This window comes from Pseudomonas sp. RA_15y_Pfl1_P11 (assembly GCF_963970975.1).
Lineage (GTDB): Bacteria > Pseudomonadota > Gammaproteobacteria > Pseudomonadales > Pseudomonadaceae > Aquipseudomonas > Aquipseudomonas tritici.
In genome coordinates this window covers 55,873-109,380 of record NZ_CAXAOY010000021.1, presented here as the reverse complement: position 1 = coordinate 109,380, position 53,508 = coordinate 55,873, and the positions used below count along the sequence as shown (strand labels likewise).

Annotated in this window: 53 protein-coding genes and 1 other RNA gene (1 of these 54 only partly in view); 27 read left to right on the top strand and 27 right to left on the bottom strand. The window is 60.4% G+C overall.

The features are described from left to right. Positions 1–210: 210 nt before the first annotated feature. Complete coding sequence (locus AACY44_RS23440; protein WP_339415188.1) at positions 211–681, bottom strand: Lrp/AsnC family transcriptional regulator; 471 nt, start codon at positions 679–681, stop codon at positions 211–213. Positions 682–808: 127 nt separating this feature from the next. On the opposite strand from AACY44_RS23440, the gene AACY44_RS23435 reads away from it, so the two are divergent. The 6 genes from AACY44_RS23435 (at position 809) to AACY44_RS23410 (ending at position 6,065) form a co-directional block, all read left to right on the top strand. After that, positions 809–1,147 (top strand): hypothetical protein, encoded by a 339-nt coding sequence (locus AACY44_RS23435; protein ID WP_339415187.1) that lies wholly within the window; start codon positions 809–811, stop codon positions 1,145–1,147. A gap of 83 nt (positions 1,148–1,230) precedes the next feature. Continuing rightward, positions 1,231–2,910, top strand: a complete 1,680-nt coding sequence (locus tag AACY44_RS23430) for a GspE/PulE family protein (protein ID WP_339438215.1) — start codon at positions 1,231–1,233, stop codon at positions 2,908–2,910. Between the two features lie 77 nt (positions 2,911–2,987). Then, on the top strand, positions 2,988–3,908 hold the full coding sequence (locus tag AACY44_RS23425; RefSeq protein WP_339436175.1) for an SPFH domain-containing protein: 921 nt from the start codon (positions 2,988–2,990) through the stop codon (positions 3,906–3,908). A gap of 10 nt (positions 3,909–3,918) precedes the next feature. Then, positions 3,919–4,365, top strand: a complete 447-nt coding sequence (locus tag AACY44_RS23420) for an NfeD family protein (protein ID WP_339415184.1) — start codon at positions 3,919–3,921, stop codon at positions 4,363–4,365. A gap of 67 nt (positions 4,366–4,432) precedes the next feature. Continuing rightward, complete coding sequence (locus AACY44_RS23415) at positions 4,433–4,747, top strand: DUF2388 domain-containing protein (RefSeq protein WP_339415183.1); 315 nt, start codon at positions 4,433–4,435, stop codon at positions 4,745–4,747. 175 nt (positions 4,748–4,922) lie between these two features. Further along, positions 4,923–6,065 (top strand): DegT/DnrJ/EryC1/StrS family aminotransferase, encoded by a 1,143-nt coding sequence (locus AACY44_RS23410; RefSeq protein WP_339436176.1) that lies wholly within the window; start codon positions 4,923–4,925, stop codon positions 6,063–6,065. An 82-nt stretch (positions 6,066–6,147) separates the two neighbouring features. Here AACY44_RS23410 and gcvH read toward each other — a convergent pair whose 3' ends face one another. The 9 genes from gcvH to AACY44_RS23365 all read right to left on the bottom strand — a co-directional run bounded on the left by gcvH (position 6,148) and on the right by AACY44_RS23365 (position 15,558). Beyond that, positions 6,148–6,531 carry a glycine cleavage system protein GcvH gene (gene gcvH, locus AACY44_RS23405; protein WP_339415181.1) on the bottom strand — a complete coding sequence of 128 codons (384 nt, stop codon included), beginning with the start codon at positions 6,529–6,531 and terminating at the stop codon, positions 6,148–6,150. A 53-nt stretch (positions 6,532–6,584) separates the two neighbouring features. Continuing rightward, positions 6,585–7,667 carry a glycine cleavage system aminomethyltransferase GcvT gene (gene gcvT, locus AACY44_RS23400; RefSeq protein WP_339415180.1) on the bottom strand — a complete coding sequence of 361 codons (1,083 nt, stop codon included), beginning with the start codon at positions 7,665–7,667 and terminating at the stop codon, positions 6,585–6,587. A 156-nt stretch (positions 7,668–7,823) separates the two neighbouring features. Continuing rightward, positions 7,824–9,440 carry an ABC transporter permease gene (locus tag AACY44_RS23395; protein ID WP_339415179.1) on the bottom strand — a complete coding sequence of 539 codons (1,617 nt, stop codon included), beginning with the start codon at positions 9,438–9,440 and terminating at the stop codon, positions 7,824–7,826. 161 nt (positions 9,441–9,601) lie between these two features. Then, entirely contained in the window at positions 9,602–10,606 is a 1,005-nt protein-coding gene (locus tag AACY44_RS23390) for an extracellular solute-binding protein (protein WP_339415178.1), read from the bottom strand. 162 nt (positions 10,607–10,768) lie between these two features. Next, positions 10,769–11,986: a 2-octaprenyl-3-methyl-6-methoxy-1,4-benzoquinol hydroxylase gene (locus AACY44_RS23385; RefSeq protein ID WP_339436194.1), complete on the bottom strand. Its 1,218-nt coding sequence runs from the start codon at positions 11,984–11,986 to the stop codon at positions 10,769–10,771. Positions 11,987–11,995: 9 nt separating this feature from the next. After that, positions 11,996–12,481 (bottom strand): DUF4442 domain-containing protein, encoded by a 486-nt coding sequence (locus AACY44_RS23380; RefSeq protein WP_339415177.1) that lies wholly within the window; start codon positions 12,479–12,481, stop codon positions 11,996–11,998. Next, entirely contained in the window at positions 12,474–13,661 is a 1,188-nt protein-coding gene (gene ubiH / locus AACY44_RS23375) for a 2-octaprenyl-6-methoxyphenyl hydroxylase (RefSeq protein WP_339436178.1), read from the bottom strand. The genes AACY44_RS23380 and ubiH overlap by 8 nt, the downstream gene beginning before the upstream one ends. Further along, positions 13,658–14,980: a Xaa-Pro aminopeptidase gene (pepP, locus tag AACY44_RS23370; protein WP_339427624.1), complete on the bottom strand. Its 1,323-nt coding sequence runs from the start codon at positions 14,978–14,980 to the stop codon at positions 13,658–13,660. Before pepP ends, ubiH begins: the two co-directional genes overlap by 4 nt. A gap of 20 nt (positions 14,981–15,000) precedes the next feature. After that, positions 15,001–15,558, bottom strand: coding sequence for a YecA/YgfB family protein (locus tag AACY44_RS23365; protein WP_339427623.1), 558 nt, complete (start codon positions 15,556–15,558; stop codon positions 15,001–15,003). Between the two features lie 138 nt (positions 15,559–15,696). On the opposite strand from AACY44_RS23365, the gene AACY44_RS23360 reads away from it, so the two are divergent. From AACY44_RS23360 to AACY44_RS23345, 4 genes are all read left to right on the top strand, one after another. Continuing rightward, complete coding sequence (locus AACY44_RS23360; protein WP_339415172.1) at positions 15,697–15,906, top strand: TIGR02449 family protein; 210 nt, start codon at positions 15,697–15,699, stop codon at positions 15,904–15,906. Beyond that, on the top strand, positions 15,903–16,220 hold the full coding sequence (locus AACY44_RS23355; protein WP_339415171.1) for a cell division protein ZapA: 318 nt from the start codon (positions 15,903–15,905) through the stop codon (positions 16,218–16,220). Before AACY44_RS23360 ends, AACY44_RS23355 begins: the two co-directional genes overlap by 4 nt. A gap of 30 nt (positions 16,221–16,250) precedes the next feature. After that, positions 16,251–16,429: non-coding RNA, 6S RNA (gene ssrS, locus AACY44_RS23350), on the top strand. 56 nt (positions 16,430–16,485) lie between these two features. Further along, the gene (locus AACY44_RS23345; RefSeq protein ID WP_339415170.1) at positions 16,486–17,115 is read left to right on the top strand and encodes a 5-formyltetrahydrofolate cyclo-ligase; all 630 of its coding nucleotides are present in this window, start codon (positions 16,486–16,488) and stop codon (positions 17,113–17,115) included. Positions 17,116–17,122: 7 nt separating this feature from the next. Here AACY44_RS23345 and AACY44_RS23340 read toward each other — a convergent pair whose 3' ends face one another. Next, positions 17,123–17,272: a hypothetical protein gene (locus AACY44_RS23340; RefSeq protein WP_339415169.1), complete on the bottom strand. Its 150-nt coding sequence runs from the start codon at positions 17,270–17,272 to the stop codon at positions 17,123–17,125. Between the two features lie 195 nt (positions 17,273–17,467). Here AACY44_RS23340 and AACY44_RS23335 point away from each other — a divergent pair, with 195 nt between their 5' ends. The 4 genes from AACY44_RS23335 (at position 17,468) to AACY44_RS23320 (ending at position 22,784) form a co-directional block, all read left to right on the top strand. Then, the gene (locus tag AACY44_RS23335; protein WP_339415168.1) at positions 17,468–17,917 is read left to right on the top strand and encodes an EVE domain-containing protein; all 450 of its coding nucleotides are present in this window, start codon (positions 17,468–17,470) and stop codon (positions 17,915–17,917) included. A gap of 69 nt (positions 17,918–17,986) precedes the next feature. Beyond that, a complete protein-coding gene (locus AACY44_RS23330; RefSeq protein ID WP_339415167.1) occupies positions 17,987–18,952 on the top strand; it encodes an HlyD family secretion protein in 966 nt (321 codons plus the stop codon). After that, positions 18,949–21,666 carry a ribosome-associated ATPase/putative transporter RbbA gene (rbbA, locus tag AACY44_RS23325; RefSeq protein WP_339531153.1) on the top strand — a complete coding sequence of 906 codons (2,718 nt, stop codon included), beginning with the start codon at positions 18,949–18,951 and terminating at the stop codon, positions 21,664–21,666. Before AACY44_RS23330 ends, rbbA begins: the two co-directional genes overlap by 4 nt. Next, positions 21,666–22,784, top strand: a complete 1,119-nt coding sequence (locus AACY44_RS23320; RefSeq protein ID WP_339531151.1) for an ABC transporter permease — start codon at positions 21,666–21,668, stop codon at positions 22,782–22,784. The genes rbbA and AACY44_RS23320 overlap by 1 nt, the downstream gene beginning before the upstream one ends. 57 nt (positions 22,785–22,841) lie before the next feature. Here AACY44_RS23320 and AACY44_RS23315 read toward each other — a convergent pair whose 3' ends face one another. Next, on the bottom strand, positions 22,842–23,249 hold the full coding sequence (locus tag AACY44_RS23315; RefSeq protein ID WP_049711009.1) for a flagellar basal body-associated protein FliL: 408 nt from the start codon (positions 23,247–23,249) through the stop codon (positions 22,842–22,844). Positions 23,250–23,399: 150 nt separating this feature from the next. Here AACY44_RS23315 and AACY44_RS23310 point away from each other — a divergent pair, with 150 nt between their 5' ends. Beyond that, positions 23,400–24,377: an NADPH:quinone oxidoreductase family protein gene (locus tag AACY44_RS23310; protein WP_339531149.1), complete on the top strand. Its 978-nt coding sequence runs from the start codon at positions 23,400–23,402 to the stop codon at positions 24,375–24,377. A gap of 227 nt (positions 24,378–24,604) precedes the next feature. Further along, positions 24,605–25,942, top strand: a complete 1,338-nt coding sequence (glpT, locus tag AACY44_RS23305; protein WP_339415163.1) for a glycerol-3-phosphate transporter — start codon at positions 24,605–24,607, stop codon at positions 25,940–25,942. Here glpT and AACY44_RS23300 read toward each other — a convergent pair. Then, on the bottom strand, positions 25,939–26,592 hold the full coding sequence (locus AACY44_RS23300; protein WP_049711006.1) for a gamma-glutamylcyclotransferase: 654 nt from the start codon (positions 26,590–26,592) through the stop codon (positions 25,939–25,941). The genes glpT and AACY44_RS23300 overlap by 4 nt on opposite strands. Before the next feature lie 295 nt (positions 26,593–26,887). On the opposite strand from AACY44_RS23300, the gene AACY44_RS23295 reads away from it, so the two are divergent. Further along, the gene (locus AACY44_RS23295) at positions 26,888–27,370 is read left to right on the top strand and encodes a sn-glycerol-3-phosphate transporter (protein WP_339415162.1); all 483 of its coding nucleotides are present in this window, start codon (positions 26,888–26,890) and stop codon (positions 27,368–27,370) included. A gap of 65 nt (positions 27,371–27,435) precedes the next feature. Here the strand turns inward: AACY44_RS23295 and AACY44_RS23290 are convergent, their stop codons facing one another. From AACY44_RS23290 to AACY44_RS23270, 5 genes are all read right to left on the bottom strand, one after another. Further along, the gene (locus AACY44_RS23290) at positions 27,436–28,404 is read right to left on the bottom strand and encodes a CDP-6-deoxy-delta-3,4-glucoseen reductase (RefSeq protein WP_339415161.1); all 969 of its coding nucleotides are present in this window, start codon (positions 28,402–28,404) and stop codon (positions 27,436–27,438) included. Further along, positions 28,404–29,870: a 4-hydroxy-3-polyprenylbenzoate decarboxylase gene (gene ubiD, locus AACY44_RS23285; protein ID WP_049711003.1), complete on the bottom strand. Its 1,467-nt coding sequence runs from the start codon at positions 29,868–29,870 to the stop codon at positions 28,404–28,406. Before ubiD ends, AACY44_RS23290 begins: the two co-directional genes overlap by 1 nt. A 156-nt stretch (positions 29,871–30,026) precedes the next feature. Further along, a complete protein-coding gene (rho, locus tag AACY44_RS23280) occupies positions 30,027–31,286 on the bottom strand; it encodes a transcription termination factor Rho (protein ID WP_048729328.1) in 1,260 nt (419 codons plus the stop codon). Between the two features lie 234 nt (positions 31,287–31,520). After that, complete coding sequence (gene trxA, locus AACY44_RS23275) at positions 31,521–31,850, bottom strand: thioredoxin TrxA (RefSeq protein ID WP_339531147.1); 330 nt, start codon at positions 31,848–31,850, stop codon at positions 31,521–31,523. A gap of 121 nt (positions 31,851–31,971) precedes the next feature. Then, complete coding sequence (locus tag AACY44_RS23270) at positions 31,972–32,667, bottom strand: FadR/GntR family transcriptional regulator (RefSeq protein ID WP_339427620.1); 696 nt, start codon at positions 32,665–32,667, stop codon at positions 31,972–31,974. A gap of 255 nt (positions 32,668–32,922) precedes the next feature. Here AACY44_RS23270 and AACY44_RS23265 point away from each other — a divergent pair, with 255 nt between their 5' ends. The 4 genes from AACY44_RS23265 to AACY44_RS23250 are packed head-to-tail and all read left to right on the top strand — an operon-like array spanning position 32,923 to position 35,763. Further along, a complete protein-coding gene (locus AACY44_RS23265; RefSeq protein WP_339415159.1) occupies positions 32,923–33,708 on the top strand; it encodes a transporter substrate-binding domain-containing protein in 786 nt (261 codons plus the stop codon). A gap of 15 nt (positions 33,709–33,723) precedes the next feature. Continuing rightward, a complete protein-coding gene (locus tag AACY44_RS23260; protein WP_339415158.1) occupies positions 33,724–34,392 on the top strand; it encodes an amino acid ABC transporter permease in 669 nt (222 codons plus the stop codon). After that, the gene (locus AACY44_RS23255; protein WP_339415157.1) at positions 34,389–35,039 is read left to right on the top strand and encodes an amino acid ABC transporter permease; all 651 of its coding nucleotides are present in this window, start codon (positions 34,389–34,391) and stop codon (positions 35,037–35,039) included. Before AACY44_RS23260 ends, AACY44_RS23255 begins: the two co-directional genes overlap by 4 nt. Next, complete coding sequence (locus tag AACY44_RS23250) at positions 35,026–35,763, top strand: amino acid ABC transporter ATP-binding protein (protein ID WP_339415156.1); 738 nt, start codon at positions 35,026–35,028, stop codon at positions 35,761–35,763. The genes AACY44_RS23255 and AACY44_RS23250 overlap by 14 nt, the downstream gene beginning before the upstream one ends. Here AACY44_RS23250 and AACY44_RS23245 read toward each other — a convergent pair. From AACY44_RS23245 to AACY44_RS23230, 4 genes are all read right to left on the bottom strand, one after another. Next, positions 35,744–36,292: a hypothetical protein gene (locus tag AACY44_RS23245; RefSeq protein WP_339415155.1), complete on the bottom strand. Its 549-nt coding sequence runs from the start codon at positions 36,290–36,292 to the stop codon at positions 35,744–35,746. The two genes, AACY44_RS23250 and AACY44_RS23245, sit on opposite strands and share 20 nt — an antisense overlap. Then, positions 36,282–38,798 carry a fimbria/pilus outer membrane usher protein gene (locus AACY44_RS23240; protein ID WP_339531145.1) on the bottom strand — a complete coding sequence of 839 codons (2,517 nt, stop codon included), beginning with the start codon at positions 38,796–38,798 and terminating at the stop codon, positions 36,282–36,284. The genes AACY44_RS23245 and AACY44_RS23240 overlap by 11 nt, the downstream gene beginning before the upstream one ends. Before the next feature lie 7 nt (positions 38,799–38,805). After that, complete coding sequence (locus AACY44_RS23235) at positions 38,806–39,498, bottom strand: fimbria/pilus chaperone family protein (protein WP_339415450.1); 693 nt, start codon at positions 39,496–39,498, stop codon at positions 38,806–38,808. A 139-nt stretch (positions 39,499–39,637) separates the two neighbouring features. Then, on the bottom strand, positions 39,638–40,288 hold the full coding sequence (locus AACY44_RS23230; protein ID WP_339415153.1) for a DUF1120 domain-containing protein: 651 nt from the start codon (positions 40,286–40,288) through the stop codon (positions 39,638–39,640). Positions 40,289–40,762: 474 nt separating this feature from the next. Here AACY44_RS23230 and ppx point away from each other — a divergent pair, with 474 nt between their 5' ends. Next, positions 40,763–42,265 carry an exopolyphosphatase gene (gene ppx / locus AACY44_RS23225; RefSeq protein WP_339415152.1) on the top strand — a complete coding sequence of 501 codons (1,503 nt, stop codon included), beginning with the start codon at positions 40,763–40,765 and terminating at the stop codon, positions 42,263–42,265. Between the two features lie 137 nt (positions 42,266–42,402). Here the strand turns inward: ppx and ppk1 are convergent, their stop codons facing one another. Then, the gene (gene ppk1 / locus AACY44_RS23220; protein ID WP_339427619.1) at positions 42,403–44,625 is read right to left on the bottom strand and encodes a polyphosphate kinase 1; all 2,223 of its coding nucleotides are present in this window, start codon (positions 44,623–44,625) and stop codon (positions 42,403–42,405) included. A gap of 18 nt (positions 44,626–44,643) precedes the next feature. Further along, positions 44,644–45,657, bottom strand: a complete 1,014-nt coding sequence (hemB, locus tag AACY44_RS23215) for a porphobilinogen synthase (protein WP_339427618.1) — start codon at positions 45,655–45,657, stop codon at positions 44,644–44,646. 206 nt (positions 45,658–45,863) lie between these two features. Between hemB and AACY44_RS23210 the strand changes: the two genes are divergently transcribed. Continuing rightward, positions 45,864–46,499, top strand: coding sequence for a DedA family protein (locus AACY44_RS23210; RefSeq protein WP_339427617.1), 636 nt, complete (start codon positions 45,864–45,866; stop codon positions 46,497–46,499). On the opposite strand, the gene AACY44_RS23205 is transcribed toward AACY44_RS23210, so the two are convergent. After that, positions 46,480–47,715 (bottom strand): sterol desaturase family protein, encoded by a 1,236-nt coding sequence (locus AACY44_RS23205; protein ID WP_339531143.1) that lies wholly within the window; start codon positions 47,713–47,715, stop codon positions 46,480–46,482. The genes AACY44_RS23210 and AACY44_RS23205 overlap by 20 nt on opposite strands. A gap of 115 nt (positions 47,716–47,830) precedes the next feature. Between AACY44_RS23205 and elbB the strand changes: the two genes are divergently transcribed. After that, the gene (elbB, locus tag AACY44_RS23200; RefSeq protein WP_339531141.1) at positions 47,831–48,496 is read left to right on the top strand and encodes an isoprenoid biosynthesis glyoxalase ElbB; all 666 of its coding nucleotides are present in this window, start codon (positions 47,831–47,833) and stop codon (positions 48,494–48,496) included. 54 nt (positions 48,497–48,550) lie between these two features. Here the strand turns inward: elbB and AACY44_RS23195 are convergent, their stop codons facing one another. Both AACY44_RS23195 and AACY44_RS23190 read right to left on the bottom strand, forming a co-directional pair. Continuing rightward, positions 48,551–49,006, bottom strand: coding sequence for a YaiI/YqxD family protein (locus tag AACY44_RS23195; protein WP_339415146.1), 456 nt, complete (start codon positions 49,004–49,006; stop codon positions 48,551–48,553). Between the two features lies 1 nt (position 49,007). After that, positions 49,008–50,903: an FTR1 family protein gene (locus tag AACY44_RS23190; RefSeq protein WP_339496771.1), complete on the bottom strand. Its 1,896-nt coding sequence runs from the start codon at positions 50,901–50,903 to the stop codon at positions 49,008–49,010. 269 nt (positions 50,904–51,172) lie between these two features. On the opposite strand from AACY44_RS23190, the gene AACY44_RS23185 reads away from it, so the two are divergent. The 3 genes in view from AACY44_RS23185 to lpoB are tightly spaced (at most 35 nt apart) and all read left to right on the top strand, a layout consistent with a single transcriptional unit that may run on beyond the window. Next, positions 51,173–52,567 carry a COG3014 family protein gene (locus AACY44_RS23185; protein ID WP_339415144.1) on the top strand — a complete coding sequence of 465 codons (1,395 nt, stop codon included), beginning with the start codon at positions 51,173–51,175 and terminating at the stop codon, positions 52,565–52,567. A 10-nt stretch (positions 52,568–52,577) separates the two neighbouring features. Then, the gene (locus AACY44_RS23180) at positions 52,578–52,949 is read left to right on the top strand and encodes a YcfL family protein (protein WP_339415143.1); all 372 of its coding nucleotides are present in this window, start codon (positions 52,578–52,580) and stop codon (positions 52,947–52,949) included. 35 nt (positions 52,950–52,984) lie between these two features. Then, positions 52,985–53,508, top strand: the 5' portion of a protein-coding gene (gene lpoB / locus AACY44_RS23175) for a penicillin-binding protein activator LpoB (RefSeq protein ID WP_049710984.1). Its footprint extends 64 nt past the window's final position; the window shows 524 of its 588 coding nt (coding positions 1–524); its start codon is at positions 52,985–52,987; its stop codon lies off the right edge, out of view.

The window sequence follows — 53,508 nt, the reverse complement described above, 5'->3', positions numbered from 1 at the left end:
AGAAAGAAGCCGTGATCGGCAGATGCGCGCCTTGGAACGCAAGGCACGCAAACTTGGATTGCAGCTGGTTAAAGCGGCTTAAATTTTAAGAGCAAAAACAATGAGTTATTTTTTGTTTGATAAGAGCGGGCTGGCTCGCGAAAGCAGTGGATCAGAAACACATTCGGTGACTGACACGCTGCTTTCGCGAGCAACCCCGTTCCCACAAGGTCAGCGCAATACTGGCAGGCTGGTCGTGGACTTGATCTCGGATAGCGCCACAATCGAATTGACCTCCTGAATCCCCGGCACCATCGACAGCTTCTCGAAGAAAAACCGCTCATACGCTTCAATGTCCGAAGTGACAATTCGCAACAGAAAATCCACCGCCCCCATCAGCACATAACATTCCAGCACTTGCGGAAAGCCGCGAATCGCGTCGGTGAACTCAGTGAAGTTGGAACGGCCGTGGGCGTTGAGTTTGACCTCGGCGAATATCTGCGTGTTGAGACCGATCTTCTTGCGATCGAGCAAGGTGACCTGGCCGCGGATCACCCCCTCTTCCTTGAGCCGCTGGATGCGCCGCCAGCACGGCGACTGGGACAGGCCCACCTGCTCGGCAATTTGCGCACTGGAGAGCGACGCGTCTTCTTGCAGCAGGGCCAGGATACGGCGGTCGTAGGCGTCCAGCTCGCTGTGCATATAAATACCTTCCAAGGTGCTTATCTTGAATTGATTGATTCGATTATTCGCAAAACAGGCTCATCTTAGATAAAAAATCTCCCACGGCGAATGTAAAAATTTCTCCAGTCAAATCTGGAGCTTTCCCATGCACGGCGTCGAAACCACTCACCCTGTCACTCGCGCCGATGCGTGGGCCACCAACAACGCCCATTGCCAGGCGCATTACCAGATCGTCGCCGAGGCGGAGCCGGATGCGCTGTGCCGAGTGCTCAACTATTTCGCGCTGCAGTTTTTGACACCGCGACACGTCACAGTGAACAGGGAGGATGACGTGCTGAACATCGGTATCGTGATGGACGGCCTGAGCTGGCACCGCGCCCAGGTGATCGGTGAAAAGATTCGAAACCTGATCAACGTGTGCGAGTTGGATGTGTGGTCGGCGGACTCTACGGGGCTTCAAACGATGGTGGCGGGCGCTCGGTAAAAAGCTGCAATACACCCTGGGAGGCAAATATTCAGGGGCTGGCTAGCCTGGGATTTACGCCCACTGCCCCCAGGAAAACCTTCATGCTCGTTGACCAACGTTTGGAATTGCATCAACTGTTGCCGGCTTTGGTCGACGGAAAACTGATCACACCCGAGGTTGCGCAACGCTTGTCGGCGCTACCGGCCAGTAACACCCAGCATCCCTTGGAAAGCATCGCAGCCCTTGGCCCCAACCTGGAAACCCTCACCGAATGGCTTGCCCAGCATGCAGGGCAACCTTATTTGCGTATCGACCCGTTGAAGATCGACGTGGGGACGGTCGTGCCGCTGATGTCCCACGCCTTCGCTCAACGCCACGCCATACTGGCGGTGGCGGTGGACGCACAGACCGTCACCGTCGCCAGCGCCCAGCCCCACGTCACCAGTTGGGAAGCTGGGCTCGCCCAGGTGCTCAAGCGCTCGATCAAGCGAGTGGTCGCCAACCCCCAGGACATCGCCCGCTGTATCGGCGAGTTTTACCGGCTGGCGAAGTCCGTCAGCGGCGCCGATCAAAAGGTCGCGGCGCCTGGCCATGTGGACCTGCTCAACCTTGGCGCCAGCGACCAGGAGCCTGATGCCAACGACGCGCATATCGTCAATATCGTCGACTGGCTGCTGCAGTACGCCTTTGCCCAGCGCGCCAGTGATATCCATATTGAACCGTGCCGTGAACAGGGCCGTGTGCGCTTTCGCATCGATGGGCTGCTGCATGACGTCTATCAGTTTCCGCCCCAGGTCACGATGGCCGTGGTCAGCCGCCTGAAGAGCCTGGGCCGCATGAACGTGGCGGAAAAACGCAGGCCACAGGATGGCCGGGTCAAAACCAAAAGCCCGGCGGGGGCGGAAATCGAGCTGCGTCTTTCCACCCTGCCGACAGCATTTGGCGAGAAACTGGTGATGCGGATTTTCGACCCTCAGGTGCTGCTCAAGGGCTTTGACCAGTTAGGCCTGTCCAGTGAGGACCAACAACGCTGGCTCGCCATGACTGGCCAGGCCAACGGCATCATCCTGGTCACCGGCCCTACGGGTTCGGGCAAGACCAGCACCCTGTACACCACGCTCAGGCAACTGGCGACCCGGGAGGTCAACCTGTGCACCGTGGAAGACCCGATCGAGATGGTCGAACCCGCGTTCAACCAGATGCAGGTGCAACACAACATCGACCTGACCTTTGCCAGCGCCATCCGCGCCCTGCTGCGCCAGGACCCGGACATCATCATGATCGGTGAAATCCGCGACCAGGAAACCGCTGAAATGGCGATCCAGGCCGCGCTGACCGGGCACTTGGTGCTATCCACACTGCATACCAACGATGCACCCAGCGCTATCAGCCGCTTGCAGGAGCTAGGCATTGCTCACTATTTGATCAAGGCCACCTTGCTCGGCGTAATGGCGCAGCGGTTGGTGCGGGTTTTGTGCCCTCACTGCAAACGTGCGCTGGGTGAGGTTCATGAGGCCGTCGGGTGCGTTGAATGCCGAAACAGTGGTTTTCGGGGGCGAGCCGGCGTTTACGAAATCATGGTATTGAACGAAGAGCTCAAGGCGCTGATCACGCCCGGCGCCGACGTGCAGGCCCTGCGCCAGGCAGCGGTTGCACAAGGCATGTGCAGCCTGCGCAGCGCGGGTATGCAAAAAATCGAAGCGGGGCTGACCACCATGGCGGAAGTATTGCGGGTGACCCCTGGGGATTCGGTAACAAATCCTTTGTTTGTTACGCGGTGAAACCGTTCTTATCGGTGACAACACCGTTACAATCGGCCGAACGTCGTTTCACTGACACCATCAGATAGGGAATCGCTATGCAGATCGGAACCGTACTGCTTCTTTTTGTGGGCCTGGCCATCGCCATCCTGCTCATGGGCTTCAAGGTCGTACCCCAAGGGTACCAGTGGACGGTCGAGCGTTTTGGCCGCTACACCAACACCCTCAAACCTGGCCTGAACATCATCATCCCGGTCATGGACCGCATTGGTCGCAAGATCAACGTGATGGAAAGCGTGCTGGACATCCCGCCCCAGGAAGTGATCACAGCCGACAACGCCGCCGTGCAGATCGACGCCGTGTGCTTCTTCCAGGTGGTCAACACCGCCCAGGCGGCTTATGAGGTCAATAACCTCGAACACGCCATCCGCAACCTGCTGCAAACCAATATCCGTACTGTGCTCGGCTCCATGGAGCTGGACGCCATGCTCAGCCAGCGTGACGGTATCAACGAAAAACTGTTGCGCACCGTTGATGAAGCTACCGCGCCATGGGGCATCAAGATCACCCGTATCGAGATCAAGGACATCAGCCCACCCGCCGACCTGATGGCAGCAATGTCGGGCCAGATGAAAGCCGAGCGGATCAAGCGTGCGCAGATCCTGGAGGCCGAAGGCCTGCGGGCGTCGGCGATCCTGACAGCCGAAGGCAAGAAGCAGGCACAAATTCTTGAGGCCGAAGGTGGGCGCCAAGCTGCGTTCCTGGAGTCTGAAGCCCGTGAGCGTCAGGCTGAAGCTGAGGCTCGTGCGACTCAAGTCGTTTCCGAGGCGATCGCCACCGGTAACGTTCAAGCCATCAACTACTTCGTCGCGCAAAAATACATCGACGCCCTGGGCAAGCTGGCGTCGGCCAACAACAGCAAGGTCATCCTGATGCCGCTGGAAGCCAGCCAGGTGATCGGTGCGGTCGGCGGTATCGGCGAGATCGTCAAGGCAACGTTCGACAACAAGAAAGGCTGAGGCCAGCACCATGTGGGATTTCCTGCAGCATTTGTCGTTCTGGGATTGGCTGGCACTGGGGACGGTGCTGTTGATCCTTGAAGTATTTGGCGCCGGTGGGTATCTGTTGTGGATGGGTATCGCAGCGGCTGCCGTGGGCGTGATCAAATTCCTGGTGCCGCCCCTGGGGCTGGAGTGGCAGTTGCTACTGTTTGCCGTGTTGTCGATCCTGACCGCAGTGTATTGGTGGAAGCGTCAGCGCAGCAGCGCCAAGGCGAGTGACCAGCCCGGGCTGAACGAACGTGGCTCGGCGTTTATCGGCCGCACGTTTATCGTGCATCAGGCGATCGTGGACGGCCGGGGCAAAGTGAAGGTCGGCGATGGCGTGTGGATGGTGACCGGCCCGGACAGCCCTATAGGCGCCCAAGTCCGGGTGGTCAGCCAGGAGGGCGTGGTGTTAAAGGTTGAAACTGTTTAGTCAGTGATGGAACTCGGCTGGGCTATCTACAATCATAATTCACAGATACCCACCGGAGTCACCCATCATGCGTCTCAAATATGCTGTCGCAACCCTTGCTGTGCTTTCCCTCCCTGTCGGTTCAGCCATGGCCGACAGTTTCTGGCGCAATATCATCTCGTCGGGCGCCACTACCGGCTCGACGTACCTGACGTTCAAGGACCACAAGCTGGTGGTTGCCGCACAAGACGACGCCGGCAGCTTTGTTGCCAGCGACGGCGGCATCCGTGGCCCATACCTGGAAGCCGCAATGCAGAAAGTCCGCGCCGATAACCCTGGCCTGCAGGCCACGGATATGGAGCTGGCCAACGCCATCCTCGCGAAAAACGCCGTTACCGAGTGATTTCATCGCTCTGAAAAATGCCGCTGCTGAAGCGGCATTTTATTGCCCCCGTTTTAACCCGCAGTATGACAATTCATTCACGGACGACAGGCTATATTCAGTCAGCCCGTGCAACCATGCCGGTACTGATACCTCGCCTACTCATCGCCAATCTGAAACGGATGCCTTCGTCGTCATGAGCCAACAGCCCTTCCTGCCGTTTTCCAAACCAACCATTGACGAAGCCACCATCTCGGCGGTTGGCGATGTATTGCGCTCGGGCTGGATCACCAGCGGGCCGAAAGTGCAGGCATTTGAGGCTCAGTTATCTGAATACTTTGGCGGCCGCCCGGTGCGCACCTTCAACTCGGGCACCTGCACCATGGAGATTGCCTTGCGCATTGCTGGTATCGGGCCGGGCGATGAAGTCATCACCACGCCGATCTCCTGGGTTGCCACGGCCAACGTGATCCTGGAAGTCGGCGCTACGCCAGTGTTTGCCGATATTGACCCGATTACCCGCAATATCGACCTGGCCCAGGTGGAGGCTGCGATTACCCCGCGCACCAAAGCTATCATCCCGGTGTACCTCGCTGGCCTACCCCTGGACATGCCGATGCTGTATGCACTGGCCAACAAGTACAACCTGCGTATCGTCGAGGATGCTGCCCAAGCGCTGGGTTCAAGCTGGGATGGCGAGCGTATCGGCGCCACCGGGGATTTTGTGTCGTTCAGCTTCCAGGCCAACAAGAACATCACCTCTTCCGAAGGCGGCTGCCTTGTGTTGAACAATACCGAAGAAGCGCGGCTGGCAGAAAAGTACCGCCTGCAAGGCGTTACCCGCACAGGCTTCGACGGCCTGGATGTGGATGTGCTGGGTGGCAAGTTCAACATGACCGACATCGCCGCAGCCATCGGCTTGGGGCAGTTTGCCCATATCGAAAAGATCACCGCTCACCGCCAGAACCTGGCGCGGCACTATTTCAAATGCTTTGGCGATGACTTTGAAGCGCAATACGGCGCGCAACTGCCGCCGGCTGATTTCGAAAACAGCAACTGGCACCTGTTCCAACTGGTGCTGCCGGAGCGTCAGGACGGTCTGCCGGCACGCGCCACATTCATGGAGCAGATGCAGGCCCGCGGCGTCGGCATTGGCTATCACTACCCGCCGATCCATCTGCTAAGCCTTTATCGGGCGCAGGGGTTCAAGGAAGGCATGTTTCCGGTGGCGGAAAAGGTAGGGCGTTTGATCGTGTCATTGCCGATGTTTACGGCGATGACAGAGGCGGATGTGGAGCGGTCGGTGGCAGCCGTGAAGGCCGTCTTGAAAGCGAGCTGAAAAATCTGGCTCACCACAACCAAATGTGGGAGCTGCGGTGCGCAGCTCCCACATTGGTTTGTGCTGTTTCAGCTATTGGCGTTTACTCGCCGATGGCGGCTTTGTAACCGGCCGCATCCAGCAGTTTTTCCAGATCACTCGGGTTGCTTGGCTTGAGCTTGAAGATCCACGCGCCGTACGGGTCGGAGTTCAGCAGTTCAGGGCTACCGCTCAGCTCCTCATTGACTGCAATCACTTCGCCTGCAACCGGGGCGTAGATATCCGAAGCAGCCTTCACCGACTCAACCACCCCCGCCTGGCCTTCGGCTTCAAACGTAGCGCCAACTTCAGCCAGTTCAACAAACACCACATCACCCAACGCTTCCTGGGCATGGTCGGAGATCCCGACGGTCACGGTGCCGTCAGCTTCCAGGCGTGCCCATTCGTGGCTTTCGGCAAAACGCAGGTCGGCAGGGATATCGCTCATAGTCTGTGTCCTCAAGAAGTAATGTCAGCGGCCTTCGGCCTGCCGGGAATAGGTTAGATCAAGGTCTTGCCATGGCGCACGAAGGTCGGTTTGACCACTCGAACCGGGTACCACTTGCCGCGGATTTCCACTTCGGCCCGATCGGCGGTGGCCGTCGGTACACGCGCCAGGGCAATGGATTTGCTCAGCGTAGGAGAGAAACTACCACTGGTGATCTCCCCTTCGCCAATATTGGCGATACGAACCACCTGGTGAGCACGCAGAACCCCGCGTTCCTCCAGTACCAGCCCGACCAGTTTGAACTGCACACCCGCCGCTTTTTCCGCTTCCAGCGCGGTGCGACCAATGAAATTTCGCTCGGCAGGTTCCCAGGCAATACTCCAGGCCATGTTCGATGCCAGGGGCGAAACGTCCTGGTGGATGTCCTGACCATACAGGTTCATGCCAGCCTCCAGGCGAAGGGTATCCCGGGCGCCGAGACCGATGGGTGAAATCCCCGCGCCCACCAGGTCGTTGAAAAAGCCTGGCGCCTGATCAGCAGGCAGGACAATCTCCAGGCCATCTTCGCCGGTGTAGCCCGTGCGCGCGATAAACCAATCGCCATCGGCGTGGCCTTCGAAGGGCTTGAGCTGGTTAATCAGCATGCTGCGAGACTGGGTGACCAGCTCGGCAATCTTCTGCCGTGCATGGGGGCCTTGGATGGCGAGCATGGCCAACTCAGGGCGCTCATGCAGCTGCACCTGGTAATTGCCCAGTTGCGCGTGCATCCACGCCATGTCCTGATCGCGGGTGGCTGCGTTGACCACCAGCCGATAAGCGTCCTCGGTGCGGTAGACAATCATATCGTCCACCACGCCGCCCTTTTCGTTGAGCATGGCGCTGTACAACGCACGGCCGCAGCCATGCAGACGTTCGACATCATTGGCCAGCAAATACTGCAGCCATTCCTTGGCCTGGGGGCCGCTGACATCGATCACGGTCATATGAGATACATCGAACACCCCGCAGTCGCGTCGCACCTGGTGGTGTTCTTCAACTTGCGAGCCGTAGTGCAGAGGCATATCCCAACCGCCAAAATCGACCATTTTCGCGCCGAGGGCGAGATGTAGGTCGTACAGAGGCGTACGCTGTCCCATGGGTTTCTCCTTCCGGGCGTGGCGAAGGTGCGCAGCGTTGCCGTTCGTGCCAAACACCTTGAATTACAAGGCCCGCAGCCACGCCCAGCGACTCGACCCGAAAGACGGGCCGCACCGAATGCCGCGCATTGTAGCTGCAAGCTGTAGGACTGGCACCTAACCGATTTGCCGGGCAGAGCGTCGGATCAGCCCGATTACCGGTAACAGGCCCACCAGCACCAGGGTCAACGCCGGCAAAGAGGCCCGTGCCCACTCGCCTTCGCTGGTCATTTCGAAAATCCGAACCGCCAGGGTGTCCCAGCCGAACGGGCGCATCAGCAAGGTGGCGGGCATTTCCTTGAGCACGTCGACAAACACCAGCAGCGCTGCACTCAGGGTACCCGGCAGCAACAACGGCAGATACACTTTGCAAAACAGTCGCGGGCCACTGACGCCCAGACTGCGTGCTGCTTCCGGCAAGGACGGGCGGATGCGCGCCAGGCTGTTTTCCAGCGGCCCATAGGCCACCGCCAGGAACCGCACCAAGTAAGCCAGCACCAATGCCGACAGGCTGCCCAGCAGCAACGGCTTGCCCGCACCACCGAGCCAACCAGACAGCGGCACCACCAGCTCACGATCCAGATAACTGAACGCCAACATGAGCGATACCGCCAGTACCGAGCCCGGCAAAGCATAGCCAACATTGGCCAGGCTGATGCCGGAGCGGATCGCCCGGGTCGGCGCCAGGCGGTTGGCAAATGCCAGCACCAACGCCACGCTTACGGTGATCAACGCTGCCATGCCGCCCAAGTAGAGCGTGTGGACGATCAGGCCCGAATAGCGCTCATCCAAGTCGAAGCGGCCGCGCTGCCAGAACCAGACGACCAGTTGCAGCATCGGGATGACAAACGCACAGGCGAACACCAGCCCGCACCAGCCACTGGCCGCTGCTGCCTTGAGCCCACGCAAGTGATACAGCGCCTTGCCCCGAGGCCGCTCATTACTCGGCCGGCTGGCACCGCGTGCGCGACGTTCACCGTACAGCACCAACATCACCACCAGCAGCAACAGGCTGGCCAACTGTGCCGCGCTGGAAAGGCTGAAGAAGCCATACCAGGTCTTGTAGATGGCGGTGGTGAATGTATCGAAGTTGAACACCGAGACCGCACCGAAATCCGCAAGCGTCTCCATCAATGCCAACGCCACCCCGGCACCAATCGCCGGCCGCGCCATGGGCAGGGCCACGTGCCAGAACGCTCGCCATGGCGATTGCCCCAGCACCCGCGCCGCTTCCATGAGGCCTTTGCCCTGGGCCAGGAACGCCGTGCGCGCCAGCAAATACACATACGGGTAAAAGACCAGCACCAGCACGATGATCACACCACTGGTCGAGCGCACGCGCGGCAGGCGCAGGCCGCTGCCGAACCATTCGCGCAGCAGGGTTTGCACCGGGCCGGCAAAATCCAGCAGGCCCACAAACACGAAAGCCAGCACGTACGCGGGAATGGCGAAGGGCAACATCAGCGCCCAATCGAGCCAGCGCCGTCCGGGGAATTCGCAGAGGCTGGTCAACCAGGCCAGACTGACGCCCAACAAGGTCACACCGACACCGACGCCCAACACCAGGGTGAGGGTGTTGCCCAGCAGGCGCGGCATCTGGGTTTCCCAGAGGTGGGACCAGATCTGCGCATCGATGCTCTGCCAGGACAGCAACATCACGCTCAGCGGCAGCAGCACCAGGGCAGCGACGGTGAAGACTGGCAGGTACCAACGGCGTTGGGCGGGGTGGGCCAATGAGAAACTCTCAGAATATTAAAGACTTTCAAGGCGCCGCTAACCAATGTGGGAGCGGGCTTGCTCGCGAATGCAGTGTATCAGTCACACATGCATCGACTGACACGACGCTTTCGCGAGCAAGCCCGCTCCCACATTTCGATCTACGGCGTTTTACAAATTTAGTTCCAGCCAGCCCTATCCATCAACCGAATCGCCTCAGCCTGACGCTTGCCCGCCACTTCCACCGGCAAGGTGTCCGCCACGAATTTACCCCAGGATGCCACTTCGGCCGACGGCGCTACCGCCGGGTTCGCCGGGAACTCCTGGTTCACGTCGGCAAAGATCTTCTGCGCCTCAGGCGTGGTCATCCACTCCACCAGCGCCTTGGCGGCTTCCGGGTGCGGCGCGTGCTTGGTCAGGCCAATACCCGACAGGTTCACATGCACGCCACGGTCGCCCTGGTTCGGCCAGAACAGCTTTACCGCCAGGTCCGGCTTCTGCTTGTGCAGGCGGCCGTAGTAGTAGGTGTTGACGATCCCTACGTCGCACTGCCCGGCGTTGATGGCTTCGAGCACCGCGATGTCATCGGAGAATACGTCGGTGGACAGGTTGTTGACCCACCCCTTGACGATTTCTTCGGTCTTGGCCGCGCCATGGGTTTCGATAAGGGTGGCAGTCAGCGACTGGTTGTAGACCTTTTTCGCCGTACGCAGGCACAGACGGCCTTCCCACTGTTTGTCGGCCAGGGCTTCGTAAGTGGTGAGGTCACCCGGTTTTACCCGGTCGGTGGAATAGGCGACGGTCCGCGCGCGCAAGCTCAAGCCAGTCCAGGCGTGGGCCGACGAGCGATACTGCAGCGGAATATTCTTATCGATCACCGTTGAGGTGAACGGTTGCAGGATGCCCATCTGCTCGGCCTGCCAGAGGTTGCCGGCATCCACGGTGAGCAGCAGGTCGGCGGTGGCATTCTCGCCCTCGGCCTTGATGCGCTGCATCAGCGGGGCTTCCTTGTCGGTGATGAACTTCACCTGCACGCCGGTCTTCTGGGTGTAGGCGTCGAACACTGGCTTGATCAGTTCGTCGATGCGCGAGGAGTAGACCACCACTTCGTCGGCGGCCTGCACGGTGGTGCTGCCGATCAGGGTGAGTGCCAGGGCAGTCAGGAGGCGCTTGGGTGCCAGCATGGGGGCGGTCTCTCATTTGCGAAAAGAGGGCAAATGATAAGGACTCACATTTGGTGGTGCTTGCCGCAGGCGTTACCAGATGTTGCATAGCCAACTTTTTGCGGTGGAGCTGATGGCCTCTTCGCGGGCAAGTCCGATCCCACAGGGGACCGGGCTTCGATGTCAGGGTTTTGCCAGGTCAGGAAGATCGCCGGTCAGGCCCAGCGCCTGGCGTACAAACACGGCCTTGGCTTCGGGCATCTGGTCGACCAGCTTCAACCCGGCATTACGCAACCAGCGCAGCGGTAGTTGGTCAGCCTGGAACAGCCGCTCGAAGCCTTCCATCGCCGCCATCAACGCTAGGTTATGCGGCATGCGTCGGCGTTCGTAGCGGCTCAGCACCTTCACATCCGCCAGGCGCTCACCGCGCTCGGTCGCCGACAGCAGCACTTCGGCCAGTGTCGCTGCGTCAAGAAAGCCCAGGTTCACGCCCTGCCCCGCCAATGGATGGATGACGTGGGCCGCGTCGCCGATCAACGCCAACCCTTCGGCCACATAGCGTTTGGCATGACGTTGGCGCAACGGCACACAAACGCGCGGGTCGGCGCTCAGCACCGCACCCAACCGGCCTTCAAAAGCCCGCTCCAGTTCACGGCAGAAGCTTTGATCATCCAGCGCCATCAGGCGTTCAGACTCAGCGGGCGTGGTCGACCAGACAATCGAGCACCAATCCTCCTGCCCATCCCGCACAAGCGGCAGGAACGCCAGCGGGCCGGTATCGGTAAAGCGTTGCCACGCCGTGCGCTGGTGCGGCTCGCTGCTACGCACGCTGGTGACGATGGCGTTATGCAGGTAATCCCATTCACGGGTCGCCGTGCCGGTCAGGCGGCGCACGGCGGAGTTGGCGCCATCGGCGGCAACCACCAACGGCGCACGCAACTTGCGCCCATCGGCCAGGGTCAGCAACCAGTCATCGCCGGAGCGGCGCATCTGCTCCAGACGCGCGTTGGCCAACAGGCCCAGGTCGCAGTCGTGCAGACGGTCGAGCAAGGCATCCTGAACCACGCGGTTCTCGACAATATGCCCCAGCAACTCGGCATGCACGCTGGCCGCCGAGAAGTGGATCTGCCCGGTGCCGCTGCCGTCCCACACCTGCATCTCGCCATAAGGGCTGACACGGCGCGACACGATGCCGTCCCACACCCCCAGGCGCTCGAGGATGCGCTGGCTGGCGGCCGACAAGGCGCTCACGCGGGGTTCGAATGCGGCCTCGCGGTCGAAAGGCTTGACGCTCAGCGGGCTGCCGTCGAGCAGCAGCACCTGCAGGCCACTGCCTTGCAACGCCAGCGCCAGGGCGCTTCCGACCATTCCGGCCCCGACAATCAGCACATCTGCGCGCATGTCCATGCTTTAAGCCTGTCTCGCTGGCGGCTTACGCCGCACGTAAAGGGTTTTGTCGACCCGCGCCACCAGGGTGCCGGAGCCGTCATGTATCTCGACCTTGAGGTGGGGCAAGTACTTCTCGCCACCTTCGGTGTGTCGACGCACCTCAGCGAGCAAGGCGTCGTCGACGCAAAACTCGGCGTACACCGGGCCTTTGCCCGGCGAGATGAAATCGATGCTCGCGGCCTTGTCCCACACTATGTAGTCGCGGCCCAGGTTCTCCATCAGCATCAGCATGTAGAACGGATCCACCATCGAATACAGGCTGCCACCGAATTGCGTGCCGACATAGTTGCGGTTGTACCAGCCCAGGCCCATACGCACTTTGACCTGACGGAAATCGGCGCTCATATACCGGACGCGGACCCCCGCCCCCAAGTAAGGCGGATACAGGGTCATGATCCAACGCAACAACCGCGCCTTGCCCAGGCGCTCGATCAACCACTTACGCATCGGGACGCGTGCCCAGGCCCATGGCCTGACGGGCGAACCAGCGCTTGGCCGGCGGTAACAGGTCAAGGCCCAGCAGGCCCATGTTGCGGCCCAGCGCGACCAGCGGTTGGGCGCTGCCAAACAGGCGCGTGACCTGGTCGGAGAAGCCCACGGTAAGTTTCTGGTCGAGGCGCTGACGCTCGCGATAGCCCTGCAAGGTTGCCAGGTCGCCCGGTACTTGCGGGCCGGCCAGCAAGGCCTCAGCCAAGGCATTCGCATCGCGCAGGGACAAGTTGAAGCCCTGCCCGGCAATCGGGTGCAGGCTGTGGGCGGCATTGCCAAGGATTGCCAAGTGCGAACGCACTTGCTCCTCGGCCTCAACCAACGTCAGCGGGTACAGATGACGTGCGCCGACTTGCTTCAGGGTGCCCAGGCGGTAGCCGAACACGTCCTGCAATTCACTCAAGAAGCTACGTTCATCAAGGTTGGCCAGGCGCTGGGCATCCAAACCGATGCGCGTCCACACCAGCGCGCAACGGTTGTCCGGCAGCGGCAGCAAGGCCATCGGGCCTTCATCGGTGAAGCGCTCGAATGCTTCGCCGTTGTGGGCTTCGCTAGGCGTGATGTTGGCGATCAGCGCGCTCTGGTTATACGGGCGGGTTTTAACGCCGATGCCCAGTTGCTCGCGCAAGCCGGAACGGCCGCCGTCGGCCAGCACCGCGAGGTCGCATTCCAGCACGGTTTCATCGTTGAGGGTAAGGCGGTAGCCATCGGACAGCGGCTCCATGCGCGTGACTTCCGCCGGGCAGCGCCAACTGACCACGTCTTTATCCAGGCCCTGCCACAGGCACTGGCCCAGCCAGGCGTTTTCCACCACATAACCAAGGGCGGGCACGCCCTCTTCCATGGCCGACAGACGCGCCGTGGAGAAGCGCCCACGGTCGGACACATGGATCTGCTTGATCGGCTCGGCGCGACGGGAAATGCCCTGCCACAGGCCCAAACGCTGATAGATCTGCCGGGCGCCGAAGGACAGCGCCGAAGAGCGCGCGTCGTAGCTCGGCTGGTAGCTGTCGCCCGGCGCGAACGGTTCGATCAGCACGATCTTCCAGCCGCGCGCCTTGGCCCCCGCCTGCAACGCCAACGCCAGGCTGGCACCGACCAGGCCACCGCCGATGATCGCCAGGTTGACCCGGCTCATCGCGCAGCCGCCATCAGCGCTTCGATATCGGCGACGGTCTTGGGCACGCCGCCGGTCAGGATTTCACAGCCTTGCTTGGTTACCACCACGTCGTCCTCAATGCGTACGCCAATGCCACGCCATTTCTTTGCCACGTTCTGATTGTCCGGTGAGATGTAGATCCCCGGCTCAACGGTCAACGCCATACCGACTTCCAGCACACGCCACTCACCGCCCACTTTGTACTCGCCCACATCATGCACATCCATACCCAGCCAGTGGCCGGCGCGGTGCATGTAGAACGCTTTATAGGCTTCGCTGGCGATCAGCTCGTCGACGTCACCCTGCAACAACCCAAGCTTCACCAGCCCGGCGGTTATGACGTGCACTGTGGCCTCGTGGGCCTGGTTCCAATGCTTGTTGGGGGCGATCTGGGCAAAGGCAGCTTCCTGGGAGGCCAGCACAATTTCGTAGACCGCCTTCTGTTCGGGCGAAAACTTGCCGTTGACCGGCCAGGTACGGGTGATGTCGCTGGCGTAGCAGTCGATCTCGCAACCGGCGTCGATCAGCACCAGGTCGCCGTCCTTGAGCAGCGCGTCATTCTGCTGGTAATGCAGGATGCAGCTGTTGCGGCCAGCGGCGACGATGGAACCATAAGCCGGCATTTTCGCGCCGCCCTTGCGGAATTCGTAGTCCAGCTCGGCTTCCAGGCTGAACTCGTGCAAACCAGCCCTGCTGGCCTGCATCGCCCGCACATGGGCGGCGCAGGAGATGCGTGCGGCCTCGCGCATCACCTTCACTTCTGCCGCCGATTTATACAGACGCATGTCGTGAAGCAGATGATCCAGGGCAACGAATTCGTTCGGTGGCTGGGCGCCGAGGTGCGCTTTAGAGCGGATCACGTTGATCCACTCCATCAGGTGCCGGTCGAATTCGGCGTTGCTGCCCATGGCCGAATACACCCGGTCGCGGCCTTCGATCAGGCCGGGCAGGATGTCGTCGATATCGGTGAAGGGGAAGGCATCGTCGGCGCCAAAGTCGCGAATTGCGCCTTCGGTGCCGGCGCGCAGGCCGTCCCAGAGCTCGCGTTCGGCATTGCGTTCGCGGCAGAACAGCACGTACTCGCCGTGCTGGCGGCCGGGCATCAGCACGATCACCGCTTGCGGCTCGGGGAAACCGCTCAGGTACTGAAAATCGCTGTCCTGGCGGTACACGTGTTCGACATCACGGTTGCGGATCGCCACGGCGGCGGCCGGCAGGATCGCGATGCTGTTGGGTTCCATCTGCGCCATGAGCGCCTTGCGGCGCCGCGTGTATTCCGCTCGGGGGATATGAATCATGGACAGATGGGCTTCCTTTCTTAATGCAGCGACGGCTTGGGTGCAGCGGGCTCAGCAGACTTCTTGGTCTCTGTGAATAGCAGCAGCGGCGCGACGCGCAGGTATTCCATCACCTCCATGTAGTCGCCTTCACCGTCCTCGGATTCTTCCAGGGCGTCTTGCACCTGGGAGATGGCTGCCAGGTCCTGCAACACTTCCTTGGCGTCGGTGCTCAATTCCAGGCCGCCGGCGTTTACGCCAAAGCCGTGGAGGAAACCTTGGCACCATTGGCCCAAGGCTGCAGCGCGTTCGGTGAGCGGCGCGTCGTCAGTCGGCAGCAGCAGGACCACGGTGACGTCATCACCGGTCAGCTCGCCCTTGACCATCTGTTGCAAGCCGATCAGCGCGTTACGCACGTTGTCGGTCGGCTCGGTTTCGAGCAGCTCGGCCACATCGGCCAGCCAGTTATCAGCGTCAAAGCCAACGCCGGTGCAACTACGGCCCAGGAGCACGCCGTGCAGTTCGGCAGGCGAGCAGGGGTGGCCGCTGGCGCTCAGCAGTTTGGAAAAAGCATCGTACGGGGAGTTCTGAATAGGCATGGTGAGCTAGGCGCCAGACGGCGCAATGTCTAGAATGGAGCGTCGTATCCTAGCACCGGCAGGCGTACCAAGACTATCAAGGGCGTCAGATCGTTTATCCTGCAGTTGCCATTCATCAGACAAATCCAGTGGAACCCAATGGAAGACACCGACCTGCAAGCGCTGATGGCCAGACTCGAATTGCTAATTACCCGGGTCGAGCAACTAAAGACTCAAAACGGACTCCTATTAGCTCAGGAAAAGACCTGGCGCGAGGAACGCGCTCACCTCATTGAAAAAAACGAAATCGCCCGGCGTAAGGTCGAATCGATGATTTCGCGCCTGAAGGCCCTGGAGCAAGACTCATGAGTTCAAGCAATAGCGTCACCGTGCAGATCCTCGACAAAGACTATTCGATCATCTGCCCCCAAGAAGAGCGCAGCAACCTGGTGAGCGCCGCCCGCTACCTGGACGGCAAGATGCGTGAAATCCGCAGCAGCGGCAAAGTGATCGGCGCCGACCGCATTGCCGTGATGGCCGCGCTGAATATTACTCACGATTTACTGCATAAGCAGGAACGCCCTGACGTGCAGGCCAGCGGCTCTACCCGTGAGCAGGTGCGTGACCTGCTGGAGCGTGTTGATCTGGCGCTTTCCAGCGACACAGACGCACCCAAGGGCTGATTGCCGCGACTGTTTAAGGTATACTCGCCCCACTCCCTGGCGTGTTTGCCAGTCGGCGATGTCCCTGAGCCGATTCGCACTACCCTGGAAGTTGCACGTTGGGCTGGTGTGCATGTCCGCTAGACGGAAAGCCTTAAAGCCTACTGCATCTTCCACCTTGAACTTTCGGGTTCAAGGGCTAAGTCGACAGCGGCTCTGTCGGGGAGCCTGAATTCCCAAACTCAATGCCAGTCCTCGGACTGGCATTGTTTTATGAGCCGAAACCATGACCGAACCTGCGCCGCTTTCCCGTCCGCACCTTCGACGCATGTTGCGCCAGGCCCGCCGCGCCCTCACGCCAAGCGAGCAGCGCAAGGCCGCCCACGGCCTGTATCGGCAACTGGCACAGCACCCGCTGTTTCGCCGGGCCAAACATATCTCTTTGTATCTACCGACGGACGGTGAAATCGATCCGCGCTTGCTGCTGCGCGCAGCCCAGCGCCGAGGCAAGGCCACGTACCTGCCGGTACTCAGCGCCTGGCCGCGAACCAAGATGGTGTTCCAGCGCGTAAGGCTTGGGGAAAAGCTGATGCCCAATCGGTTTCGCATTCTGGAGCCACGGGTGAATATCAGCCGTCAGCGCAAGGTCTGGGCGCTGGACCTGGTGCTGCTGCCGTTGGTAGGGTTCGATGATGCGGGTGGGCGACTGGGCATGGGCGGCGGGTTTTACGATCGCAGCCTGGCTTATCTGGCGCGCCGCAAGAGCTGGCGCAAGCCGACGTTGCTGGGCCTGGCCCATGAATGTCAGAAGGTCGATCGGTTGGCGCAAGCGAGCTGGGACGTGCCGTTGGCGGGCACCGTAACAGATAAGAATTGGTACATCGCACAGACGCCACTGGAATCAGCGGCGCCTTGAAGAAGTGTTAACGCTTGAACGGTTGCGACTGCTGCTGAGCCAGTTCAACGGGAGCATCGGTGTTGTTCGACCACAAGCTTTGTGCATACCCGGTGGTCACGACGCCCAGACCAAACAAAATCACCAAAATCCATAGTAAATCCGGTTTACGTTGCATCGATTGCCCCCCTGCAGGCACCTCGTAAACGATGACAACAACGTTCCAAAGGAGTCCGTTGCAGCTGCGCCAAGCTTTAAAAGCCGGCATTCTGCGGTAACGTGAACCAACACGCAAACCTTGGCGCCAACCGACTGTCGGTTTGTCATCAAATTACCTGACAACTTGCCCACTGTCTTTTTCAGGAGCCCAAAGATGGCCTATTGGTTGATGAAATCCGAGCCCGATGAACTCTCTATCAAAGGCTTGGAAAAGCTCGGTGAAGCGCGCTGGGACGGGGTGCGCAACTACCAGGCGCGCAACTTTTTGCGCGCGATGGCGGTAGGTGACGAGTTTTTCTTTTACCACTCCAGCTGCCCCGAGCCTGGCATTGCCGGCATCGGCAAAATCGTCGAAGCGGCCTATCCGGACCCCACAGCGCTAGAACCAGAAAGCCACTATTTCGACGGCAAGGCCACCCGGGAAAAAAATCCGTGGAGCGCGATCAACGTTGCGCACGTCCGGACCTTTCCCAACGTGCTGGGCCTGGGCTATCTGAAACAACAAGTCGCCCTCGCCGAATTGCCCTTGGTGCAAAAAGGCAGCCGGCTTTCGGTGATGGCCGTCACGCCCGAGCAATGGGCCGCCGTGATCAATTTGCTTTAACTGACCGGCATCAAGGCCCTCTCAGGGCAAACCGGTCACACTGGAACGCTAAAGCCGCAGGAAGCAGCCATGTCGACGAACCACCACACCTCCCGCCTTTTCGCCGTCGCACTCATCGCGCTGCTGCTGGGTGCCGGCGGCTTCGGTTACTGGCGCTCCACCCAGGACCGCCTGCCCGAAGGGCTGGGCATGGGTAACGGCCGCCTGGAATCCACCGAAGTGCAGATCGCCACCAAGATCCCCGGGCGTCTGGCCGACGTGCGGGTGGACGAAGGCGACAAGGTACTCAAGGGCCAACTGCTCGCACGCATGGACACCCGCACCCTCGAAGCCCAACGCGCCCAGGCCGAGGCTGAAGTGCTGCGCGCCAAGGAAAACTTCGCCGCTGCCGAAGCCAATGTGCAACTGCGCCAGAGCGAACAACTGCTGGCAAACCAGGAACTCAGGCGTACCCAACAGCTGTACAAACGCGGCTTCGCCAGTAGCCAGTTGATCGACCAGCAGCAAGCGCGGCAGAACACCGGCAATGCAGCAGTCGTTGCCGCACAAGCCCAAGTCGCCTCGGTGAAAGCCGCCATCGTCGCCGCCCAAGCCCAAGTCGCACAGCTCACCAGCGAAATCGACGACAGCAGCCTGCGCGCACCTATCGACGGGATCATCCAACTGCGCCTGGCAGAACCCGGCGAAGTACTGGGTGCGGGCGGGCGTGTGTTGCTGCTGATTGATCCCAATGATCAATACATGAATCTCTACCTGCCTGCCTCCGTCGCCGGGCGCCTCACCGTCGGCAGTGACGCACGCATCCTGCTCGATGCCCTGCCCGACCAACCGCTGCCGGCCACGATCAGTTTTGTCGCCGCCAAATCCCAGTTCACACCCAAGGAAGTGGAAACCCGCGACGAACGCCAGAAACTGGTCTTCCGCGTCAAACTGCGCCTGACTCAACCCAGCGCTGTGCCCCAAGCCAAACCGGGCATGCCCGGCGCGGGTTATGTACGCACAGCTGACATCGACTGGCCGGCCAACCTGCAATGACCGCGCTGGCGCTGCAGGCCAGCGGGATCAACCACCGCTACGGCAAGCAGCAGGCACTGGTCGACATCGCCTTCAGCCTGCCGGCCGGTACGCGCTGCGGGTTGATTGGCCCGGACGGCGCGGGCAAGTCAAGCCTGCTGGGCTTGATCGCCGGGGTTAAGAAACTCCAGGAGGGTCAGCTGGAAGTGCTCGGTGGCGCCATCGAAGACCGCCGCCACCGCAACAGCCTGTACCCACGCATCGCGTTTATGCCCCAGGGTTTGGGCGGCAATTTGTATCCCGAATTGTCCATCAGTGAAAACATCCGTTTCTTTGCCACGCTGTTTGGCCTGTCCAGAGCCGACTGCGACCAGCGCATGCACAACCTGCTGCTGGCCACCGACCTTGCGCGCTTCGCCGAGCGTCCGGCCGGCAAGCTGTCTGGCGGCATGAAGCAGAAACTCGGCCTGTGCTGCGCGCTGATCCACGACCCGGACCTGTTGATCCTTGACGAGCCCACTACTGGCGTCGACCCACTGTCACGCCGGCGCTTCTGGGAACTGGTCGAAAGCGTACGCAGCGAGCGCCCACAACTGACGCTGCTGGTAGCCACGGCCTACATGGAAGAAGCCGAGCAGTTCGAACATTGCTTGATGCTTGATCGCGGCAAACTGATCGCGGTCGGCTTGAGCAGTGAACTGGCCGCCGCAACATCCAGCGGCAAATTGGACGAGGCTTTCACCCACTTCCAGGGCGACAGCGCCCACGACAATAAGCCGCTGGTGATTCCGCCGAGGGAAAGCGACAACACCGATATCGCCATCGAAGCCCACGATCTGACACTGCGTTTTGGTGATTTCACGGCGGTGAACACCGTCAGCTTCGCCATCGGCCGAGGCGAAATATTCGGCTTTCTCGGCTCCAACGGCTGCGGCAAGACCACCACCATGAAAGTCCTCACCGGGCTGATGCCCGCCACTGAGGGGAGCGCGACACTGCTGGGCAATCCTGTCAACGCCAAGGACCTGGCCACTCGCAAACGCGTGGGGTTCATGTCACAAAGCTTCTCGCTGTACGGCGAACTCAGCGTGCGCCAGAACCTGATGCTGCATGCGCAATTGTTCGACTTGCCAAAGGCGGACAGTGGCCCGCGTATTGATGAGTTGATCCAGCGCTTCGACCTCGGCGATGTGGCCGAGCAACCATCCGGCGAACTGCCCCTCGGCTTGCGCCAGCGGTTGTCATTGGCCGTGGCCGTGCTGCATCGGCCTGAAGTGCTGATCCTTGATGAGCCCACTTCGGGTGTCGACCCGGCCGCGCGCGACGACTTCTGGCGGTTGCTGATCGAGCTGTCCCGCGAACAAGGCGTGACCATCTTCCTGTCCACCCACTTTATGAACGAAGCCCAGCGTTGCGACCGCATCTCCTTGATGCACGCGGGCAAGGTACTGGCCTGCGATACGCCGGATGCGCTGCAACAACAATTCCACGGCGAGACGCTGGAAGCGGCGTTCGTCACCTGCCTGGAACAAGCCCAAGGCGAGCCGGAACCCACTGCGCCCGCCGCAACCGTCAGCGAAACCAGTGCGCCACCCGTGAGCAAGCGCGGCTTCAGTCTGTCTCGCCTGCTTGCCGTAGCCAGCCGCGAAGGCAAGGAACTGTTGCGCGACAAAGTGCGCATGGCCTTCGCGCTGCTGGGGGCAATGTTCATGATGGTGATCTTCGGCTACGGCATCTCCCTGGATGTGGAAAACCTCGCCTTCGCGGTCTACGACCAGGACCAGACGCCACAAAGCCGCGCCTACCTGGAGGCTTTTCGCAGCTCGCGCTACTTCGCCGAGCAACCGCTGATCAGCGACTCGAATGAATTGCACCGACGCCTGCAACGCTCGGAAATAAAACTGGCGCTGGAGATACCGCCCGGTTTTGGCCGTGATCTCTACGCCGGTCGCCAGCCCACCGTGGCTGCCTGGCTTGATGGCGGCATGCCGTTTCGCGCGGAAACCAGCCGCAACTACGTTGAAGCCGTGCACCAGGAGAACCTCCGGCAACTGGCCGAGCTGAGCAGCCTGCCTCGTAACAACTCAGCCGCCGTCAAGCTGGAAACCCGCTTCCGCTATAACCAGGACGTGGTCAGTGTGAATGCCATCGGCCCCGGGGTGATGGCGCTGATCCTGGCGTTTATCCCGGCGATGCTGACGGCACTCGGCATCGTGCGCGAGAAGGAGCTGGGCTCGATCACCAACTTCTACGCCACGCCGCTGACCCGCCTGGAATTCCTGCTCGGCAAACAGGCGCCCTACCTGGCGGTGAGCCTGGTCAACCTGGCGATATTGGTGGCGATGAACCGCTGGCTGTTCGGCGTGCCGTTCAAAGGCAGCGCCCTCACACTGGCGTTCGGCGGCCTGCTGTATGTGCTGGCCACCACCAGCATGGGCCTGCTGATTTCGGCGTTCACCCGCACGCAGATCGCCGCCATCCTCGGCACCATGATCATCACCAGCCTGCCGACCATCCAGTTCTCCGGGCTGATCGTGCCGCGCTCGTCCCTGGAAGGCGCGGCTGCGTTGATGGGCACGCTGTTTCCGGCGGGGCATTTTCTGGATATCGCCGTGGGCACTTTCACCAAGGCCCTGGACGTGCGCCAGTTGTGGCCGCAGTGCCTGGCACTGTTCGGGTTCTTTATAGGGTTTACCGGGCTGAGCCTGATCATGCTCAAGAAGCAGGAGGCCTGATGCATAAGTTTGCGCACATCCTGCGCCTGGGTATCAAGGAACTGACCAGCCTGCGCCACGACAGCGTGTTGCTGCTGTTCCTGTTCTACGCCTTCACCGTCGCTATCTATATGCCCGCCGCTGGATCGGTGATCGGCGTGCACAACGCCAGCGTGGCGTTTGTCGATGAAGACCACAGTCCGCTTTCGCGTCAGATGGCCGAGGCGCTGCAACCGCCCGAGTTCCAGGCCCCCATGCCATTGCCCTATGACCAACTGGACAAGGTCATGGACAGCGGCGAGTACACCTTCGTGATCAATGTGCCGGCGAATTTCCAGGCCGACCTGTTGTCCGGTCGCCAGCCCGGCGTACAGGTGAACGTCGATGCCACGGCGCTGAGCCAGGCATTCATGGGCGCGGGCTATATCGGGCGGATTTTCCAGAGGGAACTGCTCAATTACAGCGGCCAGACCGATGCCGCCCGCCACGCGCCCGCCCTGCTGACCACCCGCGCATTGTTCAATACCAACCTGGAAGGTGGCTGGTTCCTGGCGGTGATCCAGATCGTCAACAACATCACCATCCTCGCGATTATCCTGACCGGTACCGCGCTGCTGCGCGAGCGTGAGCACGGCACCCTCGACCATCTATTGGTGCTGCCGCTGACCGCGCTGGAGATCATGCTGGCAAAAATCTGGAGCAACATGCTGGTGGTGGTGTTGTGCACTTGGCTGTCGCTGGAAGTGGTGGTCAAAGGGCTGCTCGGCGTGCCGCTGGCCGGGTCGCTCGGGCTGTTTCTGTTTGTGACGGCGCTGTACCTGTTTGCCAGTACGGCCCTAGGGATTTTCCTGGCGACGCTTGCGCGTTCGACGCCGCAGTTCGGCTTGCTGGCGATTCCAGTGATTATCCCCATGCTGTTGCTCTCAGGCGGCAGCACGCCGTTGGACAGCATGCCCGAGTGGTTGCAGTGGGTGATGCAAGGGTCGCCGTCGACACATTTTGTGAGTTTGAGTGCGGCGATTCTGTTCCGGGATGCGGGGGTGGGCTTGGTGTGGCCGGACTTGCTGGCGTTGGCCGGGATTGGGTTGGTGTTTTTTGCGGTGGCGCTGGCGCGGTTCAGGAAGAGCCTGGCCTCGTGACGAAGCCTACGTAGCCGCTGCCTCGCCAGGGCTCGACAGCGGCTACGGGGGAGGGTGTTACTGGATGATCAGGTTGTTGAACAACAAGTCTTCCACTACCGGCTTGCCGGTCTCGTCGTTCATCACTTGCTGGGTTTGCTTCAGAGCTTCCTGGCGCAGTTTTTCCTTGCCTTCAACGGTGCTCATGCTCTCGTTGGTCTGCTGAGTGAACAGTGCCACCAGTTGGTTACGGATCAACGCGTCATTGGCTTTGACCGCAGCGGCAGCTTCGGTGCCGGTCACGCGCAGGGCGATGTCGGCCTTGAACACCTTGAGTTTCGCCGTGCCATCCAGGCCGTAGTTGCCCACGAACGGCGGGCTCAGGCTGATATAGCTGACCTTCGGCGCCTCGCCTTCTTTGGCCTCTTCGGCCTGGGCTGCCATCGGCAAGGTCAGGGCCAGCATCAACAGGATCCACGCTTTCACAGTTCATTCCTCACATTCGGTTGCCAAGTAGCATAACGCTAGCAAGGCTGAGCACAAGCTTATGGCGACTTATCAGGCCCGGGCATGCTCGTTGACCCACGGGCGTACCCTCCTACACTTATCGGCCACGATGCCAAAAGGAATAGTCCGATGAAAGCTGTGCTGTGCAAAGCCTTCGGCCCCGCCGAAACCCTGGTGCTGGAAGAAATCGCCAGCCCGGCGATCAAGAAGAACGAAATCCTGCTGGACGTGCATGCCGCCGGGGTCAACTTCCCGGATACCTTGATCATTGAGGGCAAGTACCAGTTCAAGCCGCCCTTCCCGTTTTCGCCGGGTGGCGAAGCGTCGGGCGTGGTCAGTGAAGTGGGCGAAAAGGTCGACCACCTGAAAGTCGGTGATCGGGTCATGGCGCTGACCGGCTGGGGCAGCTTTGCCGAACAGGTCGCGGTGCCGGGCTATAACGTACTGCCGATCCCGCCGAGCATGGACTTCAACACCGCCGCGGCTTTCAGCATGACCTACGGCACCTCGATGCACGCGCTGAAACAGCGGGCCAACCTGCAACCTGGCGAAACGCTGTTGGTCCTCGGCGCCTCCGGTGGCGTGGGTCTGGCCGCCGTGGAGATCGGCAAAGCCATGGGCGCACGCGTTATCGCCGCCGCCAGCAGTGCCGACAAACTCGCAGTGGCCAAGGCGGCTGGCGCTGATGAGCTGATCAACTACAGCGAAGCCAGCCTGAAAGACGAGATCAAGCGCCTCACCGACGGCAACGGTGCCGATGTGATCTACGACCCGGTGGGTGGCGATCTGTTTGACCAGGCCATCCGCGCCATCGCCTGGAACGGCCGCCTGCTGGTGGTGGGGTTTGCCAGTGGGCGTATTCCGGAACTGCCGGTGAACCTGGCGCTTCTCAAGGGCGCCGCAGTGGTCGGGGTGTTCTGGGGTTCATTTGCGCAGCGTCAGCCGCAGGATAATGCGGCGAATTTCCAGCAGTTGTTCACATGGTATTCCGAGGATAAGTTGAAGCCGCTGGTGTCGCAGGTGTACCCGCTGGAACAGGCCGCCCAGGCGATCAATGATTTGGGGCAGCGCAAGGCGGTGGGCAAGGTCGTCGTCCAAACTCGCTAAACGATGTGAAATTCGGTCAATGTGGGAGCAAGCCCGCTCCCACATTGGGATCTCCAACGCCTCACGAACTCAATCCCGACCAGCACTTATCTATTCGCGACATGTTCATAAGAGAACATGCAATTGCTCTGATTTCCTGTGTTTGCAGATAAGAGGCGATGCTATTTTCGGTAACGAAACTGTAACATTCGCATCCGCAGTCAAAACAAGAAATTTGGAGCTCTTGAATGTTTGCTTTCTTTCGTCCTGCCGCACATCAGGCGCCCCTGCCTGAAGAAAAAATAGACAGTACCTACCGACGCCTGCGCTGGCAGATCTTCGCGGGTATTTTCTTCGGTTACGCCGGGTACTACCTGCTGCGTAAAAACTTCTCGCTGGCCATGCCCTACTTGATCGACGAGGGTTACACCCGTGGTGAACTGGGCCTGGCGATGTCGGCTATCGCGATTGCCTACGGCCTGTCCAAGTTCCTCATGGGCCTGGTGTCCGACCGCTCCAACCCGCGCTATTTCCTGCCCTTCGGCCTGCTGGTTTCAGCTGGGGTCATGTTCATTTTCGGTTTCGCACCTTGGGCGACGTCCAGCGTGACCATGATGTTCATTTTGCTGTTCATCAACGGCTGGGCTCAAGGCATGGGCTGGCCGCCCAGTGGACGGACCATGGTGCATTGGTGGTCGCAGAAAGAACGCGGCGGCGTGGTGTCGGTATGGAACGTGGCGCACAACGTCGGCGGCGGCCTGATCGGCCCGCTGTTCCTGCTGGGCATGGGCTGGTTCAACGACTGGCACGCAGCGTTTTATGTACCGGCGACCGTGGCATTGGCAGTGGCGGCGTTTGCCTTCATCACCATGCGCGACACCCCGCAATCAGTCGGCCTGCCGTCGATCGAGAAGTACAAGAACGACTACCCGGAAGGCTATGACGCCAGCCACGAAGACGAATTCAGCGCCAAGGAAATCTTCGTCAAGTACGTGCTGCGCAACAAAATGCTCTGGTACATCGCCTTCGCCAACGTGTTCGTCTACCTGCTGCGCTACGGCGTACTGGACTGGGCGCCGACCTACTTGAAAGAAGCCAAGCACTTCACGGTCGACAAATCGTCCTGGGCGTACTTCTTCTATGAGTGGGCAGGTATCCCGGGCACGCTGCTGTGCGGCTGGATGTCGGACAAGATCTTCCGTGGCAACCGTGGCCTCACCGGCATCGTGTTCATGGCCCTGGTGACCGTGGCGACCCTGGTGTACTGGCTCAACCCGCCGGGTAACCCGATGGTCGACATGCTCGCGCTGGTGTCCATCGGTTTCCTGATCTACGGCCCGGTAATGCTGATCGGCCTGCAGGCGCTGGAACTGGCGCCGAAGAAAGCCGCCGGCACAGCGGCGGGCTTCACCGGTTTGTTCGGTTACCTGGGGGGCTCGGTGGCAGCGAGTGCGGCCATGGGCTACACCGTGGACCACTTCGGCTGGGACGGTGGTTTCGTGCTGCTGATCGGCGCGTGCGTGTTGGCAATCGCCTTCCTGATCCCAACGTTGTGGCACACCAACAGCGTCAGCTCGGCGCGTTAACCGCCTGAGCAATCCTTCGCACAACGCTTGAGCCGCGCCTCCAGGTTTTTATCTGGCATGGCGTGGCTACGCAGGGCGTTGACGGTCTGCTCGACATAATCACGCGTAGTGCCGTAACGCCCGCAAGCGCTTTGCAACACGTGGTTCAGCACGATATCCGGCAAGTTGCCGGCGTAGCTGGGCAGGTGCCGCTCCAAGACAAATCCCAATGCCTGCACCGTACTGCCATCTTCCAGACGGCAGCTGAGCCAGTGCGGCCGGTAAGAGGGGTAAGGCATCTCGCGCTGCCACAAGGCGTAGAGCGAGGCCTCCAGTTGATCTTCCGGCAAGCGGTAAGCAAACCCGCTGCAAGAGCCGCCGCGATCCAGACCAAAGACCAAACCTGGTAATTCCGGCGTACCCCGGTGCTCGTGGGACCACAAGTAAAGACCCCGATGATAACCATGGACCCGTGCCCGCATGCGCTCGGTCGACGAGCATTCAGGGCGCCAGATCAGCGAACCATACGCAAATAGCCAGACCGGCCCACCCTTATGCCGGGCCATGGTGGCCTGCATCGAGCTCATCAATTGTTCGTGAGTGAGTTGCGGCCCAAGATCGAGACGCGGAGGGTAAGCCAACTGCAAAAGATCAGTTTCAATGGCGGTCATGGCGAAAAGCGGTACGCCTCCTATGTATTACCAGTTGTAAGCAACTTTACCGTAATAAAACCCGCAGCAATAAGCCGCCCGTCTCAGATATAGCTTAAGGACATTTGCCTGAGACACTAAATACCCTAAGCGAATAAGTACGGATATAAGCGCCACAGCCATTTGTCAGCATTACGCGTGCCAATGCCGTCGCTTTCAGCCCCGGTTCAGCCTGGGAACCCGCCAACCCATCAAAATAGCGCACACATCACGACCCACTTAGCCGCCCACCAAATCGACTCTTGAGGTCGCACCCATGAAGAGATTCCGAATGCCTGGCCTGTTGTTCCTGGCCCAGGCCACCACCGCACTGGCTGGCGAAACACTCGCGAGCGAGGACGACAAAGGCTTCTGGTACGCGCAGACCAGCGTCTACACTCGGCATTTCGCGCCCGATCCGGAGCACAACAACAACCAGGACCTGATCGGCCTGGAGCGCAACGAAGCGTCAGGTTTCGTGTATGGCGGGGCAACGTTTCGCAATTCGTTCAGGCAGCGCTCGTATTACGCGTACGCGGGCAAGCGCTACGACATGGCGAACTATCCGGTGTATTTGAAGCTGACCGGCGGAGCGATCCAGGGTTATCGCGGCAAGTACCGCGACAAGATCCCACTGAATCGTTACGGCGTGGCACCGGTGATCATTCCGTCGGTGGGCGCGCATTACGGGCCGGTGGCGGCAGAGATGGTATTGCTGGGGTTCAATGCGGCGATGGTGACCACAGGCGTGCGCTTCTGACACAGACACGACGCAGTCCGCTCCCACAGTTTGATCGGCGTACACCCATGATGTATGTGATCGCGTCAGGCCCGGGGGGCGTAGGCGAACACATCGGCACGCATCTGGTGCGCATCCATGCCGGCATCTACCAGCGCATCCAGGGTACCGTAGATCATCGCCGGTGAACCGCTGGCGTAGACGTGCACCGACTTGAGGTCGGTGATGTCTTCACACACCGCTTCATGCAACAACCCACAGCGCCCTTCCCAACCACACAAGTCGCTGACAACTTTGTGCAGGAACAGGTTGGGCAGTTGCCGCCACTGGTCCCAGTGCTCAATGTCGTAGAAATCTTCCGGGCGACGTACGCCCCAGTACAGGTGCACCGGGTGCTTGAAGCCGGAGGCGCGGCAATGCTCGATCAGGCTGTGCATCTGCGCCATGCCGGTACCGGCAGCGATCAACACCAGCGGCCCGTCCGGCAGCTCGGCCAAGTGGGTGTCACCAAAGGGCATTTCGATCCGGGCCATCTGGTTACGCTGCAGTTGCTCCAATAGGGTGCGCGCACTGTCCTCGCGGACCAGCACATGCAACTCCAGCTCGCGTCCAGCATGGGGTGCCGACGCCAGGGAGAATGCCGATTTCTCGCCATTGTCGCGCTCGATCATCAAGTATTGCCCGGCGTGGTAACGCACCGCCTTGCCGGCCGGCGCGCGCAGGCGCACGCGCCATACATCGCCACCGACTTCTACGCATTCACTCAATTGGCATGACAACTTGCGCAATGGCAACTCTCCCGGCGCCAGCACGCCATCCCATAACACAATGCAATCTTCCAGCGGCTCAGCGATACACGTGTAGAACTCACCATGGTCGCGCACTTCACCGGCTTGCCGCACTCGGCCTTCCACGAGCAGCGCGGCGCACACATGGCATACGCCGTTGCGACAGGCCTCGGGGCATTCGTAGCCCAAGCGGCGCGCGCCTTCGAGGATTCGCTCGCCAGGGACCAGCTCCAGCACGGCGCCGGAAGGTTGCAGGGTTACACGCATCAATCTATTCCCAATTCTTTCCAGATCGCATCGACACGGGCAGTGACGGCTTCATCCTTGACGATCACCCGACCCCATTCGCGGGTGGTTTCACCCGGCCATTTGTGGGTGGCGTCCAGGCCCATCTTCGAACCCAAGCCCGACACTGGCGAGGCGAAGTCGAGGTAGTCGATCGGCGTGTTGTCGATCATCACCGTATCGCGCTTGGGGTCCATGCGCGTGGTGATGGCCCAGATCACGTCGTTCCAATCTCGGGCATTGATGTCGTCGTCGGTGACAATAACGAACTTGGTGTACATGAACTGTCGCAAAAACGACCACACACCGAGCATTACCCGCTTGGCATGGCCTGGGTACGACTTCTTCATGGTCACGATGGCCATGCGGTACGAGCAGCCTTCCGGCGGCAGGTAGAAGTCGGTGATCTCCGGGAATTGCTTTTGGAGGATCGGCACGAACACTTCGTTCAGCGCCACGCCCAAAATAGCCGGCTCATCCGGCGGCCGGCCGGTGTAGGTGCTGTGGTAGATCGGCTTGATCCGATGGGTGATGCGCTCGACGGTGAACACCGGGAAGCTGTCGACTTCGTTGTAATAGCCGGTGTGGTCACCGTACGGCCCTTCATCGGCCATCTCGCCCGGATGAATCACGCCCTCGAGGATGATTTCGGCCGTGGCCGGCACTTGCAGGTCATTGCCACGGCACTTCACCAGTTCGGTGCGGTTGCCGCGCAGCAGGCCGGCAAACGCGTATTCGGACAGGCTGTCCGGCACCGGGGTCACGGCGCCGAGGATGGTAGCCGGGTCGGCACCCAGGGCCACGGAAACCGGGAACGGCTTGCCAGGGTGCTTTTCACACCACTCACGGAAGTCCAGGGCGCCGCCACGGTGGCTCAACCAACGCATGATCACCTTGTTGCGGCCGATCACTTGCTGGCGGTAGATACCGAGGTTTTGGCGGTCCTTGTTCGGGCCTTTGGTGACGGTCAGGCCCCAGGTGATCAGCGGGCCGACGTCGCCTGGCCAACAGGTCTGCACGGGCAGCATGCCGAGGTCGACGTCATCGCCTTCGATGACCACTTCCTGGCACACCGCGTCCTTGACCACTTTGGGGGCCATGGCAATGATCTTGCGGAAGATTGGCAGCTTCGACCAGGCATCCTTCAGCCCCTTGGGCGGCTCGGGTTCCTTGAGGAAGGCCAGCAGCTTGCCGATCTCGCGCAGTTCGCTGACCGCCTCGGCACCCATGCCAAAAGCCACGCGCTCGGGGGTGCCGAACAGGTTGCCGAGCACCGGGATATCAAAGCCGGTCGGGTTCTCGAACAGCAGTGCCGGGCCCTTGTTGCGAAGGGTACGGTCGCAAATCTCAGTCATTTCCAGCACCGGGGAAATCGGCATTTGGATACGTTTCAACTCTCCGCGCTGCTCAAGTTGCTGCACGAAATCCCGAAGATCCTTGAATTTCATTAACCATGCCACCCGTAAAATAGGCGTACATCCTACCTGCTATGACGGCGACTGGCAGCTTATCGCGGTGCATTTGGGTACAGAGAATGCTTAAAAAACCGACGAAAAGAAATGGCGCCCCTGAGGGCGCCATTTTTTCGGACCTGAAACGTCGTATTACTTACGCTTCATCGACAAAAAGAACTCGTCGTTGGTCTTGGTGGCTTTCAGCTTGTCGATCAGGAACTCGATGGCGGCGACTTCGTCCATCGGGTGCAGCAGCTTGCGCAGGATCCACATGCGCTGCAGTTCGTCGTCGGCAGTCAGCAACTCTTCGCGGCGGGTGCCGGAACGGTTGATGTTGATCGCCGGGAACACGCGTTTTTCCGCGATACGACGGTCCAGGGGCAGTTCCATGTTGCCGGTACCCTTGAACTCTTCGTAGATCACTTCGTCCATCTTCGAACCGGTTTCAACCAGCGCGGTGGCGATAATGGTCAGCGAGCCGCCTTCTTCGATATTGCGCGCAGCGCCGAAGAAACGCTTCGGTTTCTCCAGGGCGTGGGCATCGACACCACCGGTCAATACCTTGCCGGAGCTCGGGATCACGGTGTTGTAGGCACGGGCCAGACGGGTGATGGAGTCGAGCAGGATCACCACGTCCTTCTTGTGTTCGACCAGGCGCTTGGCCTTCTCGATCACCATTTCGGCAACCTGCACGTGGCGGGTTGGCGGCTCATCGAACGTGGAGGCAACCACTTCGCCGCGCACGGTGCGCTGCATTTCGGTCACTTCTTCCGGACGCTCATCGATCAACAGTACGATCAGGTGAACTTCAGGATTGTTACGCGCGATGTTCGCTGCGATGTTCTGCAGCATGATGGTCTTACCGGCTTTCGGCGGCGCGACGATCAGGCCACGCTGGCCTTTGCCGATCGGGGCGCACAGGTCGATCACACGACCGGTCAAGTCTTCGGTGGAACCGTTACCGGCTTCCATCTTCATGCGCACGGTCGGGAACAGCGGGGTCAGGTTCTCGAAGAGAATCTTGTTTTTCGCGTTCTCTGGACGATCGAAGTTGATCGTGTCGACCTTGAGCAGGGCGAAATAGCGCTCGCCTTCCTTAGGAGGGCGGATCTTGCCAACGATGGTGTCACCGGTGCGCAAGTTGAAACGACGGATCTGGCTCGGCGAGACGTAGATATCGTCTGGGCCGGCAAGATAGGAGGCGTCTGCAGAGCGGAGGAAGCCGAAGCCGTCCTGGAGAATCTCCAGCACGCCATCACCGGAGATTTCCTCGCCGCTTTTCGCGTGCTTCTTGAGCAGGGAGAAAATCACGTCCTGCTTGCGCGAACGGGCCATATTTTCTATGCCCATTTCTTCGGCCAGTTGGAGCAGGTCGGTAATCGGCTTTTGCTTGAGTTCAGTCAGATTCATATAGGAATGACGTAATCATTTATGGAGGGGGGAAATTAAGCTTTTGGCTTAATGAGGCCGCGCCGCAGAGAAGGCGACAGGATCGCGTACTAATCGAAAAGGAATGCGTCGGCGACGGCTTGCAGGGGGCAGTGGAGAAACCAGTGCGGGGCCGAATGTACCATCTGAATTTCGGAGCGTCTAGCCCTGTTTCACGAAAAAGCCCCGCGATTTGCGGGGCTTTTTTGAAGACGCTTAGATGTTCGCGTCGAGGAAAGCTTGCAACTGAGACTTCGACAGCGCGCCTACTTTAGTGGCTTCGACGTTGCCGTTCTTGAACAGCATCAGGGTCGGAATACCACGCACGCCGTGCTTGGCCGGGGTTTCCTGGTTGTCGTCAATGTTCAGCTTGGCAATGGTCAGCTTGCCTTCGTAAGTGGTTGCAATGTCGTCCAGGACTGGAGCGATCATTTTGCAAGGGCCGCACCACTCAGCCCAGTAGTCAACCAGCACCGGGCCTTGAGCCTTGAGTACTTCGGCCTCAAAGGTCGCGTCGGTGACGTGCTTGATAGGATCGTTGCTCATGGATGTCTCCGGATTGTAAGCAAAAAAAACGTGGCCCATCATAGCCGCCCTTCCCCCGTTCAGGAAGCCGCCTCTGATTGAGTCTTGCTATGGTGCCGCATGAGTGTGGGTATCGCCCCACTCAGGGTGTTACGGGAGTCACGAAAGCGATGCCCGTGCGCAACGCCGCATTGCGCACGTGTTCCTGCATGGTTTTCTGCGCCGCTGCACTGCCGCGACGGGCCAGGGCGCGCACTATCCGGCGGTGCTCCTGCCAGGTTTCCATGGCCCGCTCCGGCCGGATGAACGGTAGTTTCTGGCTCTCGAGGAACACTTCGGCACTGGCGCTGAGAATACTCACCATCGCTTGATTACCACTGGCCAGCAGGATGCGCTGATGGAATTCGAAGTCCAGTCGGGCAGCCGCTTCGAAGTCGCCGGCCTTGAGCACCTTGCGCATGGCCTCGACGTTGTCTTCCAGGCTATCCAGCTCATCGATGGTCAGCGTCACCGCCGCCAACCCCGCCGCAAAGCCTTCAAGGGCGTAGCGCAACTGGAAGATATCCAGCGGCGTAGCCTGCGCCGCAAACGGCCAGGCAAACCCCGGCGACTCGTCGGCAGCCTGTACGAACACGCCCTTGCCCGGCTGCACACTCACCACGCCCAAGGCGCTCAGGGACGACAACGCCTCGCGCAACGACGCCCGGCTTACGCCCAACTGCAGCGCAAGATCGCGCTGGGACGGCAAAGCATCGCCCGGCCCGAAGCCTTGCTCCTTGATCAGTTTGCGGATGGCCTGCAGGGCCGCTTCCGGTACGGCTTGGGCGATGGAATTCATAAAAAACTCAAGGTTCCAGTCAACTGAGCGGCTAGTTGTAAAGCTATTCGGGTCGGGCGGCAAGCCACGCCCCAAAGGGGCTCGCCGGGTTTTACCGGCGCTCGAAAAGGGTGCGAAACGTCCGCTCACTGTTCAGACCAGTAAGACCACGGAAGCTCAACAAATCCCGGCCTCGCAGACAGTTCCAGCGGTAATGGCATGGGCTGTGCACTGAACAAATCCAGAAAATTCCTTCGCCCTTCTCGGAGAGTTGCCATGACCAAGCGCTACAGCGCCCTGCTTACTGCACTGTTTGCCAGCCTGATGCTGAGCCAGGCACCTGCCCATGCCAACGGTCTGGACGACATCGTTGCCCGTGGCACCCTCAAGGTCGCCGTGCCCCAGGACTTCCCGCCGTTCGGCTCGGTCGGCCCCGACATGAAGCCACGCGGCCTGGACATCGACACTGCCAAGCTGCTGGCCGACCAACTCAAGGTCAAGCTGGAACTGACCCCGGTCAACAGCACCAACCGTATCCCGTTCCTCACCACCGGCAAGGTCGACCTGGTGATTTCCAGCCTGGGCAAAAACGCCGAGCGCGAAAAGGTCATCGACTTCTCCAAGGCCTACGCACCGTTCTACCTGGCGGTGTTCGGCCCGCCTGATGCCGCCATCAGTACCCTGGACGATCTCAAGGGCAAGACCATCAGCGTGACCCGTGGCGCTATCGAAGACATCGAGCTGACTGCCGTCGCGCCCAAAGAGGCGACCATCAAGCGCTTCGAAGACAACAACTCGACCATCGCCGCCTACCTGGCCGGCCAGGTCGACCTGATCGCCAGCGGCAACGTGGTGATGGTGGCGATCAGCGAACGCAACCCGAAACGCGTGCCTGCACTGAAAGTGAAGCTCAAGGACTCGCCAGTGTACGTGGGCGTGAACAAGAACGAGCCGGCGCTGCTGGAGAAGGTCAATCAGATCCTGGTCGCTGCCAAAGCCGATGGCAGCCTGGAAAAGAACGCGATGCAGTGGCTCAAAGAACCATTGCCTGCCGATCTCTAAAAGCGGAGCTGATTCATGGCCTATCAATTCGACTTTGTGCCGGTGCTGGCCAATACCGACCTGCTGTTGCGCGGCGCGCTGTTCACCCTTGAACTGACAGCCATTGGCGCGATTCTCGGCGTAGCGTTAGGCACCGTCGGCGCGGTGGTGCGGGCCTGGAAGATCCAGCCGTTTGCGTGGTTCTTCGGTGTGTACGTCGAGTTGATCCGCAACACACCATTCCTGGTGCAGTTGTTCTTCATCTTCTTCGGCCTGCCGTCCCTGGGACTGAAGATCACCGAGTGGCAAGCCGCCGTGCTGGCGATGGTGATCAACCTGGGCGCCTACTCCACGGAAATCATCCGCGCTGGCATCCAGGCGATTCCACGCGGGCAGCTGGAAGCTGCCGCAGCGCTGGCGATGACGCGCTTCGAAGCGTTCCGCCACGTGGTGCTGCTGCCGGCGCTGGGCAAGGTGTGGCCGGCCCTGAGCAGCCAGATCATCATCGTGATGCTCGGTTCGGCAGTCTGCTCGCAGATCGCCACTGAAGAGCTGAGCTTCGCCGCCAACTTTATCCAGTCGCGCAATTTCCGCGCTTTTGAAACCTATGCCCTGACCACCTTGGTGTACCTGTGCATGGCGTTGATGATTCGCCAGTTGCTCAACTGGATCGGCCGCAGGTGGGTGATGAGGAACAGCCGATGAGTGATTTCTCTTTCTGGGACATCGTGCGCAACCTGCTCACGGGCCTGCAATGGACGCTGTTGCTGTCGCTGGTGGCGTTTGTGGGTGGCGGCGTGATCGGTTTGCTGGTGATGACGATGCGCATCAGCAGTAAGGCGCTCCCGCGCAACGTTGCGCGTACCTATATCGAACTGTTCCAGGGCACGCCGCTGCTGATGCAGCTGTTCCTGGTGTTTTTCGGCGTTGCCCTGCTGGGTGTGGATATCTCGCCCTGGCTCGCGGCGGCAATCGCCCTGACCTTGTTTACCAGCGCCTACCTGGCTGAAATCTGGCGCGGCTGCGTCGATTCCATCGCCCACGGGCAGTGGGAAGCGTCGGCCAGCCTGGCGCTCAACCCGCTTGAGCAGCTGCGCTACGTAATCCTGCCCCAGGCCCTGCGCATTGCCGTGGCGCCCACCGTGGGCTTCTCAGTGCAGGTGGTCAAAGGCACCGCCGTGACCTCGATCATCGGCTTTACCGAACTGACCAAGACCGGCGGCATGCTCGCCAATGCCACGTTCGAGCCCTTCATGGTCTACGGCCTGGTGGCGCTTGGTTACTTTCTGCTCTGCTACCCCCTATCCCTCAGTGCGCGCTACCTGGAAAGGAGACTGCATGCCTCTGCTTAGAATTTCCGCCCTGCATAAGTTTTACGGCGATCACCACGTACTCAAGGGCATCGACCTGACCGTTGAAGAAGGCCAGGTGGTGGCGATCATCGGTCGCAGCGGCTCGGGTAAATCCACACTATTGCGCACCCTCAACGGCCTGGAATCGATCAACGACGGCGTGATCGAAGTCGACGGCGAATACCTCGACGCCGCCCGCGCTGACCTACGCAGCCTGCGGCAGAAAGTCGGCATGGTGTTTCAGCAGTTCAACCTGTTCCCGCACCTGACCGTCGGCGAAAACGTGATGCTCGCGCCGCAAGTCGTCCAAAAAGTACCCAAGGCCAAGGCTGCGCTGCTGGCCAAGCAAATGCTGGAGCGCGTCGGGCTGGGGGAGAAATTCGACGCCTTCCCCGATCGCTTGTCCGGCGGCCAGCAGCAACGCGTGGCGATTGCCCGCGCACTGGCGATGTCGCCCAAGGTGCTGCTGTGCGATGAAATCACCTCGGCCCTCGACCCGGAACTGGTCAATGAAGTGCTCAGCGTGGTGCGCCAACTGGCCAAGGACGGCATGACCCTGATCATGGTGACTCACGAGATGCGCTTTGCCCGCGAAGTCGGCGACAAGCTGGTGTTCATGCACCAGGGCAAGGTGCATGAAGTCGGCGACCCCAAACACTTGTTCGCGCACCCGAAAACCGCCGAACTGGCCAACTTCATCGGCTCTACGGAGCAGCCGGACTGACCAGCTCGAATTGGCCGTGGCCCTCCAGTTGCATCTCCCGGCGTACCGCGAGGGCATCAGCCGGCAGTTGAACCTCAATCTCCACCTGGGCCGTCAACCGGCGGCCCGTCACCGCCACACCGGCAGCATTGGCAAACAACGTGCGACCGGGTAGCAGCCGCCCGCTGGCGGTTTCATCGGGTTGCCACGACACCGGGCTGCCGTCGACCTGCGCCTGCCTCAGGCTCAAAGTGAAACGCCCTTGCCGGCCAAACTGATAGCTTTGGGCATCAGCGGGTGCACCGCTGAAGCGCAGGCTCATCCCCGTGGGAGTCGCGCAGAGCACGCTCAGGTGCAGCGTACGTTGCGTATCCAGCATCAATGTCGCCCTGCCAGACGACGCTTGCGAAGGACGCATCACCCCGTAGTCGATCCGAGGCTCGCTCAAGGTCATCCGGCAGTCGTCAGCACGCGCAGGGCTGCCCATCAGGGCGACCAACAACAGGCACAGGCGGGCAACAGGCGGGCCACTCATCGGCTTAGCGAGCATGGCATACCTCCGATGCGGTTTCGAAAAGTTGGTCATCGCCAGACTCTTGCTCAGGGTTGACTTGCAGCACACAGGACGCCGAGTCCGGCAATGAAACCCTCAGCGTTTGCGGCCCATCGATGTTATTGAGAAAAATCATGCCGTCACCCACCACACTGGTCATAAAGTTGTTGTCCTCGCCGAACACCGCGGCCCCTTGAGGCAAGGGCAGGCCCTGTTCATCCAGGGCTTCAAGCAACAGACGACGGACTTTCACCACATCAAAGTTGAGGATATTGACTGAGCCACGACCAGCAGCGAGCACCTTGGTCCCGTTCTTCAAGTCGACGCGCTTGGGCAGCGACTGGGTCTGTACTTGCACATGGTTATTGCCGTAGGCCTGCAGCCCGGGGATCACCGCCTGGCCGCTGAAATCCGTCCATACCGGCCCTTGGGCCGTGGAGACCTTGGCCGTAGCAATATCGCCCACCGAGACGATGCCAAACGTGTCCTGCACTGCATACGGCGAGAACGTCACGCCGTGTTCATGGGCGACAATGCCGCCTTGCAGTTGCCCGGAATAACTGGTGCTCGACGGATCACGGCTGGCACCCAAGCTCACGCGGGTATAAAGCGGCAGTACGTCCACACGGCCGCGCACGCTCTGCTCACGCTCGCTCACGTCTCGATCAACACCGACCTCGTAGTTCACATAGTCGTTGACCCGCTCGCTGAGAGCAGTGCCAGCATCCAGTCGGTCGCCTCGACGACTGACGTAAGAACTGACTCGGCGATCACCGCCCAGGGGCACGGTCACCTGCAGCCGGAGGGAGGTGTCTTCGTCCAGCCGTCCGTCGCGTCGGCCACCCGCCACCGAGTCACGCCGTTGAGGCCTGGCCCCACCGACCTGAGCGTCGGCGATCAGCGCCACACCCACACCGTTAAACGTATTGTTCCATGAGGCAAAGAGGTGATCGGCGGACTGCCCGTCAAACTGCGTGCTACGCGTGAAACTGATGGAAAAACCACCCACAAACGGGTCCGCCCAGCTCAACCCTGCCGTGTACTGGCGCTTGAAACGCGCATCGAAGTCGTACCCACGCGACGCCTGGCCTGCGTCCAGCACCTCCCGGTAGCCTCGGCTTTGCGTAGAGGCGCTCAGGTTCATGTCGAGGTTGGCGAACAACGGGCTGCCCACAGAGAGTGTGCTGCGTGCGCCCCCTACGCCATCTTGGCCATCACGGGACAGGTTGTGGCGCATGCCCACCGTCATTTGACGGAAAAACACACTGCTCAGTGAGCCGCCTGCCGACTGATACTCGTCGGTACTCAGCAAACCGAAACCCAGTGACGAGTTCTGGCCCAGGCCCCAGGTGCCGCTGCCCATGGCAACAACGGGCGCTTCCCGGCTGTCGAAGGACGTGTCACGCACCTTGCCGACGGAAAAGTAATACCCCGGCGCAACCGGAGCCCCACCTCGAAAGGACGCGGCGGGTACGACAAAACTGCGCTTTGCGCCCCGCACGTCAATCACGCTCACATCGAGGTCGCTGGTGCTGTTGAGCAACGGTAATCCAGTGAGCCTGAACGGCCCCTCCGGCACCAGCGTGGTATGGATCAATGCACCCGACTGACGCACCTCGACCCGTGACTGGCTTTGGGCCAGCCCTTCAACCACTACCTCGCTGCTGCCCCCACCCGCGCGTTGTTGACCATCCGGAAAAAACTGCAAGCCAGCCAGTTGCACCCCGCCAAATATCGGGTTGTTGCTGGAAATCTGTCCGGCCTGGAAAGTCGACTGCAACGCCGCGATATCACGCTGGGCGTAGGCGTCCACCTGCTCGGTTCGCGTCTGGCCATTGTCAGAGATAAAAAACTGGCGGCTGCGAACAATCCAGTTACCCAGGTTGAACCCTGCCTCGGTATAGGCCGACACAAAGCGACTTGGCCCACTTCGCGAACGGGTATCGAAACCCAACACGTCATAGTTGAAGATGGCTGCCGCGCCGCCCTGAGAAAAATTCCCGGCTTCCCACTCTGGCGCGCGCAGGGACTGGGTCGGCACTACCAGGGTGACCTCATCGCTGCTCGGGCGCAGCCGTACCATGGTCGCCGGGTATTCCCCAACGAAATCATGGCAGGCCTGGTCAGGGCTGATGCCTTCGCGTAGCACACGGGAGGGTTTGACCAGACCCGCCTTCGCCAGTAACGCCTCGGTGAAGCACAACTGGCCCTGGTAATCGAACCGCGCGTCTACCAACCCCAGCGGGGCGCCATTGACCCGCAGCCCGACCACATGCACACCTTCACGAAAGCGCGCCGCGCTGCGAAAGTATTCGGACACCTGCGGGTCGATCCCAAGGGTTGTCAACGCGGCCAGGTCAAAACCTTCTCCGAGCGCCACGGCTGCGCTGGAGCCTGGCAACCCCCACAGCGTCGCGAGCCCCAGCAAGACCCTGGAACGCGCCTGTAATAACTTGCCAGACGCGCTTTTGGCAGAGCGACCTGAGTGCCTGATCTTTTTCATAGGCTCGTCAGTCCACATCTGCCGTAACGGGTGCGCGGTAGCTGTCCACCGTAAACCCGTAGACCGTGGCCGGTTGAATCTCCACCGCGACCACTCCCGCCACTGAGTTGTCTGTCGCTAGCGTGAGCACTTCACCCGGCAGAATGTAGGTACGCGGTAACTTTCCCAGACGCGCCAGCGGATGCAGTTGGACTTCCAGTGCCATCCGCACAACGTAAGCGCTGTTGTTATAAGCCTTTATCTGGTCACCTTCGCGCTTCCAGGTGAGCAACTGCCATGGCGCATCGTGCTTGGGCAAGCCTTTGGGATGCAGGATCAACGGCAGGTTCTGGCGCAGGGTGATACCAATGGTCGCACCGCCGGGCGCGCGAGCCTGGGGGATACCTTCAAAGGAGACTCGCTTCAGGCGTTGGGTCTTGAGCGGTGCCTTCGTGGTCATGATGAAGCGTACAAGTTGAGTGTCGCCCGCCTCGACCCGAGTAATGGGCGGCGTAACAATCAATAAGGATTCCAAATCTTCAGGTATGTTTTGTATGACCGAATGCAGTAACGCCGCACCAGGGTCAGTGTTTGTTATATTAAGTGTCGCCTCACCGTCCTCTTCATTCAAAATCACAACTGTTGTCTCGGGTTGCATCCCGTCAGCTACGGCCATACCACACAAGCAAAGGCACACGCTTATATACCGTAGAAACGCCATCACTATTATTGAAAGAGCCTTCACTGAGTTCCCTCACCGCCATAAAGCCAATAATTAACGAACACCCACGCAAAAACAGCCGACACTTAACAGAGACGCATCACTGCCTGTGCGTTAATGTCGGCCGCTAATAACGTATTTAGATGTAACTCAATTCCAGAGTGGCGCGGCCGTCCAGCGTCGTATCACGGGTCAGGTCCAGATCTTGCGTGCGGTTGATAACGGCTTTCACAGCCAGAGTGCCCGTAAGTTGGGTGATGGATGCGGGTTGCAGGCTGGAGCCGTTGCCCCACGAATATTGACTCGGCCTTTGCGCGACTTTGCCGTCACTGCGCTGCCAGGAACCTGTGGTGCCAACACGCACGAGAGGGTTCAGGGGCCCGGTGGACGAGCTCAGATTCGTCAGCCTCACGGAGTAGCCACCCGTACGCTTGCCGTTGGCAAGGCCAAGCCCGAAGTTCTGCGCCTCGGTGAACCCGGAACCGAGAATCCCGGTCACCTTGCTGCCCGATTGCAGGTCAGTCAGCGTCAGGCCGAATTGGGCTGGCGCCTTGCCGCAACTGACGGACAACCTGACAGGTTTTTCTGTTAGCGGATTGAAGTTAGTGGCGGACAGACTGCCGGAGGGAATTATTCCGTAATCCACGATGCCTCCACCGGCGAGGCTGAGGTTGCAAGCCAACGGCTTGATCGTCCCTCGTACAATCAGTTCAGCAGCCGTTGTTGCATGAGCGCCGATACTCGCGACCAGACACAGAGTACCTACTGTCAAACCAAGCATTTTTTTCATGTTTAACCTGTCATCTATAGTGGGCAGGTGCGTTTACGATGGCCGGGTATCCTTTACCCATCTTTTCTTCATCCTGAACATAGGACCATACATAAATAACACCACGGCAAAATTGCCGAGTGACAGTCTGTCGCTTTGCCACCCGAATAAAGAATGAGAGAACACGCCACTCTTCGTGGGAGGCGTAAATAGAGAAAGTGGGCCAGAATTCATCGTCGAGTAGGCTTAAGTACAAAACCAATTAGTGATTACCCGACTTAGTGTAGGCAAAATCGTAAACAGCCTGAAAACAACAAGCGCTTAATTACGCCTACAAAGATGAAACATCATTCGCTACGGGCTTAGAAAACCGTCCTACATTCCCCACAAGAATTCCTTACACACAGCCGAAGAAAAATTACCGAAGCAGTACGCGTTGGCACCAAAGGTCGATCGTGGCACGATGGCTGGGTTATCGACCGAGACCCCCTAACCATGCCGCAATCCAAAGCCAAGAATCTGTCCCTGATCGCCGCCATCGACCTGGGCTCCAACAGCTTTCACATGGTCGTGGCCAAGGCCCAGAACGGCGAAATCCGCATCCTTGAGCGGCTCGGCGAAAAAGTGCAACTGGCTGCCGGAATCGACGATGAGCGCCAACTCAACGAAGAATCCATGCAGCGCGGGCTCGATTGCCTCAAGCGATTTGCCCAGTTGATCAACGGCATGCCCCTGGGCGCCGTGCGAATCGTCGGCACCAACGCCCTGCGCGAAGCCCGCAACCGTGGCGAATTCATCCGCCGCGCCGAGGAGATCCTTGGGCATCCCGTTGAAGTCATCTCTGGCCGTGAAGAAGCGCGCCTGATCTACCTCGGCGTGTCCCACACCCTGGCTGATACGCCCGGCAAACGCCTGGTCGCCGACATCGGCGGGGGCAGTACCGAATTCATCATTGGCCAGCGCTTCGAACCGCTACTGCGCGAAAGCCTGCAGATGGGCTGCGTCAGCTTTACCCAACGCTATTTCAAGGATGGCAAGATCACCCCGGCGCGCTACGCCCAGGCCTACACGGCGGCGCGACTGGAGATCATGAGCATCGAGCACGCCCTGCACCGCCTGACGTGGGATGAAGCCATCGGCTCGTCCGGCACTATCCGCGCCATCGGCCTGGCCCTGAAAGCCGGCGGCCATGGCACCGGTGAAGTGAATGCCGAAGGCCTGGCGTGGCTAAAACGCAAACTGTTCAAGCTGGGGGACGCCGAGAAAATCGACTTCGACGGCATCAAGCCGGATCGTCGTACCATCTTCCCGGCCGGCCTGGCGATTCTTGAAGCGATCTTCGACGCCCTCGAGTTGCAACGCATGGACCACTGCGACGGCGCCCTGCGCGAAGGTGTGCTCTACGACCTGCTGGGCCGCCACCACCACGAGGACGTGCGGGAGCGCACGCTCAGTTCGTTGATGGAGCGTTACCACGTCGACTTGGAACAAGCAGCCCGGGTGGAGCGTAAAGCCCTGCACGCCTTCGACCAGGTCGCCGAGGATTGGGACCTGGAAGACGGCGTATGGCGCGAGTTGTTGGGCTGGGCGGCCAAGGTGCATGAGGTGGGCCTGGATATCGCCCACTACCATTACCACAAGCACGGTGCCTATCTGATTGAGCACTCGGACCTTGCCGGCTTCTCCCGGGAAGACCAGCAAATGCTGGCGCTGTTGGTGCGTGGCCACCGCCGTAACATCCCTAAAGACAAATTCGCAGAGTTCGGCGACGAAGGCATCAAGCTGATTCGCCTGTGCGTGCTGCTGCGCTTTGCAATCCTGTTCCACCATATCCGTGGCACCCAGGAAATGCCCCAGGTGACCCTGCGCGCCGACGGCGACAGCCTGGACGTAGTGTTCCCGAAAGGTTGGCTGGATGAGAATCAGCTGACCCAGGCGGATTTCGCCCAGGAAGCGGAGTGGCTGACGCGGGTGGGGTTCAGCCTGAACATGCGCTGAGCCGGTCCAAAGAACACTGCAAAAACAAATGTGGGAGCAGACTTGCTCGCGAATGCGGAGTGTCAGTCACTAGATGTACTGACTGATCTACCGCATTCGCGAACAAGCCCGCTCCCACATTAGGTTTGTGTCGGCTGTTAGTTAACCGTCAGGATCGGGCTACCCAAGCGCTCCAGCAACGTCGCCTGCGCACTGCGCGGGTTCTGGTTGCCGGTCGGCGTGTTGCGAATATAGCGGCCGTCCGACTGCAGGCTCCAGCTGTGGGTGTTGTCGGTGAGGTAGCTTTCCAGCTCCTTCTTGACCCGCATGATCAACTTCTTGCCTTCCACCGGGAAGCATGTTTCCACACGCTTATCAAGGTTGCGCTCCATCCAGTCGGCACTGGAGAGGAACATCTGCTCTTCGCCACCGTTGAGGAAGTAGAAAACCCGCGTGTGCTCCAGGAAGCGGCCGATGATCGAGCGCACATGGATGTTGTGCGAAACCCCGACAATGCCCGGACGCAGGCAGCACATGCCGCGCACCACCAGATCGATGCGCACGCCGGACTGGCTGGCCTTGTACAGCGCGCGAATGATCTTCGGATCGGTCAACGAGTTGAACTTGGCAATGATGTGCGCCGGTTTGCCGTCGAGGGCGAACTGGGTTTCGCGGGCAATCATGTCGAGCATGCCCTTCTTCAGGGTGAACGGCGCGTGCAGCAGCTTCTTCATGCGCAAGGTCTTGCCCATGCCGATCAACTGGCTGAACAACTTGCCGACGTCTTCACACAAGGCATCGTCGGACGTCAGCAGGCTGTAGTCGGTGTAGAGCTTGGCGTTACCGGCGTGGTAGTTACCAGTGCCCAAGTGCGCGTAGCGCACGATCTCACCGGCTTCGCGGCGCAGGATCAGCATCATCTTGGCGTGGGTCTTGAAGCCGACCACACCGTAGATCACCACCGCGCCGGCCGCTTGCAGGCGGCTGGCCAACTGCAGGTTGGACTCTTCGTCGAACCGCGCACGCAACTCGATCACCGCCGTGACTTCCTTGCCGTTACGCGCGGCGTCGACCAGGGCGTCGACGATTTCCGAGTTGGCGCCGGAACGGTACAGGGTCTGGCGCACGGCCAACACGTGTGGGTCCTTGGCGGCTTGTCGCAGCAAGTCGACCACTGGCGTGAAGGATTCGAACGGATGCAGCAGCAGGATGTCCTGCTTGCTCACCACACTGAAGATATTCTCGCTGTTTTGCAGCAATTTCGGGATCTGCGGGGTGAACGGGGTGTATTGCAGTTCCGGATGGCTGTCCAGGCCGGTAATGCTGAACAGGCGCGTCAAGTTCACCGGGCCGTTGACCTGGTACAACTCGGATTCGGCCAGGTTGAACTGTTTCAGCAGGTAGTCCGACAGGTGTTTAGGGCAGGTGTCGGCCACTTCCAGGCGCACCGCATCGCCGTAGCGCCGCGAGAACAGCTCGCCGCGCAGAGCACGGGCCAAGTCTTCGACGTCTTCGGAGTCCAGCGCCAGGTCGGCGTTACGGGTCAGGCGGAATTGGTAGCAGCCCTTCACCTTCATGCCCTGGAACAGATCATCGGCGTGCGCATGGATCATCGACGACAGGAATACATAGTTATCGCCAGCGCCCCCCACCTCTTCCGGTACCTTAATGATCCGTGGCAACAGACGCGGTGCCGGGATGATCGCAAGGCCTGAGTCACGGCCGAAGGCGTCGATACCTTCCAGCTCGACAATAAAATTGAGGCTCTTGTTCACCAGCAACGGGAACGGGTGCGTCGGGTCGAGGCCAATGGGGGTGATGATCGGCGAAATCTCGTCACGGAAGTAACGGCGCACCCAGGTCTTGATCTTGGTGGTCCAGTGACGACGACGGATGAAGCGGACCTGATGTTTTTCCAGTTCCGGCAACAGGATGTCGTTGAGGATCGCGTATTGGCGGTCCACATGGCCGTGTACCAGTTCGCTGATGCGCGCCAGCGCCTGATGCGGCTGCAGGCCGTCGGCGCCGGCTTGTTCGCGGGCAAAGGTGATTTGTTTCTTGAGGCCGGCGACGCGGATCTCGAAGAACTCGTCCAGGTTGCTGGAGAAGATCAGCAGGAACTTCAGCCGCTCCAGCAGCGGATAGGACTCATCCAGCGCCTGTTCCAGTACGCGGATGTTGAATTGCAGTTGTGACAGCTCGCGGTGGATGTACAGGCTGCTGTCATCCAGGTTGGTCACAGCGACCACTGGGGCCGGCGCAGGTGGCTCGGCCACCACGACAGGCACGGCGGGCTGGTGCTCCGGCGGCGTTGCGGTGACTTGTTCAACCGCCGGGTGAGTGTCTTTTACGGCAACTTCTGTGAGTCCTTCGGTATTCATCGAGTGTTCCTGTGAGGGCTATTGTTGCTCTCTAAGCAATTGGGCGGCGCGGGCGGCGAAGTAGGTCAGAATGCCATCAGCCCCGGCGCGTTTAAAGGCTGTGAGGGATTCAAGGATCACCCCTTCACTCAGCCATCCATTCTGTATTGCTGCCATGTGCATGGCGTATTCGCCACTGACCTGATACACAAAGGTCGGCACCTTGAATTCTTCTTTGACCCGATAAAGGATGTCCAAGTAGGGCATCCCCGGCTTGACCATCACCATGTCAGCGCCTTCGGCCAAGTCGGCCGCCACTTCGTGCAGGGCTTCATGGCTGTTGGCCGGGTCCATCTGGTACGAAGCCTTGTTGGCCTTGCCCAGGTTAAGCGCCGAGCCCACCGCATCGCGGAACGGGCCGTAATAGGCGCTGGCGTACTTGGCCGAATAGGCCATGATCCGCACGTTGACGTGACCGGCCAGCTCCAGGGATTCACGGATCGCCTGGATCCGGCCGTCCATCATGTCCGACGGTGCAACCACCTGGGCACCGGCTGCTGCATGGGACAGGGCTTGCTTGACCAGGGCATCCACGGTGATGTCGTTTTCAACATAGCCGTCCCGGTCAAGAATGCCATCCTGACCGTGGGTGGTGAACGGGTCCAACGCCACGTCAGTGATCACCCCCAGCTCCGGGAAACGCTCGCGCAGGGCGCGCGTGGCGCGCTGGGCGATTCCTTGCGGGTTCCAGGCTTCGGCAGCGTCCAGCGACTTGAGTTCAGACGGCGTGACCGGGAACAGCGCCAGCGCTGGAATCCCCAACTCGACCCAGCCCGCGGCTTCTTCAAGCAGCAGATCAATGCTCAGGCGTTCGACACCTGGCATCGAAGCCACCGCTTCCCGCCGATTTTCACCGTCCAGCACAAACACCGGCAGGATCAGATCGTCGGTCGTCAGTACGTTTTCACGCACCAGACGACGAGAAAAATCATCACGACGATTGCGACGCAGACGGGTGGCGGGAAACAGGCGATTGGCAGGGTTAAAGCTCACGACAGACTCCTGAGCCCGGTTCACGGGCGAGCGTTGCAGTTATAAGCGGCCATTATGACGAAGGCATGACAGTTGTGCTTAAGGATGCGACCTGTAGTCGCATTCGCCATTTACATAGGAAATGTTCACTTCGCGACACATCTCGATACTTTCATGAATCTTCGTGAAGGCGTAGGCTGCGCGTTCATTTCGCCAGCACCCAGACCATGCTTCAACAATTTCTGCATGACTTCGGCTACTTTGCCCTCTTCCTAGGCACCTTCTTTGAAGGCGAGACCATTCTTGTTCTCGCAGGCTTCCTGGCGTTCCGTGGGTACATGGATATCAACCTGGTGGTGGTGGTTGCCTTTTTCGGTAGCTACGCCGGTGATCAGCTTTGGTATTACATGGGCCGCAAGCACGGCCGCAAGCTGTTGGCGCGCAAGCCGCGCTGGCAATTGATGGGCGACAAAGCCCTGGAACATATCCGCAAGCACCCGGATATCTGGGTATTGAGCTTTCGCTTCGTCTACGGGCTACGCACGGTCATGCCAGTGGCGATCGGTCTTTCCGGCTACTCACCGCTGCGTTACCTGATCCTTAACGGTATTGGTGCCGCGATCTGGGCGGCCGCGTTGGGCGCAGCGGCCTATCACTTCGGCGCGGTGCTGGAAGGCATGCTCGGTAGCGTGAAGAAATATGAGTTATGGGTATTGGGCGCGTTGCTGCTGCTAGGCGTTGGCCTCTGGCTGCGCCGCCGCTTCAAGAACGCCCGTATCGCTCGTCAGGCCTGTGCCGATGAAAAGGCCCGGCTTGCCGCCGAGCAAGCACGGGTTGAAACGCCTAAGACACCCGTCGAGTAAACCGGCTTGTGCAGCAGTAGAGGCCAATCACGCTGAGCAGGCTGTAACTGAGCAGGCCCAGCCAGCCCAGGTTGCTGACCGGCCACAGACCGACCAACGGTGCCAGCCATACCAGCGGCACATTCAGCACCAGCCGTGAAAGCTCGGCGCTGAACGCCCACGGGCGGTTCTCCAAAGCCACACCCAATGTAAACAGCCCCAACGCCATGGCACTCCAGCCCAGGATCAGCGCCGCCGTGGGCAAGCCTTCGCCGACATTCATCAAATAGCTACCAAAGCCGACATACGCCGCGAACTGCAGGGCGATGTAGACCTGTTGGCGCACATCCAGCGCTACCTCGAATTTGCGGAACTGGCTCAAATCATGTTTCGCCAGCGGGTACTTGGCCTTCACGTCCGCCGGGCGCCAGCCGGTGCGCATGAACCAGATGCGCAGCTTGTCCCACCGGTTTTCTGTGCGCCGCGCATCACTCCACAGCTGTGCATAAAACTGCAGGTTGGCCCACAGCGGGTTCCAGCTGGCCAACGGCGTGGTCACGCCGAAAATGACCGGCTCGTTGTCGTCTTCTTCCTGGAAGGAGCCGAACAGGCGGTCCCAAATAATGAACACCCCGCCGTAGTTGCGATCCATGTAGAGAGCGTTCTGTGCATGGTGGGCCCGATGATTGGATGGCGTGACGAAAAACCATTCGAACCAGCCGAGTTTGGGCACATGCCGGGTGTGCACCCAGAATTGATACAGCAAGTTGACGGACGCCACGCTGATAAACACCACCAACGGCACACCGAGTGCGGCCAGCGGCAGGTAGAAGATCCAGCTCAGCAGGAAACCGGTGCTGGTCTGGCGCAGGGCAGTGCTGAGGTTGTAGTCCTCGCTCTGATGATGCACCGAGTGCGCGGCCCACAAGATGTTGCGTTCGTGCCCCATGCGATGCAGCCAGTAGTAGCAGAAGTCGTAGAACACAAAGGCGAACACCCAGGTCCAGACGCTTTGGGCCGACAGCTCGACCACCGCGAGGTGCTTGAGGGCGAACGCATAGGTCAACAGCCCCACGCCCTTGCTCAGCAGCCCCGTGGTGGTAGACAGCACACCGGTGCTAAGGCTGTTGATGGCGTCCGCCACCCGGTAGTTACGCTGGCCGCGCCAATGATCTGCGAGCAGCTCCACCACAATCAGGGCGATGAAAAACGGTACCGCGTAAGGCACGAAGTCCATGGTCTGGTCCGGTTTATTTTTGTTACATCAGATTAGGTGCAGCGGCTCGAGATCCCATTGGCAACAGATGACAAATTAGTAGACATTTAACGCCAAGAACCCAGGAGAAATGCCCATGAGCAAAAAGATAGCAGTGATCCTTTCCGGCTGTGGCGTGTACGACGGCGCAGAGATCCAAGAAAGCGTGATCACGCTGCTGCGCCTGGACCAGCGCGGCGCTCTGGTCCAATGCTTCGCCCCAGACATCGCGCAACTGCACGTGATCAACCACCTCACCGGCGAAGCGATGCCCGAGTCACGCAATGTGCTGGTGGAGTCGGCGCGGATCGCCCGGGGTGACGTGAAAGACATCCGCGAAGCCAATGCCGAAGGCTTCGATGCGCTGATCGTGCCCGGCGGGTTTGGTGCGGCGAAGAACCTGTCGAACTTTGCCGTGGAAGGCGCCGGCTGCAGCGTCAACCCGCAGGTTCTGGAGCTGGCCGAGGCTTTTGCCGAAGCGGGCAAGCCCGTCGGGTTGATCTGCATTTCACCGGCCCTGGCGGCGAAAATCTACGGTCCTGGCGTGACCTGCACCATTGGCAACTGTGCCGACACCGCCGCCGCACTGGACAAGATGGGCGCCACCCACCAGGAGTGCGCGGTGGAAGATATCGTCGAAGACCAGGCGCGCAAACTGGTGAGTACCCCGGCCTATATGCTCGGCAAGAACATCAGCGAGGTCGCTTCGGGGATCAACAAGCTGGTGGATCGGTTGCTGGAGCTCACACACGAAAACGACTGATCAGCTTGCCAAACACTGGGTGTAGTGAGCGGGCTTGCCCGCTCCCTACACAGATCAGGCTTGGCGCATCAACCGGGTGAGGATTCGGTCAAGGGCATTGGCAAACGCCTGCTTGTCCTTCTCGCCATGGGGCGGTGGACCGCCGCCCATCTGGCCCTGCTCGCGCAGATCGGTGAACAGGTTGCGCACTGCCAGGCGCTCACTCATGTTGGCCGGGCTGAACTCCTTGCCCCGTGGATCGAGGGCCGTGACACCCTTTTTCACCAAACGGTCAGCCAGCGGCACATCGCTGCAGATCACCAGTTCACCACGCTCTGCGTGCTCTACCAGGTAGTCATCCGCCGCATCCGGGCCACTGGGCACCACAATCAGCTTCACGCAGGCAAAGCTCGGCTTGATCTGGCTCTGACCGGCCACCAGCACCACTTCGAACTGGCGCTTGAGGGCGAACTTCACCACTTGGTCCTTGGCCGCCCGAGGACAGGCGTCGGCATCAATCCACACGCGCATCTTATGCCGCCACCCGGCGCTTCTCCGCCATCCGACTGCGGCCATACAGCACCACAATCGCCAGGATCGCTACTGCCTGCGCACTCAGCGAGTAGGCATCGGCGTGAATCCCCAGCCAATCAAAGTCAAAGAATGCCACCGGCCGCGTGCCGAAGATCCCGGCTTCCTGCAACGCCTTCACGCCGTGCCCCGCAAACACCACCGACAGTGCACACAGCAGCGCGGCGTTGATTCCGAAGAACAACGCCAACGGCAGCTTCGCCGAACCCCGCAGGATTACCCACGCCAGGCCCACCAACAGCACCAACGCCGTGGCGCCACCCGCCAGCACAGCGTTGTGCCCGGCCGGACCGGCTTGCAGCCACAGGGTTTCGTAGAACAGGATCACCTCGAACAGCTCGCGGTACACCGAGAAGAACGCCAGCATCGCAAAGCCAAAACGCCCGCCACCGCCCACCAGGCTGCTCTTGATGTAATCCTGCCAGGCCGCAGCGTGGCGACGGTCATGCATCCACACGCCGAGCCACAGCACCATCACGCTGGCGAACAGCGCCGTGCAGCCCTCAAGCAGCTCGCGCTGGGCGCCGCTCACGTCAATCACATACGCGGCCAACGCCCAGGTCGCCAAACCCGCCAACAGCGCCAGGCCCCAGCCGACGTTGACGCTGCGCACCGCCGACTGCTGGCCAGTGTTGCGCAAGAACGCGAGGATCGCGGCCAGCACCAGGATCGCTTCCAGGCCTTCACGCAGCAGGATCAACAAACCGGAGATGTAGCTCAACGACCAGCTCAGGCCGTCGCTGCCCAGCAAGCCGGCGGACTCGGCGAGTTTGCCTTTGGCCACGTCCAGACGCTGTTGAACCTGCTCGACCGGCAAACCGTCCTGCAACGACTGCCGGTAGGCCATCAGCGCCTTCTCGGTGTCTTTGCGCACGTTGGCGTCGACGTTGTCCAGGGAGCTTTCCACCAGCTCGAAGCCTTCCAGGTACGCGGCCACCGACAGGTCGTAGGCCTGTTCGTGATCACCGCTGCGGAACGCGGCCAGGCTCTTGTCCAGGGTCGTAGCGGTGTATTCGAGCAGCTGCGCAGGGCCACGCTTGACCTGCGGCGGTTGCGCACGCTGGGCGCGGAACGTCGCGGCGGCAGCCGGGCCGTTAGCGGCCAGCACTTCATTGGGCGTCTGGCGAGCCAGGTCGGCGAGGTTAAACGGTTGCTCACTTTTGGCGGCGGCCGGGTCGGCGGTGAAGCCGGCGATGTAAGTGGCCAGGTCCCAGCGTTGGCGATCGTCCAGTTGGTCGGCAAAGGACGGCATATCGGTACCTTCGACACCCAGGCCCAGCGTGTTGTAGATCGCGTAGAGACTCAGGCGATCCAGACGCACAGCGTCCCGCAGATTAGCGGGCGGCGGCGTCATACCCACACTGGCCGGCCCATCACCGGAGCCCGCTGTGCCGTGGCACACCGAGCAATGTTGGGCGTAGAGCGGCGCGCCACGGGTTGGATCAGGCGTGATCGCCGGGGCCTGACTGACTTCATAGGCCACGGCCAGTTGAGCCCCCAATTGCCGGGCTTGGCGTGCGACTGTCGCGCCGTCCTGATGAGCGGTTATAGCCGCTAACAGTTCATCAACACCGTTGACCAACGCCGCGCGTTCCTGGCGCTGTGGCAACTCTGCCACCAGCCCCTGCAACACCCCGAGAAACTCCAGCTGTTCGCGGTATTCGGACTCATCGATAACCTTGCCCGCCTCCACCGTCGGAGGATAGTCAGCACCAATGTAGTCCAGCAAATGCAGAGCTTGTGGGGCGCCCTCGGCAGTCGCGGCCAACAGGTTGAAGCTGCACGACATCAACGCCGGCAATATCAGCCAGGCGAGAAAACGGAAGGGGGCAGTCATGAACGAATCTCAAATGGAAATACGAAGTAACACATTGTTAAGACTTTACGGGTTTGACTCAAGCCGTAAGTGATTTGTCGTTTGTGGGGGCGGAGCGTTTTAAATGCGGGAGGGTGGCACTCCAGTCGATTTCATCTGAGCAAATAGCCATTGTTTTGCCAGTAATGGTGCCTATAATGCCGCGCCCTGTTAGTGCGAAAGGGAATTTCGTTCCTCGTTTTTATGAGGAATTACCACATCGGTTGATACTTTTCAGGGAAGAAGTTTGCATGGCATTTCGCGCCTTACCTTCGCTCGCGCTTGCGGCGGTTACCTTGCTGTCCGGCTGTTCGATGTTCCGCAATTACGACACCGAACTGCAAGCCACCAACCAGCAATTGGCCACCGGCAATGTCGACGCCGCGCTGACGCTGCTGGAAAAGAACAACACCGGCGACGACAAGGACCTGCTCTATTTCTTCGAGAAGGGCGAGTTGCTGCGGGCTAAAGGCGACATGACTGGCAGCCAGACAGCCTGGCGCAGTGCCGACCTGCAAGTCGCCAAGTGGGAGGACTCGGTCAAGTTCGACAGCGCCAGGTACCTCGCCCAGTTCGGCAGTTTCGTTGCCAACGACAAAGTGCGGCGCTACGAAGGCTATGACTACGAAAAGGTCATGCTGACCACGCAGATGGCCCTGAACCTCCTGGCCCTGAACGACTTCGACGGCGCGCGCACTCAAATCAAGAAGACCCATGAACGCGAAGCGGTGATTGCCGACCTGAGGGACAAGGAATACCTCAAGCGCGAGAACGAAGCCGAGCGTGAAGGCGTGACCACCCGGATGAAAGACCTGCGCGGCTACCCGGTGGAAGCACTGGATGCGCCGGAAGTGGTCGGCCTGAAAAACAGCTACCAGAGTGCGTTCAGCCATTACCTGGCCGGTTTCGTCTACGAAGCCTTGGGCGAAAAAGACCTGGCGGCCCCCGGCTACCGCAAGGCCGCCGAGTTGCGCCCCAATACCCCGTTGCTGGAACAGGCCCTGCTGAACCTGGATAAATCCAAGGTCGGCGCCAATGAAACCGACGTGCTGATCGTGGTGCAGAGCGGCCTGGCACCGGCCCGCGATTCGATTCGCCTGCCGCTGCCGATTCCCATCAATGGCAACCTGGTGATCACACCGCTGTCATTCCCGGTGATCAAGGCGGATACGTCCACCGCGACCTTCGCCCAGATCGGCGTCGACGGCCAGCAGCAGAACCTCACTGCACTCAACAGCACCACGGCCATGTCCCGCCGCGCACTGCGCGATGACATGCCAGGGATCATCCTGCGCACCACCGTGCGCGCGGTCACCCGTGGCGTGGCGCAGAACAACCTGAACAAGACCAACCCTATGGCGGGCCTGGTGCTGGGTATCGCCTCGGCCGTCACCGAAGGCGCCGACACCCGCACCTGGCGCACACTGCCGGACCTGACCCAGGTGACCCGCCTGCGCCTCAAGCACGGCGAACACCAGATCAGCCTGCCCAATGCCCTGGGCGGCACGCTGGTGACGGTAAAGGCTGATCAGCGCTATCAGGTGATCACCCTGCGCGTGGTTGGTAACCAAGTGTTCGCGGGCGGCCTGGCCGCCCATGTGGTGCCGAACACGGCCACTCAAGCCATCGCCCTCAAACAACCTTAAGGAGCACGCTATGCGTCATTTCATCCCTGGCGCCCTGGCGCTGGTCCTGCTTGCAGGCTGTGCCACCCCACCGCCGCCGGAGCCCGGCAGCGCCGCGAGCAAAATCGTAGTAATGGGCAAATTCAAGGGCGTCGCGGTCGGTGCCATTCGTGTTGCCCGCGAGAACGGCTTTCTCACCGCCAAGGTGCAGTTGAGCAACATCACCAGCAGCAATCAGATGATGTATTACCGCTTTGCCTGGCTGGGCGCCGATGGCTTCCCGGTGGGCGATGAAGAAACCTGGAAGGTGCTGAACCTGTACGCCAACCAGGCGACCTTCCTGCCAGCGATTGCCAACTTGCCCCAGGCGGCAGACTTCCGTCTTGAAGTGAAAACGCCTTGAGCCGTTCACCCTTTTTGCTACTGAGAGATTTCCCCATGTTTGCACGCTTCTCGATCCTCGCCGTAGTTGCCGTATTGGCCAGCGGCTGCTCTAACACTTCGCCGGTACTGGGCGGTAAAAACATCAGCTACGGCGATACCAAGGCCGTAGAACTGGTGACCAACGAGTTCGGCTCCACCGACCTGCAGATGATCGCCGAAAGCATGACCCGCTCCCTGGCCCAGTCCGGCATCCTGCAAGGCCGCCCGGTGGTGCAGGTGTATGACGTGAAAAACAAGACCAGCGAATACATCGATACCCGCGAGATCACCACGTCGATCAAGACCCAGTTGATGAAGACCGGCACCGCGCGTTTTGCCAGCGACAACACCGATATGCAAAGCCAGGTTGACCAGCTCAAGCTGCAGAACCAGAGCGGCCTGTACAAGAAGTCCACCGTCAGCAAGACCGGCAACATGGTCGCCGCCAAGTACCGCCTGGAAGGCTCCATCAGCTCCATCGTCAAGCGCAGCTCGGACTACAAGGACGTGTTCTACAAGTTCAGCCTGCAACTGATCGA

Excerpts from the sequence above, each read along its gene's own strand:
- AACY44_RS23340 (WP_339415169.1), bottom strand. The coding sequence starts at position 17,272 with ATGCAACGTAAACCGGATTTACTATGGATTTTGGTGATTTTGTTTGGT.
- AACY44_RS23265 (WP_339415159.1), top strand. The coding sequence starts at position 32,923 with ATGACCAAGCGCTACAGCGCCCTGCTTACTGCACTGTTTGCCAGCCTG.
- AACY44_RS23245 (WP_339415155.1), bottom strand. The coding sequence starts at position 36,292 with ATGCTCGCTAAGCCGATGAGTGGCCCGCCTGTTGCCCGCCTGTGCCTG.
- AACY44_RS23230 (WP_339415153.1), bottom strand. The coding sequence starts at position 40,288 with ATGAAAAAAATGCTTGGTTTGACAGTAGGTACTCTGTGTCTGGTCGCG.
- ppx (WP_339415152.1), top strand. The coding sequence starts at position 40,763 with ATGCCGCAATCCAAAGCCAAGAATCTGTCCCTGATCGCCGCCATCGAC.
- AACY44_RS23415 (WP_339415183.1), top strand. The coding sequence starts at position 4,433 with ATGCGTCTCAAATATGCTGTCGCAACCCTTGCTGTGCTTTCCCTCCCT.
- gcvT (WP_339415180.1), bottom strand. The coding sequence starts at position 7,667 with ATGGGACAGCGTACGCCTCTGTACGACCTACATCTCGCCCTCGGCGCG.
- pepP (WP_339427624.1), bottom strand. The coding sequence starts at position 14,980 with ATGATTCATATCCCCCGAGCGGAATACACGCGGCGCCGCAAGGCGCTC.
- AACY44_RS23180 (WP_339415143.1), top strand. The coding sequence starts at position 52,578 with ATGCGTCATTTCATCCCTGGCGCCCTGGCGCTGGTCCTGCTTGCAGGC.
- AACY44_RS23260 (WP_339415158.1), top strand. The coding sequence starts at position 33,724 with ATGGCCTATCAATTCGACTTTGTGCCGGTGCTGGCCAATACCGACCTG.
- AACY44_RS23330 (WP_339415167.1), top strand. The coding sequence starts at position 17,987 with ATGTCGACGAACCACCACACCTCCCGCCTTTTCGCCGTCGCACTCATC.
- AACY44_RS23380 (WP_339415177.1), bottom strand. The coding sequence starts at position 12,481 with ATGCGTAAGTGGTTGATCGAGCGCCTGGGCAAGGCGCGGTTGTTGCGT.
- AACY44_RS23210 (WP_339427617.1), top strand. The coding sequence starts at position 45,864 with ATGCTTCAACAATTTCTGCATGACTTCGGCTACTTTGCCCTCTTCCTA.
- AACY44_RS23270 (WP_339427620.1), bottom strand. The coding sequence starts at position 32,667 with ATGAATTCCATCGCCCAAGCCGTACCGGAAGCGGCCCTGCAGGCCATC.
- rbbA (WP_339531153.1), top strand. The coding sequence starts at position 18,949 with ATGACCGCGCTGGCGCTGCAGGCCAGCGGGATCAACCACCGCTACGGC.
- AACY44_RS23425 (WP_339436175.1), top strand. The coding sequence starts at position 2,988 with ATGCAGATCGGAACCGTACTGCTTCTTTTTGTGGGCCTGGCCATCGCC.
- AACY44_RS23360 (WP_339415172.1), top strand. The coding sequence starts at position 15,697 with ATGGAAGACACCGACCTGCAAGCGCTGATGGCCAGACTCGAATTGCTA.
- AACY44_RS23185 (WP_339415144.1), top strand. The coding sequence starts at position 51,173 with ATGGCATTTCGCGCCTTACCTTCGCTCGCGCTTGCGGCGGTTACCTTG.
- ppk1 (WP_339427619.1), bottom strand. The coding sequence starts at position 44,625 with ATGAATACCGAAGGACTCACAGAAGTTGCCGTAAAAGACACTCACCCG.
- AACY44_RS23420 (WP_339415184.1), top strand. The coding sequence starts at position 3,919 with ATGTGGGATTTCCTGCAGCATTTGTCGTTCTGGGATTGGCTGGCACTG.
- ubiD (WP_049711003.1), bottom strand. The coding sequence starts at position 29,870 with ATGAAATTCAAGGATCTTCGGGATTTCGTGCAGCAACTTGAGCAGCGC.
- AACY44_RS23335 (WP_339415168.1), top strand. The coding sequence starts at position 17,468 with ATGGCCTATTGGTTGATGAAATCCGAGCCCGATGAACTCTCTATCAAA.
- AACY44_RS23320 (WP_339531151.1), top strand. The coding sequence starts at position 21,666 with ATGCATAAGTTTGCGCACATCCTGCGCCTGGGTATCAAGGAACTGACC.
- glpT (WP_339415163.1), top strand. The coding sequence starts at position 24,605 with ATGTTTGCTTTCTTTCGTCCTGCCGCACATCAGGCGCCCCTGCCTGAA.
- AACY44_RS23290 (WP_339415161.1), bottom strand. The coding sequence starts at position 28,404 with ATGCGTGTAACCCTGCAACCTTCCGGCGCCGTGCTGGAGCTGGTCCCT.
- elbB (WP_339531141.1), top strand. The coding sequence starts at position 47,831 with ATGAGCAAAAAGATAGCAGTGATCCTTTCCGGCTGTGGCGTGTACGAC.
- rho (WP_048729328.1), bottom strand. The coding sequence starts at position 31,286 with ATGAATCTGACTGAACTCAAGCAAAAGCCGATTACCGACCTGCTCCAA.
- AACY44_RS23190 (WP_339496771.1), bottom strand. The coding sequence starts at position 50,903 with ATGACTGCCCCCTTCCGTTTTCTCGCCTGGCTGATATTGCCGGCGTTG.
- AACY44_RS23205 (WP_339531143.1), bottom strand. The coding sequence starts at position 47,715 with ATGGACTTCGTGCCTTACGCGGTACCGTTTTTCATCGCCCTGATTGTG.
- ubiH (WP_339436178.1), bottom strand. The coding sequence starts at position 13,661 with ATGAGCCGGGTCAACCTGGCGATCATCGGCGGTGGCCTGGTCGGTGCC.
- gcvH (WP_339415181.1), bottom strand. The coding sequence starts at position 6,531 with ATGAGCGATATCCCTGCCGACCTGCGTTTTGCCGAAAGCCACGAATGG.
- AACY44_RS23295 (WP_339415162.1), top strand. The coding sequence starts at position 26,888 with ATGAAGAGATTCCGAATGCCTGGCCTGTTGTTCCTGGCCCAGGCCACC.
- AACY44_RS23365 (WP_339427623.1), bottom strand. The coding sequence starts at position 15,558 with ATGCCTATTCAGAACTCCCCGTACGATGCTTTTTCCAAACTGCTGAGC.
- AACY44_RS23435 (WP_339415187.1), top strand. The coding sequence starts at position 809 with ATGCACGGCGTCGAAACCACTCACCCTGTCACTCGCGCCGATGCGTGG.
- AACY44_RS23255 (WP_339415157.1), top strand. The coding sequence starts at position 34,389 with ATGAGTGATTTCTCTTTCTGGGACATCGTGCGCAACCTGCTCACGGGC.
- AACY44_RS23235 (WP_339415450.1), bottom strand. The coding sequence starts at position 39,498 with ATGGCGTTTCTACGGTATATAAGCGTGTGCCTTTGCTTGTGTGGTATG.
- AACY44_RS23430 (WP_339438215.1), top strand. The coding sequence starts at position 1,231 with ATGCTCGTTGACCAACGTTTGGAATTGCATCAACTGTTGCCGGCTTTG.
- AACY44_RS23345 (WP_339415170.1), top strand. The coding sequence starts at position 16,486 with ATGACCGAACCTGCGCCGCTTTCCCGTCCGCACCTTCGACGCATGTTG.
- AACY44_RS23385 (WP_339436194.1), bottom strand. The coding sequence starts at position 11,986 with ATGCGCGCAGATGTGCTGATTGTCGGGGCCGGAATGGTCGGAAGCGCC.
- AACY44_RS23250 (WP_339415156.1), top strand. The coding sequence starts at position 35,026 with ATGCCTCTGCTTAGAATTTCCGCCCTGCATAAGTTTTACGGCGATCAC.
- trxA (WP_339531147.1), bottom strand. The coding sequence starts at position 31,850 with ATGAGCAACGATCCTATCAAGCACGTCACCGACGCGACCTTTGAGGCC.
- AACY44_RS23355 (WP_339415171.1), top strand. The coding sequence starts at position 15,903 with ATGAGTTCAAGCAATAGCGTCACCGTGCAGATCCTCGACAAAGACTAT.
- AACY44_RS23440 (WP_339415188.1), bottom strand. The coding sequence starts at position 681 with ATGCACAGCGAGCTGGACGCCTACGACCGCCGTATCCTGGCCCTGCTG.
- AACY44_RS23240 (WP_339531145.1), bottom strand. The coding sequence starts at position 38,798 with ATGAAAAAGATCAGGCACTCAGGTCGCTCTGCCAAAAGCGCGTCTGGC.
- AACY44_RS23195 (WP_339415146.1), bottom strand. The coding sequence starts at position 49,006 with ATGCGCGTGTGGATTGATGCCGACGCCTGTCCTCGGGCGGCCAAGGAC.
- AACY44_RS23410 (WP_339436176.1), top strand. The coding sequence starts at position 4,923 with ATGAGCCAACAGCCCTTCCTGCCGTTTTCCAAACCAACCATTGACGAA.
- AACY44_RS23300 (WP_049711006.1), bottom strand. The coding sequence starts at position 26,592 with ATGACCGCCATTGAAACTGATCTTTTGCAGTTGGCTTACCCTCCGCGT.
- AACY44_RS23310 (WP_339531149.1), top strand. The coding sequence starts at position 23,400 with ATGAAAGCTGTGCTGTGCAAAGCCTTCGGCCCCGCCGAAACCCTGGTG.
- AACY44_RS23390 (WP_339415178.1), bottom strand. The coding sequence starts at position 10,606 with ATGCTGGCACCCAAGCGCCTCCTGACTGCCCTGGCACTCACCCTGATC.